At 41.9% G+C, this 57,671-nt stretch carries 48 protein-coding genes, 3 tRNA genes and 2 pseudogenes (1 of these 53 running past the window's edge); 26 read left to right on the forward strand and 27 right to left on the reverse strand.

Features of this window, described 5'->3' with window-relative positions; genetic code table 11:
* Nucleotides 1-299: 299 nt before the first annotated feature.
* A complete protein-coding gene (locus tag MKI79_RS02025) occupies nt 300-662 on the reverse strand; it encodes a HopJ type III effector protein (RefSeq protein WP_407651530.1) in 363 nt (120 codons plus the stop codon).
* A 148-nt stretch (nt 663-810) separates the two neighbouring features.
* Between MKI79_RS02025 and MKI79_RS02030 the strand changes: the two genes are divergently transcribed.
* The 3 genes from MKI79_RS02030 to MKI79_RS02040 all read left to right on the forward strand — a co-directional run bounded on the left by MKI79_RS02030 (nt 811) and on the right by MKI79_RS02040 (nt 3,647).
* A complete protein-coding gene (locus MKI79_RS02030; RefSeq protein WP_241570410.1) occupies nt 811-1,569 on the forward strand; it encodes an SDR family NAD(P)-dependent oxidoreductase in 759 nt (252 codons plus the stop codon).
* A gap of 78 nt (nt 1,570-1,647) precedes the next feature.
* Nucleotides 1,648-2,025: a fluoride efflux transporter CrcB gene (gene crcB, locus MKI79_RS02035; RefSeq protein WP_241570411.1), complete on the forward strand. Its 378-nt coding sequence runs from the start codon at nt 1,648-1,650 to the stop codon at nt 2,023-2,025.
* A gap of 125 nt (nt 2,026-2,150) precedes the next feature.
* Entirely contained in the window at nt 2,151-3,647 is a 1,497-nt protein-coding gene (locus tag MKI79_RS02040) for a tetratricopeptide repeat protein (RefSeq protein ID WP_241570412.1), read from the forward strand.
* A gap of 292 nt (nt 3,648-3,939) precedes the next feature.
* On the opposite strand, the gene MKI79_RS02045 is transcribed toward MKI79_RS02040, so the two are convergent.
* The 3 genes from MKI79_RS02045 to MKI79_RS02055 form a co-directional block, all read right to left on the reverse strand.
* Entirely contained in the window at nt 3,940-5,241 is a 1,302-nt protein-coding gene (locus MKI79_RS02045; protein WP_241570413.1) for an ABC1 kinase family protein, read from the reverse strand.
* 158 nt (nt 5,242-5,399) lie between these two features.
* Entirely contained in the window at nt 5,400-6,755 is a 1,356-nt protein-coding gene (locus MKI79_RS02050; protein WP_241570414.1) for an MATE family efflux transporter, read from the reverse strand.
* A 77-nt stretch (nt 6,756-6,832) separates the two neighbouring features.
* Nucleotides 6,833-7,300, reverse strand: a complete 468-nt coding sequence (locus MKI79_RS02055) for a DMT family transporter (RefSeq protein ID WP_241570415.1) — start codon at nt 7,298-7,300, stop codon at nt 6,833-6,835.
* A gap of 169 nt (nt 7,301-7,469) precedes the next feature.
* Here MKI79_RS02055 and hemW point away from each other — a divergent pair, with 169 nt between their 5' ends.
* The 3 genes from hemW to MKI79_RS02070 all read left to right on the forward strand — a co-directional run bounded on the left by hemW (nt 7,470) and on the right by MKI79_RS02070 (nt 10,051).
* Entirely contained in the window at nt 7,470-8,624 is a 1,155-nt protein-coding gene (gene hemW, locus MKI79_RS02060) for a radical SAM family heme chaperone HemW (RefSeq protein WP_241570416.1), read from the forward strand.
* Between the two features lie 127 nt (nt 8,625-8,751).
* Complete coding sequence (locus MKI79_RS02065) at nt 8,752-9,777, forward strand: HEAT repeat domain-containing protein (protein WP_241570417.1); 1,026 nt, start codon at nt 8,752-8,754, stop codon at nt 9,775-9,777.
* Nucleotides 9,767-10,051, forward strand: coding sequence for a DUF971 domain-containing protein (locus tag MKI79_RS02070; protein WP_241570418.1), 285 nt, complete (start codon nt 9,767-9,769; stop codon nt 10,049-10,051). Before MKI79_RS02065 ends, MKI79_RS02070 begins: the two co-directional genes overlap by 11 nt.
* Before the next feature lie 94 nt (nt 10,052-10,145).
* Here the strand turns inward: MKI79_RS02070 and MKI79_RS02075 are convergent.
* From MKI79_RS02075 to MKI79_RS02090, 4 genes are all read right to left on the reverse strand, one after another.
* Nucleotides 10,146-10,221 (reverse strand) — tRNA-Lys (locus MKI79_RS02075).
* A 166-nt stretch (nt 10,222-10,387) separates the two neighbouring features.
* A tRNA-Lys gene (locus tag MKI79_RS02080) sits at nt 10,388-10,463 on the reverse strand.
* A 327-nt stretch (nt 10,464-10,790) separates the two neighbouring features.
* Entirely contained in the window at nt 10,791-12,623 is a 1,833-nt protein-coding gene (locus MKI79_RS02085) for a long-chain-acyl-CoA synthetase (RefSeq protein WP_241570419.1), read from the reverse strand.
* A 163-nt stretch (nt 12,624-12,786) separates the two neighbouring features.
* Entirely contained in the window at nt 12,787-16,131 is a 3,345-nt protein-coding gene (locus MKI79_RS02090) for an Rne/Rng family ribonuclease (RefSeq protein ID WP_241570420.1), read from the reverse strand.
* Nucleotides 16,132-17,048: 917 nt separating this feature from the next.
* Between MKI79_RS02090 and MKI79_RS02095 the strand changes: the two genes are divergently transcribed.
* Nucleotides 17,049-18,155 carry an RluA family pseudouridine synthase gene (locus tag MKI79_RS02095; protein WP_241570421.1) on the forward strand — a complete coding sequence of 369 codons (1,107 nt, stop codon included), beginning with the start codon at nt 17,049-17,051 and terminating at the stop codon, nt 18,153-18,155.
* 117 nt (nt 18,156-18,272) lie between these two features.
* Entirely contained in the window at nt 18,273-18,926 is a 654-nt protein-coding gene (locus tag MKI79_RS02100) for an HAD-IA family hydrolase (protein ID WP_241570577.1), read from the forward strand.
* A gap of 20 nt (nt 18,927-18,946) precedes the next feature.
* Here the strand turns inward: MKI79_RS02100 and MKI79_RS02105 are convergent, their stop codons facing one another.
* Genes MKI79_RS02105 through MKI79_RS02120 form a run of 4 tightly spaced genes read right to left on the reverse strand, consistent with a single transcriptional unit; the run spans nt 18,947 to nt 21,215 of the window.
* The gene (locus MKI79_RS02105) at nt 18,947-19,195 is read right to left on the reverse strand and encodes a hypothetical protein (RefSeq protein WP_241570422.1); all 249 of its coding nucleotides are present in this window, start codon (nt 19,193-19,195) and stop codon (nt 18,947-18,949) included.
* 24 nt (nt 19,196-19,219) lie between these two features.
* On the reverse strand, nt 19,220-19,606 hold the full coding sequence (locus tag MKI79_RS02110) for a DUF4870 family protein (protein WP_241570423.1): 387 nt from the start codon (nt 19,604-19,606) through the stop codon (nt 19,220-19,222).
* A gap of 23 nt (nt 19,607-19,629) precedes the next feature.
* On the reverse strand, nt 19,630-20,262 hold the full coding sequence (locus tag MKI79_RS02115) for a DUF1294 domain-containing protein (protein WP_241570424.1): 633 nt from the start codon (nt 20,260-20,262) through the stop codon (nt 19,630-19,632).
* On the reverse strand, nt 20,262-21,215 hold the full coding sequence (locus MKI79_RS02120) for a homoserine kinase (protein ID WP_241570425.1): 954 nt from the start codon (nt 21,213-21,215) through the stop codon (nt 20,262-20,264). The genes MKI79_RS02115 and MKI79_RS02120 overlap by 1 nt, the downstream gene beginning before the upstream one ends.
* Nucleotides 21,216-21,373: 158 nt before the next feature.
* Between MKI79_RS02120 and hisF the strand changes: the two genes are divergently transcribed.
* Together hisF and MKI79_RS02130 are read left to right on the forward strand one after the other, a co-directional pair.
* The gene (gene hisF, locus MKI79_RS02125; RefSeq protein WP_241570426.1) at nt 21,374-22,132 is read left to right on the forward strand and encodes an imidazole glycerol phosphate synthase subunit HisF; all 759 of its coding nucleotides are present in this window, start codon (nt 21,374-21,376) and stop codon (nt 22,130-22,132) included.
* 67 nt (nt 22,133-22,199) lie between these two features.
* A complete protein-coding gene (locus MKI79_RS02130) occupies nt 22,200-22,478 on the forward strand; it encodes a hypothetical protein (RefSeq protein ID WP_241570427.1) in 279 nt (92 codons plus the stop codon).
* A gap of 45 nt (nt 22,479-22,523) precedes the next feature.
* Here the strand turns inward: MKI79_RS02130 and MKI79_RS02135 are convergent, their stop codons facing one another.
* Together MKI79_RS02135 and MKI79_RS02140 are read right to left on the reverse strand one after the other, a co-directional pair.
* The gene (locus tag MKI79_RS02135) at nt 22,524-22,793 is read right to left on the reverse strand and encodes a hypothetical protein (protein ID WP_241570428.1); all 270 of its coding nucleotides are present in this window, start codon (nt 22,791-22,793) and stop codon (nt 22,524-22,526) included.
* A gap of 35 nt (nt 22,794-22,828) precedes the next feature.
* Entirely contained in the window at nt 22,829-23,989 is a 1,161-nt protein-coding gene (locus MKI79_RS02140; RefSeq protein ID WP_241570429.1) for a DNA/RNA non-specific endonuclease, read from the reverse strand.
* Nucleotides 23,990-24,497: 508 nt separating this feature from the next.
* On the opposite strand from MKI79_RS02140, the pseudogene MKI79_RS11725 reads away from it, so the two are divergent.
* Nucleotides 24,498-24,642 (forward strand): annotated as a pseudogene (locus MKI79_RS11725) (hypothetical protein); the annotation flags it as partial.
* A 788-nt stretch (nt 24,643-25,430) separates the two neighbouring features.
* On the opposite strand, the gene MKI79_RS02150 reads toward MKI79_RS11725, so the two are convergent.
* A complete protein-coding gene (locus MKI79_RS02150; protein ID WP_241570431.1) occupies nt 25,431-27,302 on the reverse strand; it encodes a potassium transporter Kup in 1,872 nt (623 codons plus the stop codon).
* A 113-nt stretch (nt 27,303-27,415) separates the two neighbouring features.
* Here MKI79_RS02150 and MKI79_RS02155 point away from each other — a divergent pair.
* Nucleotides 27,416-27,506 (forward strand) — tRNA-Ser (locus tag MKI79_RS02155).
* Nucleotides 27,507-27,716: 210 nt separating this feature from the next.
* Nucleotides 27,717-28,142 (forward strand): BLUF domain-containing protein, encoded by a 426-nt coding sequence (locus MKI79_RS02160; protein ID WP_241570432.1) that lies wholly within the window; start codon nt 27,717-27,719, stop codon nt 28,140-28,142.
* Between the two features lie 76 nt (nt 28,143-28,218).
* On the opposite strand, the gene MKI79_RS02165 is transcribed toward MKI79_RS02160, so the two are convergent.
* Both MKI79_RS02165 and MKI79_RS02170 read right to left on the reverse strand, forming a co-directional pair.
* The gene (locus tag MKI79_RS02165) at nt 28,219-29,106 is read right to left on the reverse strand and encodes an SDR family NAD(P)-dependent oxidoreductase (protein ID WP_241570433.1); all 888 of its coding nucleotides are present in this window, start codon (nt 29,104-29,106) and stop codon (nt 28,219-28,221) included.
* Between the two features lie 306 nt (nt 29,107-29,412).
* Complete coding sequence (locus tag MKI79_RS02170) at nt 29,413-30,480, reverse strand: amidohydrolase family protein (RefSeq protein WP_241570578.1); 1,068 nt, start codon at nt 30,478-30,480, stop codon at nt 29,413-29,415.
* A gap of 482 nt (nt 30,481-30,962) precedes the next feature.
* On the opposite strand from MKI79_RS02170, the gene ettA reads away from it, so the two are divergent.
* Nucleotides 30,963-32,624, forward strand: a complete 1,662-nt coding sequence (gene ettA, locus MKI79_RS02175) for an energy-dependent translational throttle protein EttA (protein WP_092619015.1) — start codon at nt 30,963-30,965, stop codon at nt 32,622-32,624.
* Between the two features lie 324 nt (nt 32,625-32,948).
* On the opposite strand, the gene MKI79_RS02180 is transcribed toward ettA, so the two are convergent.
* Together MKI79_RS02180 and MKI79_RS02185 are read right to left on the reverse strand one after the other, a co-directional pair.
* The gene (locus tag MKI79_RS02180) at nt 32,949-33,491 is read right to left on the reverse strand and encodes a glutathione peroxidase (protein ID WP_241570434.1); all 543 of its coding nucleotides are present in this window, start codon (nt 33,489-33,491) and stop codon (nt 32,949-32,951) included.
* 99 nt (nt 33,492-33,590) lie between these two features.
* Nucleotides 33,591-34,214, reverse strand: coding sequence for a hypothetical protein (locus MKI79_RS02185; protein WP_241570435.1), 624 nt, complete (start codon nt 34,212-34,214; stop codon nt 33,591-33,593).
* A 236-nt stretch (nt 34,215-34,450) separates the two neighbouring features.
* Between MKI79_RS02185 and MKI79_RS02190 the strand changes: the two genes are divergently transcribed.
* Complete coding sequence (locus MKI79_RS02190) at nt 34,451-35,344, forward strand: DMT family transporter (protein WP_241570436.1); 894 nt, start codon at nt 34,451-34,453, stop codon at nt 35,342-35,344.
* A 26-nt stretch (nt 35,345-35,370) separates the two neighbouring features.
* On the opposite strand, the gene MKI79_RS02195 is transcribed toward MKI79_RS02190, so the two are convergent.
* The 3 genes from MKI79_RS02195 to MKI79_RS02205 all read right to left on the reverse strand — a co-directional run bounded on the left by MKI79_RS02195 (nt 35,371) and on the right by MKI79_RS02205 (nt 38,407).
* Nucleotides 35,371-35,940 (reverse strand): L-threonylcarbamoyladenylate synthase, encoded by a 570-nt coding sequence (locus tag MKI79_RS02195; protein ID WP_241570437.1) that lies wholly within the window; start codon nt 35,938-35,940, stop codon nt 35,371-35,373.
* 49 nt (nt 35,941-35,989) lie between these two features.
* A complete protein-coding gene (dprA, locus tag MKI79_RS02200) occupies nt 35,990-37,171 on the reverse strand; it encodes a DNA-processing protein DprA (protein ID WP_241570438.1) in 1,182 nt (393 codons plus the stop codon).
* 96 nt (nt 37,172-37,267) lie between these two features.
* Nucleotides 37,268-38,407: a LysM peptidoglycan-binding domain-containing protein gene (locus MKI79_RS02205; protein ID WP_241570439.1), complete on the reverse strand. Its 1,140-nt coding sequence runs from the start codon at nt 38,405-38,407 to the stop codon at nt 37,268-37,270.
* Nucleotides 38,408-38,530: 123 nt separating this feature from the next.
* Between MKI79_RS02205 and def the strand changes: the two genes are divergently transcribed.
* Nucleotides 38,531-39,061, forward strand: coding sequence for a peptide deformylase (def, locus tag MKI79_RS02210; RefSeq protein ID WP_241570440.1), 531 nt, complete (start codon nt 38,531-38,533; stop codon nt 39,059-39,061).
* A 92-nt stretch (nt 39,062-39,153) separates the two neighbouring features.
* On the opposite strand, the gene MKI79_RS02215 is transcribed toward def, so the two are convergent.
* Nucleotides 39,154-40,734 (reverse strand): TerC family protein, encoded by a 1,581-nt coding sequence (locus MKI79_RS02215; RefSeq protein ID WP_241570441.1) that lies wholly within the window; start codon nt 40,732-40,734, stop codon nt 39,154-39,156.
* A 331-nt stretch (nt 40,735-41,065) separates the two neighbouring features.
* On the opposite strand from MKI79_RS02215, the gene MKI79_RS02220 reads away from it, so the two are divergent.
* Entirely contained in the window at nt 41,066-41,698 is a 633-nt protein-coding gene (locus tag MKI79_RS02220; protein WP_241570579.1) for an LOG family protein, read from the forward strand.
* A gap of 72 nt (nt 41,699-41,770) precedes the next feature.
* On the opposite strand, the gene MKI79_RS02225 is transcribed toward MKI79_RS02220, so the two are convergent.
* From MKI79_RS02225 to MKI79_RS02235, 3 genes are all read right to left on the reverse strand, one after another.
* On the reverse strand, nt 41,771-42,745 hold the full coding sequence (locus MKI79_RS02225) for a hypothetical protein (RefSeq protein ID WP_241570442.1): 975 nt from the start codon (nt 42,743-42,745) through the stop codon (nt 41,771-41,773).
* A gap of 216 nt (nt 42,746-42,961) precedes the next feature.
* Nucleotides 42,962-43,615 carry a LuxR C-terminal-related transcriptional regulator gene (locus tag MKI79_RS02230; protein WP_241570443.1) on the reverse strand — a complete coding sequence of 218 codons (654 nt, stop codon included), beginning with the start codon at nt 43,613-43,615 and terminating at the stop codon, nt 42,962-42,964.
* Complete coding sequence (locus tag MKI79_RS02235; protein ID WP_241570444.1) at nt 43,612-45,774, reverse strand: sensor histidine kinase; 2,163 nt, start codon at nt 45,772-45,774, stop codon at nt 43,612-43,614. The genes MKI79_RS02230 and MKI79_RS02235 overlap by 4 nt, the downstream gene beginning before the upstream one ends.
* Before the next feature lie 189 nt (nt 45,775-45,963).
* Between MKI79_RS02235 and MKI79_RS02240 the strand changes: the two genes are divergently transcribed.
* On the forward strand, nt 45,964-48,021 hold the full coding sequence (locus MKI79_RS02240; protein WP_241570445.1) for a hypothetical protein: 2,058 nt from the start codon (nt 45,964-45,966) through the stop codon (nt 48,019-48,021).
* 243 nt (nt 48,022-48,264) lie between these two features.
* Here the strand turns inward: MKI79_RS02240 and MKI79_RS02245 are convergent, their stop codons facing one another.
* On the reverse strand, nt 48,265-50,010 hold the full coding sequence (locus MKI79_RS02245; protein ID WP_241570580.1) for a choice-of-anchor I family protein: 1,746 nt from the start codon (nt 50,008-50,010) through the stop codon (nt 48,265-48,267).
* A 315-nt stretch (nt 50,011-50,325) separates the two neighbouring features.
* On the opposite strand from MKI79_RS02245, the gene mdtD reads away from it, so the two are divergent.
* The 8 genes and pseudogenes from mdtD to MKI79_RS02285 all read left to right on the forward strand — a co-directional run.
* Entirely contained in the window at nt 50,326-51,768 is a 1,443-nt protein-coding gene (gene mdtD / locus MKI79_RS02250) for a multidrug transporter subunit MdtD (RefSeq protein WP_241570446.1), read from the forward strand.
* Between the two features lie 72 nt (nt 51,769-51,840).
* Complete coding sequence (locus tag MKI79_RS02255) at nt 51,841-52,557, forward strand: glycoside hydrolase family 25 protein (protein WP_241570447.1); 717 nt, start codon at nt 51,841-51,843, stop codon at nt 52,555-52,557.
* Between the two features lie 95 nt (nt 52,558-52,652).
* Nucleotides 52,653-53,723 (forward strand): DNA polymerase IV, encoded by a 1,071-nt coding sequence (gene dinB / locus MKI79_RS02260; protein WP_241570448.1) that lies wholly within the window; start codon nt 52,653-52,655, stop codon nt 53,721-53,723.
* Nucleotides 53,724-53,816: 93 nt separating this feature from the next.
* Nucleotides 53,817-54,737 (forward strand): D-hexose-6-phosphate mutarotase, encoded by a 921-nt coding sequence (locus MKI79_RS02265; protein WP_241570449.1) that lies wholly within the window; start codon nt 53,817-53,819, stop codon nt 54,735-54,737.
* A 244-nt stretch (nt 54,738-54,981) separates the two neighbouring features.
* A pseudogene (locus tag MKI79_RS02270) lies at nt 54,982-55,563 on the forward strand (cytochrome b).
* Nucleotides 55,564-55,966: 403 nt separating this feature from the next.
* Nucleotides 55,967-56,320, forward strand: coding sequence for an HPF/RaiA family ribosome-associated protein (locus MKI79_RS02275; protein WP_241570450.1), 354 nt, complete (start codon nt 55,967-55,969; stop codon nt 56,318-56,320).
* 190 nt (nt 56,321-56,510) lie between these two features.
* The gene (locus MKI79_RS02280) at nt 56,511-57,062 is read left to right on the forward strand and encodes an ankyrin repeat domain-containing protein (protein ID WP_241570451.1); all 552 of its coding nucleotides are present in this window, start codon (nt 56,511-56,513) and stop codon (nt 57,060-57,062) included.
* Nucleotides 57,059-57,671, forward strand: partial view of a transporter gene (locus tag MKI79_RS02285; RefSeq protein WP_241570452.1) — the 5' portion only. Its footprint extends 206 nt past the window's final position; only the first 613 of its 819 coding nucleotides appear in the window; its start codon is at nt 57,059-57,061; the stop codon falls past the right edge of the window. The genes MKI79_RS02280 and MKI79_RS02285 overlap by 4 nt, the downstream gene beginning before the upstream one ends.

Below are 57,671 nucleotides of genomic sequence, written 5' to 3' on the forward strand. Positions count from 1 at the left end.
AATTTGAGAGACAAATTGTTTAGTCTCTCATTATAGAGGCACAAACTCATTTGTCTCTCGTTTTTTGATAAATTTGAGAGACAAATTGTTTAGTCTCTCATTATAGAGGCACAAACTCATTTGTCTCTCGTTTTTTGATAAATTTGATAGACAAGCTGTTTAGTCTCTCATTATAGAGACACGAAATCATTTGTCTCTCATTTTTTAATAAACTTGAGAGACAATGAGGCGATTGGGTGAAATTTTAGCTAGACGGCTCTAGAACATGATTTTTATTATTTATTTTTAATATATTTCAATTAAGTAGACTTAACTTGTAAAGCCTCACCCTTAAACGTTACACCATCCCAACCATTCACCATAAACTGACGAATATTCTGATGATCTGTGCCGTCAGGTGTCGCCAAAACAGACTGATAATGTTCAGCAAATAAACGCAAAGTCTGCGCTTGATCTAAACCATTAAGCTTGGCAAAACTCAATACTTTGGCACTGCCTTGATTTTGCTCGGCAGAGTTGTGCTGTGCACCATTTTGAAAAGCAGTTGGTGTATGCTGATAGTGCATGTCGATCAAGCTGATTACATCGGCAAACTGCGCTGTATCTGCCTCAAGCTGTACCAATAAATCATTGACCAATCTTGGTTCTAAAGACTTTGTCATTTTGAATCTCTAAAAAATTGCATGAATTGCGCTTAGCCTAGCAAGATGTTGTGATAAGTACAATTTGAATCTGCCTCTGTACGGCAATTTCATCTCAGTAGAAATTGGTGTATGTTAGGTTTTTCAATCAAAAATATTAGAAGACGATATGGTAAAGCGAAATATTCTGATTACTGGCGCATCGAGTGGATTGGGTGAGGCGTTGGCACGATATAGTGCCAGTCAAGGGTGCAATTTAGCATTGGTGGCACGTCGCCTAGAAAATCTCGAACAGATCGCTGAGCAAATTCGTGAGCAGTACCATGTCCGTGTTGAGGTCGCACAGCTTGATGTCAGTGAGCATGACAAGATTTTGCCGATCTTTATGGGGTTTCACGACTTGCTTGGACAGATTGATTGTGTGGTGATCAATGCAGGTGTGCTGTCACTGCGTAAGCTTGCAGATCATCGTCTTGAGAATGATGCGCACAATTTTAATATTAATGTCATTTCTGCGATTGCGTGTAGTGATGCGGCACAGCATCTTTTTCAATATCAAGGCGGTGGTGGGCAGATCGCTGTGGTGTCGTCGTATAGCGCATTTATTGCTTTACCAAAAGCAGCGAGTTACTCGGCGAGCAAGGCGGCGGTAGCAAGTTATTTTAATGCGATTCGTCCGATGCTCACTAAACGAAATATTAATGTCACGATACTTTATCCAGGATTTGTAAAGACTGATATTTTAGGGAATTTTAAAACAAGCTCGGCTTTGCTTGCAGAGCCTGACCATGTAGCAAAGCTGATGTATCAAGCCATTGATGCAAAAAAAGCTGAAGCCATCGTGCCACCATTACCGTGGAAAATATTGTACGGCATTCAACAAGTTACACCGAATGCGCTACTACGTTTGGCAAGTCGGTGGATTTAGTCAGTGGTATTGGTTAAGTTTTAGTTATTGGTTTAGAGATTAGTCGTTTTTTAGGTTAGCTTTTTAGGAAAAGTTTGCATGATGTTTTTATGGGTGGCATTGGGCGGTGCGATTGGTGCAAGTGGTCGCTATGCGCTTAGCCTGTTACTGCCTGCGGCACAAGGCACGTTTCCATGGGCGACGTGGTGGGCGAATATCATCGGTTGTATCTGCGCAGGAGTATTCTTTGCTACCAGTGAGCGTTTTGTCAGTTTGCAAGGTGAATGGCGATTGTTTTTAATGGTCGGGATTTTAGGTGGCTTTACTACATTTTCGAGTTTTGGTTTAGAGAGCTTTCAACTACTGAAACTCGGGCAATACGCTTTGGTTTTGAGTTATGTGTTAAGTAGTGTGCTGGTTGGGATTTGTGCGTTGGCTTTAAGTTATTACGGTTTTAGAGTGCTTGTTTTTCAATAAGTCATTCTTCAGTAAATGATTTCGCAGGTTCAGATCATGGATGTACTTGAGCGATCAGCACTTGGCTCGTAGAATAGAGCCTTCATTTTTCAATTCAAAAATTTAGATTAACTCTCGGAAAGACTATGACGAAATCAAAGCAACAGATTGAAAATAATAATAACGTGACTAAAAATACAGCACAGCAATCGCAATCTGCATTTGAACAACAACTTCGCCAAAAAGCGCAACAAGGTGATGGCGTGGCATGTTTTCAGTTGGTGGAGCATTTTGAACGTAAAGCCCCTGCACAGAACAAACTGGAATCACAAAATCGCATCAATCTCTTGGTGCAATCATCGAATCAAGGCGTTGGCGCAGCAAGTATTTTGCTTGGTCGTTGGTATTTGACAGGGCACTATGTAGCGAAAGATTCTGCCAAAGCGATTATGTTTTTTGAGCATGCGAGCAATGTCTGTAAAGACTCTTTTGGCTTTTATCATTTGGCGGAAATGTTCCAAACGGGTAAAGGCGTGAGCGTTAATACCGAAAAAGGTTTGGATTATTTGAAAAAAGCGGTGGCGATGAATAATCCAGAAGCGATTTTCACCTATGCCAATCAACTGCTGAAAACCGATGCGGCGCAAGCCTTTCAACTGCTCAAAGACAATTATAAAAAACAAAAGCATTTAAAAAGTTTATTGTTTATCAATGATGCACAGCAACTTGATCAGGACAAAGTACAGCAATACCTCAAGGAAAATGCCGAGCAAGATCAATTTGCCAGTGCGCTATATGCGTTTCGACTACTCCAAGCAGGCGATGCAAAACAAGCCAAAAACTATGCAGAACGTGCGATTCAAGCGAACAACCCGATTGGATTCTACGTGCGTGCCTTGATCGAACTTCAAGATAAAAAAGGCGATGCAGAAAAAGCACAGCAATATATGCTCCAAGCGGCGCAGTTTGGTCATGTCGAAGCGGCGTATCGTGCGGGTATGACCAGTTTGCAACAGGTTGATCAACTGCCTGATGACGCATCGAAAAAGCAGATGTTACAGCAGAGCTTGCAACTGCTTGCACAAGCAGCACAGTCAGGATTTGCAGCAGCGCAGTTCTCACTGGGGCAATGTTGGCTACAAGGCATTGGTGTAGAGAAAAATCCAAAAGAAGGCATGGCGTGGATAGAGCGTGCAGCACAGCAAGGTAATGTCGATGCGGCATTTGCTTTGGCGTTGAATCTGCCTGTAGAGCATGAACAGCATTTGCCATTGCTCAAACATGCTGCCGATCAAGGGCATACCAAAGCGATGATTTGTATGGGAATCTATTCGCAGAATCATGGGCAAGCGGAGCAAGGTTTAAAGTGGTTCGAATTGGCAAAATCTCGTGGAGAGATTCGAGCGGACTACATGCTTGCTGTGGCTTATCGTGATGGACTCGGTGTTGATGTGGATAGTACCAAAGCCATTGAGTTACTTAAAACCTCTGCGGACAATGGCGATGCAGATGCCATGTATGCGCTGTACCAAGCCTATCGAGATGGTAACAATGTGCGCAAAAATAAAAAATCCCAAGCGAAATACTTAAACATGGCAAAAGAAGCGAAACATCCTGAAGCATTGAAAGTTACAGAAGAATAAGAACAGACCTGGTAGGCAAAAAAAACGAAGTAACTCGGGGGAAGTTACTTCGCAGAGGAGGATAGTTGCAGAGTAGACAAGCCACTTGCCTCAATCCCATGAAAAATGCTCAAAACATTTAAAAAGCTAAATCAAGATCACATCAAGGGAATGTCATCAGGGAAAATAAGCATATTAGCAAGAAGTAAGCTGATGTTATATTATAACAATGTAAAGGTTTGAAAGCGTGGTGTAACTGTCATTACATCCCTGCAATACTGTAAACTCACAACGAACCAAACCTTAATACGTCTTAGATGTGCTGATTTGGGATGAGCTGTTCAAATAAATCATTCAAATTATCATGGACCTTGAGGTTGATCAGATTCCAGTAATGCCCTGAAACCGTTCGGTTGACCATCAAAGTATCAGGCGAAGGTTGAAAGCTATCCCAATATTTCAAAGATTGTTTGACTAATGCGACACCATCATGATGCGATGAGTTTTTTGCAAAGTCATAATTCGTGATTAATGGACGCATAAGTACTTCAAGCCAATCCAAATAGAGCTGTTGTGGGATTTGTCCTTTGTCCGTGCGCACATTAAGAACACGCAAATCACTCTCAATCGCAGGGATATTTTGTTGACGTGCTGCGTTAATCAGATGCTTGTAGGTATCCACGATCTCGTTATTTAGAGTCTTCACACCACCATAATCATAAACAATCACGCTACCATCTTCACGAAAGGCAAAATTGCCTGGATGTGGATCGCAGTGAAATCGCTTGAGATAAAAAATCTCTTGTCCAATCGCTTGGAATAGTCGTCGTCCGAGCTCATTGCGTTTTTCCAAATCCCACGTACTCGCCGTTTCGATACTTTCACCGACTTCTTGACTCAAGGTTAAAATGCGTCGTGAAGAATATTCTGGGAAAACTGAGGGGATAATAATTTTGTCATCAAGCTCGGCATGAAAGGTTTTAAAGACCTGCAGATTTTGCGCTTCGATTTCGTAGTTGAGTTCGGTGTAAAGACTTTCCCGAATTTCGTCGAAAATCTCATCTTGTAGCTTACGGTCAATTTTCAACACACCCATCAGGCGTAGTGCCAAGCGAACCTGTTTGAGATCACTTTCGCAGGCTTCGTCGACTCCCGGGTATTGTACTTTGACGACGACGGCTTGACCATTTTTAAGTGTTGCTTTATGCACTTGACCGATCGAGGCAGCGGCAAATGGCGTTTCATCAAAGGATTGAAATAATTCAGTGAGTGGCTTGCCCAGCTCTTTTTCGACTTGATTTTTAATTAATGCAAACGGCATTGCAGGCGCTTGGCGTTGTAGTTTGGCGATTGCAGTTTGTACTTCGGCAGGGAAGATGTCTTTGTACTGTGAGGCGATTTGCCCGACTTTCATTACAGCACCTTTCATCTCACCCAAGGTTTCAGCGATTTTGACACCGATCTCTTGATAGAGTGCAGAGCGAGCTTGCAGTTTTTTTTCTTCGTCTGCATTGATGTTTTTAATCGAACTGGTGACGGCTTTGCCTGCGATACTTGCTGTCATGCCTGCAAGCTTCATAAAACGTCGTCCTGCCGATGCTTTATTGTTTGCCATAATCTATTTACCGTGTGCGCTGTTTTATCGTGTCATGGAATGTGTTTGAAAATGAATAAGCCATCTTCATTTCATGCTTTGACTTTAATTTCCAAACGTATATTTTACAAGTAAGCTTGTGTGAGCAATAGTTACGGCTGGCTGATTAAAATGATTAATTAAGAGTGTTTAAACCGTTTGAGTTTCGTATTGCTATACAACAATCGCCAAATCAACAAAATACACGCCACAAACAAACCAATAATTAAGCCAACCCAAACCCCGGCGGCGGCAAAATCGGTATAACGAGTGAGGTAAACGCCAATTGGAAATGCCACAATCCAATAGGCAAATAGCGTGATCCACATTGGGCTTTTGGTGTCTTGCATACCACGCAAACAACCTGCCGCCGTGACTTGCCACGCATCCACCAACTGATATGCCACCGCATAAATCACCAAACCATACGCCACGCTGAACACTTCAGGATTGTCATTATAAATTTGAATAATCCATGCACGGCATAACCACAATAAAATCATCGTCGCCGATGCAAAAAAAGTCCCAACGATAAAGCCCAGTTTTTGCACTTGACGCATTGCATCAAAGTTTTGTGCGCCATAATATTGTCCGACTCGAATAGTTAGTGCCAACGCCAAAGACAATGGAATCATAAACAACTGCGAAGTGATCGAAATGGCGATCTGATGGGCTGCGGTGATAATTTCGCCAAGTGGACTAACCACCAATGCCGCGGTGCTAAAAATACTGACTTCAAAGAAAATCGCTAAACCAATCGGCAAACCGAGAAGAGCGATGCGTTTACACCACAGCGGATCAAGCTTTTCAAATCGCTCAAATAATCGCACATGCGCAAAGCTTTTAGCATGTTTAATGTAGAAAAATAAAACAATCAGCATGAGCCATTGCAAGATTGCATTTGCCACACCACAGCCTGCACTGCCCATCGCAGGCAAGCCAAACAGACCGTGCATAAATACATAGTTCAAAGGCACAAGTATAGGCAATGCCAAAAGGCTAATTGTCGTCACGACACGAGGGTGCCCTAAAGCTTCGGCATAACAACGTAATACGGTATAGAGCGTAATCGCAGGAATGCCAAAAGCAATCGTATGCAAAAATAAACCTGCTTTGGCATGGAGGTTCTCAGGGACTTTCAGTAGATGAAAAAACTGTGGCATGACGTGTAAAACCATCATTCCGACTAAGCCAAGAAATAAAGCAATCCACAAAGCTTGATGGCTAATGGTTGGAATCTCGTCGGTTTTCTTTGCGCCAAGTGCAGCTGCGATTAAAGGCGAAGTAGCGAGCATAATGCCACTACACAACAACATCACAGGCATCCAAATCCCCACCGCAACAGCCACTGCGGCCAAATCCGCAGCGGAAAGCTGACCTGCCATAATGGTGTCGATCAAGCCAAAACCAGCCTGCGCAAATTGCGTGACTAAAATTGGAATCATCAAATGTAGCAGTTGTTTCAATTCAAAAGTGAAATGCGATGGCGTAGACATAAAATCTCAGTGGGAAAATAAAATGTGAATCGTAAATGAATTAAGCGTGTGTAAACGGTGAGAGCTCTTCGATCAAACTAGCGTTGTAAGGTAAAGATAATCCCGATGGCGATGAGTATCGCACCCAAAAGACGTTGCCAGTTTACAGGATTTTTCTCCACACCGATGAGTCCAAAATGATCTAACAACATCGACATGATCACCTGACCAAACAGCACCAATCCAGTAAAGGTTAAAAAACCGAGTTTCGGTGCAGTATAAATACTGGCTGTGACCGCATACACCCCAAGCAATCCGCCAACCCAAAGCCAAACTGGAATTTCATTTAGTTGTGATAATGTTGGCTTTAATGCTGAACCATTCCACATCATGACGAGCATCATGATTGCCAAACAGATCGTCCCCACTAAGAAGGAAAAAAATGCAGCTTGAATCGGGCTATTGAGATATTGACGGAGCTGACTATTGACAGCAGTTTGGGTTGCCATTGCCAAGCCAACACCTGCAGCAAAAAACAAAGGAATCAACATCTCGGTCACACGCATAGTTTATTTCTCATTGGTTTTTTATCTTTGATTGAGTAAAACATGATTTGATTGCCGATTCTACGTTTCAATTCATAAAATGATCTTGTCTTGGCGTGTTAAACTACTCATCTTTTGTTTGAGCTGATTTATTCGAGCTCAACCATTTTTTTATCTTACTGAGTGTTGCATGCATCCAAGTCTAATTGCCGAAATTCCGCTATCGCTGTATATCCATATGCCGTGGTGCGTGCGCAAATGTCCCTACTGTGATTTTAATTCGCATGAATTAGCAGAAGGGCAGCTCAGTCAGGAGTTGGAACAGCAATATATTGATGCGCTGATTAAGGATTTTGCGACGCAAAAAGAATTTATTCAAGGGCGTGAATTGCATAGTATTTTTATCGGTGGTGGCACGCCATCGCTGATTTCTGCGCTTGCGTATCAGCGATTATTCGAAGCTTTGAAATCACAAATTCCATTCCAAGAAAATTGTGAAATTACTATGGAAGCCAACCCTGGCACGGTAGAACACGATCCTTTTGAAGATTATTTAAACGCTGGGATTAATCGACTTTCAATCGGTTTGCAAAGTTTTGATGTAGCACATTTAAAACGACTTGGACGAATTCACAATCCTGACAACGCCAAATCTGCGATTCAAAATGCAAAAAGTGCAGGCTTTCAGCGTATCAATGTTGATCTGATGCACGGCTTACCACAGCAGACGGTTGCGCAAGCCTTAGATGATTTGCAAACTGCGATTGACTGCGGGGCAACACATATTTCATGGTATCAACTGACCATTGAGCCGAATACGGTATTTTACCGATCACAGCCGACTTTGCCTGATGAAGACGTACTTGAAAAGATTCAGCTTCAAGGTGAAGCGTTGCTTCGTGCGCATGGCTTTGTCAATTATGAAGTATCGGCATGGGCAAAAGAACGACCGAGTCAGCACAATCTCAACTATTGGCAATTTGGCGATTATTTGGCGATTGGCGCAGGGGCGCATGGCAAAGTGACTTTGCCTGATGGCATTTATCGTTTCCAAAAGACACGTATGCCAAAAGATTATTTGGAACAAGTACCTGCGCAAAATTTGCAATTCAAAGTGATCGCCGATGACGACATGCCATTTGAATTTATGATGAATGCGTTGCGCTTAAATGCAGGTTTACCCAGTGATTTTTATCTAAAACGAACAGGATTGGAATTATCAACGATTCAACCAGTTTTAGATGAATTACGTCAAAAGCAATTGCTTGATCAAGATGTTGAAAGACTCAAATGTACTGAACAAGGTCGATTGTTTTTGAATACAGTATTGTCATCGTTTTTATAAAGCACGGATTCGAGTCTAAAGGGCTTTTTATCCTAAAATTGCTAATCTATTAAGTACTGTAAACAACCCGTTAGAATCCTACAGATAAATGAAGGATAAATTATGCATATTGAACAAATTAAACAGCATGAGGTTGTCATTAAGTCAAGGTCTGAATTATCCTGAAATCGACACATTAGATGACGATTATTTTGCATATTGGACACAGCTCAATCAAAGCGATGAAAGAGTCCGTTTTGTTGCGATCTTAAATATTGCTGATGAAGAGCGAGAGGAGTTGTTGCCGTGGCTACATTATGCAGTGCAACATGATCCTGCTGAACTGGTTCGACTCGAAGCTGCAAAACGGCTCGAAGGTTGGGAAGATGAGGCGTCGATCAAAGCCCTTGTGACTGCTTTATATGATGATTCTGCACACGTTGTTGATACCGCAACGCAAAGCCTCAGTGAAGTAAAACAAAGCCAGTCTGCGGATGTACTTGGGCAATTTTTAGATCAACCGCAAGTTCCTGTAAAGATTGCGATTTTACGTGCGCTGAAACCGCTTCGTGCGGTACAGCTTTATACACAGATCGAAGCGCATACAGCGCATGAAAATGCGTTGGTTCGCCGTGAAGCAGTAAGTGCGCTCAGTTGGTTACAACAACCACAAGGTATTGATGTACTTGCTAAAATTGTAGAAAAAGAAACGGATGTGGAAACACGACGTATAGCAACAGGTGGCTTGGCGTATGCAAAGAAAGCTACGCCGATCGTACAGCAGGCTTTGCAAGTTGCATTAGTTGCTGAAGATTGGCAGTTGCGTGTCGAATCTGCATTAACCATCGGACGTTTAAAATTGGTTGCACTTGAGCAGATCTTGATTGATAGCTTGCAGGACGATTATTGGCAAGTCCGTATTGCGACAGTACGAAGTCTAGGGCTGATTCAGTCACAACATGCTTTTGAAGAATTGGCGCTTAACTTTAATTTTGAAATTAGTAATTTAAGGAAAGAAGTTGCTTTGGCTCTTGGTGAAATTGGTGGTGATCAAGCAGAACAATTGTTAAATCAACATGCTGAAGACCCTGATCCTGAAGTGCGTAAAGCTATCCGTATCAGCTTAAATCAAATTCAAGATAAGCAAATTCGAGAAAACCAGCATGCAGAATGAACCCAACAGTATTGAATTTGATCCACACAGCCAAATGATTCAGTTCATTTGGTCGGATGACGATTTGACTTTAGCATTTCAGCCACATCAGCTGCGACTTCATTGTCCATGTGCTTTTTGTCGTGCACAGCGTGTGCGACAGCCGTTCTTTGTCGTGCAAGAAGACATTACTGTGAAAGCGATTAATTCACAGCGGTATGGAGTACAGATTTGCTTTAGTGATGGACATGATAAAGGCATATTTCCGTGGTCATATCTCAAGGAAATTGCTTAAAAGAAAGTATGCTAAATATCAATGTAGAAAATAGAGATTGGATATGAGCTTGAGCTGATATTCAATTTTTTTATTTTAAGAGAAAGTATAGAAATGGTGGGTCGTCCGCGACTCGAACGCGGGACCAACGGATTAAAAGTCCGCTGCTCTACCAACTGAGCTAACGACCCTGAGCGAGGTTAAAGCACTGCTTTAAACCGAAGCGCAAGAGAAATTGATGAATGATCAATTTCTTAAACATAAGAAGAAAGTTATCTTATATTTGCTCATGTTTAGAAAGAAGATTACTTTCTAAAGTGATTGTTTACAAAGATGTTGCAAACAGTTCGAAATAAATGGTGGGTCGTCCGCGACTCGAACGCGGGACCAACGGATTAAAAGTCCGCTGCTCTACCAACTGAGCTAACGACCCTGAGCGAGAAAAAAGCACTGCTTTTTTCGAAGCGCAAGTGAAAAAATCAATTTAGTATCAATTTTATCGACGCAAGAGAAAATCTATGATTTTCTTTAAGCATCTATTTCTACTCAGCAAAAGGAAAATAGTTATCTTCCCACCACATCAAAGTTAAAACTTTAAATGTGTCTTCATTTCGATGGAGCGTATTGTAGCAATTTATCTGATGAACACAAGGGGAAATTCTATTTGTACCGTATGTTTGTCTATAATTACACCATTTTAAGGCAGAAAAGCAAAGTCTAAACTTTGCTTTTCATGGGATTTTTCATGAATCGAATCAGCTTAGAAGCGATATTTCCCCTGATTGATTTGCTTAAATACCGTTGCATCAACTTCACTATACGCAGCGTCACTTGGTAGTAAGACAAAGATTTGTTCTTGGCATTTTTCAGGATCGAAAGCTTGCTCTTTTAACTTATTCTTTGAGTATTTGAACGTACCAGTGGTTTCGATTTGCTTTTGAATCCGTAAAAATACAGGGACAGCATAGGCAGGAAGCTCAGCTTTAAAGGCATTAACCATATTTTTGAGGTCATTCTCGTCGAGGGATTTACCCTCTTGCAAGGTGATCGCTGCCATGCCAGCGCGACCATTGGTGTTTGGAATTTCGACACCATAGACCACAGCTTCAGAAATTTTTTCATAATCAGAAACGATATTTTCGACTTGTGTGGTCGATACATTTTCACCTTTCCAGCGGAAAGTATCGCCTAAACGGTCAACGAACTGCGCATGGCGGAAGCCAATATCACGTACCAAGTCGCCTGTATTAAAGAATTTATCACCAGACTTTAAGACATTTTCCATAATTACGGATTTATTCTTTTCAGGATCGGTGTAGCCATCAAATGGTGAACGACTGGTAATCTTGCCGATCAACAATCCAGATTCACCTTTTTTGACTTTTTGACAAAAGCCATCTGCACCACGAATTGGCTCATTTTTCTCTTTGTCAAAAGCGATGATCGCATACGGTGTTGGTGAGAAACCAACGGTATTTTCAAAGTTGAAAATATTACTAAAGCCGACATTGCCTTCACTTGAAGCATAGAGCTCTAAGACTTCGTCTACGTTGAAGCGTTCTTTGAACTCGTGCCAAATGTTTGAACGCATACCATTACCAATCATCTTGCGGACACGGTGGTTGCGTTCTTCAGGTGTTGGCTCGCAATCGAGTAGATAACGACAAAGTTCACCCACATAACCGATCGCTGAAGCATCGAACTTTTGAACATCTTTCCAAAAGTTTGATTTTGAAAACTTACGACGGATTGCCAATGTTGATGCACCTGCAATCACCCCACACCAACACACGACCATGCCAGTTGCGTGATAGAGCGGTAGCGTTGCATACATCACGTCATCTTGATCTAAATCAAGTACATGACCATAGGTACCATAGGCAAGCATCCAACGGCTGTGTTTGAAAATCACGGCTTTTGGTAAGCCTGTCGTACCTGAAGTGTAGATGTAGAATAAACCGTCTTTGCCACAAACTTGATTGGTGGTTGATGGGTTATGCTTTTTGCACGTTTGAATCGCTTGCGCAAGATCAACAAAAGGCTTTGGTGCTGTGGTTTTAAAGGCATCATCTGCAAACCAATAGTATTTATCTTTTGCGAGTTCTAAATCGTTTTGTACATCGAGCACGGCTTGCTGTACTTCTTCGCCGATGACAACAGCAAAAGGTTTAACTAAGTTGATACTGTGACTCAAAACCTTGCTACATTGCGAGGTGTTCACGAGTGCAGTAACAACTCCAATTTTGGCAAGTCCGAGTACGGTTACAACGAGTTCAGGGCGGTTTTCGATCATTACTGCAATGACGTCGCCTTTTTTTGCACCTTGTTTTAAGAAGTAGTCGGCAATTTGGTTTGCCCAAGCATTGAGTTCGGTATAGCTAAATTTCTGATCTTCGTATAGCAGGGCGGTACCTGTAGGGTTTTCCTCGACTGCTTTTTCAAATGCCCAACCTAAACCACAAGCGCTACTTGGACGTCGTAAATATGCATGCCTCAATCCATTCAAGACATTGGGTAGCTTCTTGGCGAATTGAGGAACTTGTTTAATCACGTCTGAGAGGGAAATAATATCTTTGGTCGCATCGTGGCTCATATCAGAGCTCCTGTTATACTATCTATCAATGAAATAAACACCAATGTTCAATAATTCACATTGATGCTTTGGGAGAATAACGTACAGAAAAATACTCTACGTGTCTTTGATCATACTTAAGAAAAAGCGCAATACTTAAGTCAATAGGTATTGCGCTTTTGAATTAAGCTTGATCAGCATCCTGACTCGCTTTCTTCGGTGGTCTACCTCTTGGGCGACGTGGGCGAGCAGGTTTATCATCTTCGCCTTTCGCTTTGCTTGGGCGATCTGATTTTTCATCATCCTCTGAAGCATCGTCATCAGATTCAGAAGTGTCATCATTTTCAGATGAGGTATCTTCTTCTGTTGTGAGTTCAAGATCAGCCTGCTGAGTTGCTACAGCGGATGGTTCGGCAGTGGTTGGCTCTACGTCATCTTTTTGCTCGACATCACTTTCCACAGCTTCTTGCGTTGCATCTGCCACAATCGTCGCCACTGTGCTATTGGCAATTACTTGCACATCGTCAGCTTGGGTGGTTTCAGGTCGTGGTGCGTAAGCATTTTGCTGTGCAAGTTTACGCTTTTGACGTGGGTCATTGCTTAGTCGAACTGTTGGCTCAGGTGGTGTTAAAGACAGTGCTTCAACAGGTTCCTGATTTTGTTCACGAGGCAATTCGACATCACGTGTCACAGGACCTGTGAAAACGTCGTCTTCATCTTCCTCAATTTCACTTGATTGGAATGCTTCGGTGTATTTTGCGACAGCACGGTTGAAAGTTGAGATAAGTCCAAACTGTTCAATCAATACATTGTAGTCTTCACCGTAGACATAGCGAATCAAACCAACCACGCTAAACTGCGCCAAGCTTGCCAAAGATTTGGCATTCAATGGTGATTTTTGCGTTGATTTTTGTGCACGCTTTTCAGCTTTACGGCGACGCTTTTCACGTGGATCATTGCTTGCACGTGTAGCAGGTTCATCACTGGCTTCGCTTTGCTCGTCATTGCGAGATTGAGCTTTGCCTTTATTTTTGCCTTTTGCTTGAGGTGCATCAGCGACAGCTTTCGCCCCATTATTACTGTCAGCTCGCTTAGAGGACTGACGGTCTTGCTCGGATGTTTTTTCGTCACTTGATAGAGTTTCAAGTTTGCTTTCAATCGCAGCAACTGGCGGCGTGCTGTTAGAACGCTCTAAAGCAACGATCTCAGTTTGTGCTGTGTCAGTATTGACCAACATTGCCGTCGGTAAAGTTTCCGCAGTGCCTTGCTCAAAAATCTGAACATTGATCTGCTCGTTAGTTTGATTAGATTGTTCGTTAAGAACATTTTGATCACGTTCACGTTGAGGGCGTTGCGGACGGTTTTGGTTGCGCTCACGACGTGGCACAGCATTTTGATTGCGGTTGCCATTTTGATCTTGATCGCCATTTTGACGATTGCGACGATCATTCTTTTGTTTACGCTGACCGTTATCCTCTTGATCGACTTGTGGTTGATCATTGCGAAGTTCGTTACGCTGTTCATTGCGTTGTTCAGAACGGTTTTCTGTACGTTGCTCACTACGGTTGTCTGTGCGTTCTACACGATCCGTACGTTGATCTTTACGCTTACGTTTGTCTTTACGACGTGGACGGTCATCTTTGTCTTGAGCATCATTTGCAGTCGAAGCATTTGGATTGAGGTATCCATTGACTGCTTGCACTTGTTGCTCAATATTGGCATCAATTTGACCAAACTGACCACGGCTCACCGCACCTGTGTTGACCAATTGCTCGATCGCAGCAGCAGCATTTTTTGCATTACGGCTTTGATCTGTGGTGCGAGCTTGCTTTGGTACAAACAAGTTTTCTAACCACGCACATGGACTGCTACTTGCTTGAGGTGCAGGAGCTTGTGCAATTTGCTGTGTATTTTTCACTTTTGCAGATGGTGCAGTCGGTTGATCTGCACTTGCTTTAATCGCAGTGTGTGGTGCTTCTTCGATATGCCACGTTGAAGATTCATAGCCGATGTCTTTTTCGCTTGAACGTGTTGCTTCAGTACGTTCATAGCTCGTTGGCGCATAACCTTCAGGGTTAAATTGAATTTCGTAATGTGGCGTTTCTAAGTGTGGATGTGGCAATACTGTGACACGTACACCTGAAGTTTGCTCAAGATAGACAAGGCTGTGACGCTTCTCATTGAGTAAGAATGCAGCGATTTCTACAGGGACTTGAACCTGTACTTCACCTTGACGATGTTGTAGCGCAATCTCTTCCACTTTACGCATGATCGACAATGACAATGAGCGTTGATCACGCACCATGCCTGTACCATGACAGCGAGGGCAGACGTAGCCAGTAGATTCTTCAAGTGACGGACGTAGACGTTGACGGCTCATTTCCATCAAACCAAAACGTGACAATTGCCCAAATTGGATACGTGCACGGTCGCTTTGTGTAGCTTCACGCAGTTTTGCTTCAACCATACGTTGGTTGCGCTCACGCCCCATGTCGATGAAGTCGATCACGATCAAACCGCCCATATCACGTAGGCGCAGTTGACGAGCGATTTCTTCGGCAGCTTCTAGGTTGGTGTGAAGCGCAGTGTCTTCCACATCTTGACCACGAGTCGCTTTTGCTGAGTTGATGTCGATTGCGACCAATGCTTCGGTTTGATCAATCACGATCGAACCACCTGATGGCAACTTCACTTCACGCTCATAAGCGGTTTGGATTTGGCTTTCAACACCAAAATGCGCAAACAGTGGGTCGTTTAAAGTATAGGTTTTTAATTTGTCTAATTGATTTGGCATCACTGCTTTGACGAAGTTATAGGCTTCGTTGTAGGCATTTTCGCTATCGATCAAAATTTCTGCGACGTCATCACGCAGATAGTCACGGATGGCACGGGTCACTACACCTGCTTCTTGATGCACGAGCATCGGTGAAGGCCCATTTTTTGCTGAGTTTTGGATTTGATTCCAAAGGTCTAGCAAGTGTTGTAAGTCGAGTTGTAATTCTTCTTTGCTGCGTCCAATCCCTGCAGTGCGGATGATCAAACTCATGCCACGAGGTAGATTGAGTGAGGCTAAAATTTCTTTCAATTCTTCACGGGTTGAACCTGAAATCTGACGGCTGATACCGCCACCTTTCGGGTTGTTTGGCATCAATACCAAATAACGTCCTGCAAGTGAAATATAGGTCGAAAGCGCAGCACCTTTGTTGCCACGCTCTTCTTTTTCCACTTGTACCAAAAGCTCAGTGCCTTCGGTAATGAGTTCACGGATATTGTGGTTTTGACGAGGATCGCCTTGTAGATAAGAGTGTGCGATTTCACGTAAAGACAAGAAGCCTTGACGTCCTGCGCCGTATTCTACAAAGACTGCTTCTAAAGAGGGTTCTACTCGGGTCACATGACCTTTATAGATGTTTGATTTTTTCTGTTCACGCGTGCGATTTTCAAGGTCAAAATCATACAGACGATTATCTGTGACAAGTGCAACACGAACTTCTTCGGCATGTGTTGCATTGATCAACATACGTTTCATGGGTGTAATACCTAATCAAGGATGACCCAAACGCATCAACACCACATTCTGACTTCATTGATCATAGCAAGCGAAAGGTTTTGAATAGATGCTTTTTCATCGTTTCGTTCAAATCATTTTCGCAATGTTGCGACAGTTGAGATCAACGGTACATTTTCTTTTTTCAAAAATGAAACGGTCTTATCAATGTCAGCATACTGTTGCCAAGTCTCTGTTGAGATTCGTTGCAACGATATTCACTGGGGGACGCATTGTATTTAAGGTGACTATCTGTTCACAATTTGCGATAAGACGCATGGATTTAGACATCAAAATTACGTTGTAAGCGTTAAATCGTTAAATCTAAATCATTCGATCTTTTGCTAGTCATTTCTTTCAAGCCACGGAATGCTCATCGTGGCGAGGGCTAACAAACCTTAAATGATCAAATGGGTTGCCTGAATATCTTGCGTGGTGCAATGTGTCTGATGCAATCCGTTATCAATTAAACTAACTTAACGATTGATTGGTCGTTGGTTAGCGACATTTGCATGCTGTGCGGTGGACATGGTTAAAATAAACACATGCACATCACAGTTTTGCCGATATAATCTGCCATCGGCTTAGGCATAATCTTTGAGGACCGACACGTCATCTTATGTGCATCTATCGTCTTATTTTCTCAAAAGAAGATATTTTGTGATGGACGGTGACGTTGGTATCCGTGCGCTGAATATAGCAAATACATCGCCATCTGCCTATATGATATTTGCGATTAATTGATGTTATTTGCTTAAAAAATAGGCAAAAATTGTGAAAATGTGCGCTCTCCATGTCTTTGGCTACATTTGCTAGCGTGATCAATGTAAAATATTGATCTTAAATAAACAGTGCGCAAAGTCTTCCACATCCTACCCATGAAAAAAGTTGTGAGTTTTATGAACCGATCTAATTCTACTTCATCGTCAAAGTTGTCGTTTGCTAAAGCTTCGTCCTTAAAACAATCATCTTCAAAAAAGCCATCTTTTAAAAAGCCACTATCGAAAGCATCGACTTTAAAATCAGCACCTTCAAGACCTGCAAAGTTCGAAAAAGAAAAGTTTAAAGAAGAAAAAGTTGATGTTGATACAGTAGGCGCTTGGCAAAGTGTGACGTGGATTGATGTGACGGAGCATCATGAGGGACAGCGCATTGATAACTTCCTATTTCGCACCTTAAAAGGTGTGCCGAAAAGTCGGATTTACCGACTGATTCGTGAGGGGGAGGTGCGTGTCAACAAAAAGCGCATTAAAGCAGAAACCAAGCTCAATATCGGTGATCAAATCCGTATCGCACCGATTCGCATGCAACAACAAGAGGATCATGTGCCGATCGGCGATAGCGTGGCGCAAGGTTTGCTGGCTCGCATCATCTATGAAGATGAGGGTTTGATCGTGATCAATAAGCCGTCGGGCATTGCGGTACATGGCGGGAGCGGTGTGGCGTATGGCTTGATCGAAGCGATGCGCCAAGCGACTGGCAAGAAATATTTAGAATTGATTCACCGTATCGACCGTGATACGTCGGGCTTGGTGATGATCTCCAAAAAGCGTTCTACACTGAAAGTCTTGCAAGATGATCTGCGAGCGCATCGCATCAAAAAGACCTATGCGGCGATCGTGAAAGGTGTGGTGACTTTGGACAAACAGTTGATTGATGCGCCATTATTACGTTATGAATTGAACAACTGTGAGCGCCGTGTTCGCGTGTCGAAAGAGGGCAAGCCTAGCCAAACTCAGTGGAATGTGGTTGAGCGTTATACTGGAGCGACACTAATCCACGCCTCGCCGTTGTCTGGTCGGACTCATCAAATCCGTGTACACGGCTTGAGTATCGGTCATCCGCTGGTCGGCGATGATAAATATGGGCATCAAGTACCGTTTTCGCATCACGATGTCAAACGACTCTGCCTACATGCTATGCGTTTGGAAATACCGAATTATCCTGTGATCGAAGCGCCGTTACCCGATGATATGCAAAAACTGATTAAAAGTCTGAGTAAGTAATCAGATAGCAATTGAAGTCGGATAGCTTTTGAAACGAACTTGTACGAGATAGATATTTTACTGATGAATGATTTAAAGCAATTTTCTCCTGATGCAGACCCGACAAGCGTATTCGATATGCAAAATATTGATCTGATCATTTTTGATTGGGATGGGACGTTGTTTGATTCTGTCGGTCAGATTGTCAAAAGTTTGCAATTTGCTGCACGTAAGTTTCAACAACCATTGTTAGATGAAGATGTAAAAAGTGTCATTGGTTTAGGCTTGCCTGAGGTGATGCAGCGTTTATTTCCACAAGTGCCTGAGTTACATGAGCAGATTTTAAAAAGTTATTCACAACATTATGTGGAAAATTCAGGCAGTGATGTGTGGTTTGATGGTGTGGCAGAGTTGCTCGATGCGTTAAAAGCACAGGGCAAATTACTTGCGGTAGCAACAGGGAAAAGCCGTAAAGGGCTTGATCGAGTGCTTGCACAGACCCAAAGTGCAGATCTATTTGTTGCGACTCGTGCAGCCAGTGAAACTCGTTCTAAGCCTGATCCGCTAATGCTTCAAGAAATCTTAAATGTGACAGGTGTGCCTTCGCATCGTGCGCTAATGGTTGGTGATACCAGTTATGATTTGGAAATGGCGCAGAACATCAATATGCCACGAATCGGCGTGAGCTATGGTGTGCATGCGGTGAATGTACTTGAGCAGTTTGCACCTGTGGCGATTGTGGATTCTGTGGAAAAGTTAAGCGAGATTTTGTTGTCTATAATACACAACTAATTGTATTAAACTCCTTGGGCTTATTGACCTTTTACCCATTTTTTCCATGCGTAATAGCTCAACATGCCGAAAGGTAAAATCAGAAAAAATGCACCTAAACCTAAAAAGGCGTAGGCTGCATAAATATTTGCGACTGCAAAAAATAGAAGTAAAGGAATTAATTGTCCTATCATTTCACCAAATAATCCGCACATGGCTTGCTTCCATTTATTCGGACTTTTTTCGCTTTTATCTTTATTCGGTGAATCTTTTTTGTTGTTTGTGGTCACGCTTATTTCTCTTACGAAAAAATGTTAATACATCGCCTCATCATTGCTGAGGGCAATCAAGCCACGTATCGCACGATACACACTCCACACCCAAGCTAGCCCGATAATAACTAAACAAATCGTTGGCGCAAATACCGCCCACCATGCCGACTGATAGACAAAAGCTACGAGAAATAAACTGGCAAAGCCAATCACATTCCACAGCAAATACCACCAGAAGCCTCGAATCTGCCAAAGAAAATGACTTTCTAAAAATGTGCCTTTGACACTGGAAAATTTGACATGGTTGATAATGATGGCGATCACTGCCAAGATGCCCGCACTAAAGATCGCAGCGAGATATAAGCCGTACAGTAAGTAGGTGAGATTTTTCTGATCTTGGGTTGCGATTGGGCTGATTTGGTTAGTCATTTCCATTTTTCCAATTCAAAGAATCAAAATAGTCGTAGCATAAACACACTAAACGCAAGCAATGCAATATGCGCCACGATACTCAGATAATAGTATTTTTTAAACGGTTGTTTCTGTGTCTTATGGTGAAAGTGCTTCATGGCAAACCACGCCGCCGTCCAACCACCGAGTGCGCACATGAGCAGTAAATGCTGTTCAGAAATACGTTGATCGCCTTGCATTGCTGCTTTTTTGTCTTGATAAAAAATCCAGTAACAATAGCTATTCACCAGCATAATCACCAACAACGTAAACGGCGGAAGCTGTCCATAGGCTGCGGTGACAAACAGCACCACCCAATACACCAACATGGCGAGATACATCGGATGCCACGCAAAACGCTTTTTTGATGCGCTTGAAAAGGGTTGGCTGTTCGGATTGTGGCTAAAGACTTGCTTGGCTTTGACGTAGCGTACATTGCGGGCTTGCGGTCGAGATTGATCGTCGATGCCCAGCTCATACTCCACCACACAGCCCTCAATCGGTCGAGGGCCACTACGCTCAAAGGCGCTGATATGCAGGAACACACGCTGATGCTTAGGATCGCTAATACCCTGAATAAAGCCGTAGCTTTGCTCATCGTGCCATTCGACTAAACGTCCTTGATAGCGTGCCATTACAATGCGTACTCTGTGTTTAAACGGTCATGGGTCATATTGCGCATCTCTTGCGGATCTTTCTGTAAAATATCTGCACCGATGCGACCTTCTCGTTGATTACGTTCCGCAACTTGTAGACGAGCTAACCAAAAACGACAGGCTGCCATCGCAAGATAGGTTTGTAGGCAAGATTTTTCATCATCGGTCAACGCACGCACTGCTTGATAAGCATTTAAAAATGCCTGTGCTTTTTCCACATCTAAAGACACGTTGGGATAATCACTGCAAAAATCATTCATCGTAATACTAATATCAAGCAATAGCTGATCATAGCTGAGCTCAGAAAAATCTAAAATTCCCGACAACGAGTCACCAACATACAGACTATTATCACGGAACAAATCCGCATGAATCAAACCATAGGGACGATTCGGATAGGCATCAAACATCTGTTCATACTGCGCAAATACTTGGGTGAGTAATGCTTGATCTGCTTCATTCATTTTCGGATACAGCTCGTGGGCAGTCGCAGACCACCATGATTGACCGTGATTATTTTGACGTTGCAGCGGATAATTTTGCAAAGCCAAATGCATCTTTGCCAATGCTTCACCCATTGCGCCAACTTGCGCCACCGTAGATGGCATGGGATGTTTGCCTGCAATGCGTGGGGCAATCTGTGCAGGTTTATCGACGATGCTGTGAATCGGTCGGTCTTGAAAAGTTAAAGGTACAGCAACGGCAATGCCGTGTTGTTCAAGATGTTGCAACACAGGGAATAATTCGGCAGCTGCATTTAAGTCCAGCTCTTCAAACACCGTGAGTACAAATTCCTGACCATTTTTTGCAGTAATAAAATAATTGGTGTTTTCAATCCCGCCTTGAATCGGTTCGATCTCGATAATCTCTAAGCCATATTGCATGGCGAAAGTGTTTACTTGTTCAAGATTGAGTTGGGTATAGACGGACATAACAATGAAAACTCTAGGCATACAGAATATTTTTGTTAGAATAACCGCTTCTTGCGTCAAGGTGTAGTCTTTGCGCACAGAAGCTAGATGTTCTTTGAAAGAATCGTCTTTTTGAAGATGTCATTTCGCTATTAAAACAAGTTGCTGAGAATCAAGCTATGTTAGCAAAACGAATTATTCCGTGTTTAGATGTGGACAATGGACGTGTGGTCAAAGGCGTTCAGTTTTTGGATATTCGTGATGCGGGTGATCCTGTGGAAGTGGCACGTCGCTACAATGAGCAAGGTGCTGATGAGATTACCTTTTTAGACATTACAGCAACCCATCATGGTCGTGACACGACGTATAAAACTGTAGAGCGCATGGCGGAAACGGTCTTTGTTCCGCTGACTGTTGGCGGTGGTGTGCGCAAGATTGAGGATATTCGACTACTGCTCAATGCAGGTGCGGATAAAGTCAGCATCAACTCAGCTGCGGTATTTAATCCTGAGTTCGTTGCGGAAGCATCAAGTCGTTTCGGGGCACAATGTATCGTGGTCGCCATTGATGCCAAAAAAGTCGCTGAGAATAAATGGGAAATTTTCACTCACGGCGGACGTAAACCGACGGGGATTGATGCGATTGAATGGTCAGTGAAAATGGCTGAGTTTGGCGCAGGTGAGCTTCTTGTCACCAGTATGGATGCCGATGGCACCAAAGCGGGCTATGACATTGGTTTGATGCGTGCGATTAACGATCGAGTGACGATTCCAACCATTGCCTCGGGTGGTGTGGGGAATCTGCAACACATGGCAGATGGGATTTTGCAGGGTGGGGCAGATGCGGTGCTCGCAGCGTCGATTTTCCACTTTGGGCAACATAGCATTCCCGAAGCCAAAGCCTTTCTTGCAGAGCAAGGCATTGAGATGCGTTTATAAGCTTTCATCAAAGCTTCATGATCAAAGATTAGGCTTACACCATCAGGTGAGTTTTATGAGATTGATCATGCCTCAGCAGATTTACACCATTGATGATATCAAGTCTTGTTATGTTGAGTTTGTGAATAAGCTGGACAGCCCTCGGATTGATAATCTCACCAACTGGGGGCAACATCGCTTATTTTTGGCAAAGTATTTTCCCATTAAAGATAGTCGATATTCACCGAGCGATATTATGATTGAATTCAATACTCGGACTTATCATCTCGATACCACCAAAGCGCCAGAGTTTTTAGATCAACACAACTATTTGGCATGGTTGCAAGGCGAGCTGTTAAAAGCCTAAATAAAATTAAAATTTTGGCTGAATATAAAAAACGATTTATAAAAATTATTTTGAAGCTGTATCATTCAAAAATGGATTTTTAACCACTTCCACATCATCATGATTCTGCTCGACTTTTATAACTAAATTTTGTGATTCAAGCGTTATCACCGTTTGCTCTAAAATCTTCATTAAAATTTTGGCATGCTCTAAGCTGTGTTGATCTTGATGAATTTGCAAACTGCCATAAATCGAAATGCGCTCGCCTTGATTTTCAATCGTGAGCGCATCTATGGCGATACTTTGTGTATGATTTTGAAAAGGTTTAAATTCCATTTTTCTGTCCTGTTTAAGTCCTAGAATTCGTGTTTTTAATTGGCATTTGTATCCTTTTCTTTCATCCACTCTACGATCGGCAAAAGAATGCGATTGATTGAAAAGCGATTTGGTTCATCGCTGTCGTTACCATCCATTTTTACATTTTTCATTTCAGAATTTTCTAACGCATCTTTTTGAACTTCATCTTCATTGGCTGTTGAAAATATTTCAATCAAGTTTGGTAAGCTTGGCATAGAAACCTTTTCTTTAATTGTTGTCCATTGAACAGGGTTTTCTAATGCATAAGATTGACCAACGACAAAGCGTTTTTGTGTCGCTGAAATCTGTTCTGCTTCAACTATTGGTGCACATTGGCTATGTAGGTCACTATCTTGATATTGTGGATGTTTATTGGCTTTGACTTGATTGGCTCGCATCGGTAGCTCGAAGATTTGCCGTTTCGATTGTTCATCTAATCGAGGATAAAGATTAATCCCTACTTTTTCTTCTAAAGCACAGATGCTTATCGTTTCAGCATAGCGAGAGCCGTCATTTTTACTAAGATATGCACTCGCCAATCCGATACGTGGGAAATACACTGCTTTATAAATATGGCTTGGTACAAGTACGTCATGTCCTTTTTTAACATATTGAACCGTCGGCTCAAGATAGGCAGAACCCGTAATGATATAAGCATCAAGCTTATATTTTGTCACCATTGCTCGGGTGGCTTCTTCGATCTCACGCCATGTATTTTGATTATTATCATAATGCTGTGGAATGATGTTGCTCAGGGCAAAGCTTTGATATTGAGAGGTTTTGTTATTCATATCGGCATTGGGTGCCATGTGTCCACGGTCATAACCCGAATTGCGATATGCCTCTAGGGTCGCCTGTGCTGAAACTGGCAGACGATCATCTTCATGAAAGTTATCTTCACGTTTGATCCGAATGCTGAGTCGTTCAGGGCTAAGCTTTTCTGCCACCCAAATTGGCGTTTTGGAAATGCCTGAATAATGAATGGTGAAACCTTGATTGCAGAGTGGGTAACTATCAACACTCAGCTTTTTATTGATGAGTTCTGGTGGCGCTTCTGCGTAAAACTCATCAAGGCACAAAGTATTAGAAAAGGACAGCAATTGCCCTGTGCTGAGTTGTGGTAAGAAACAAGCGATTGATAATAAAGGAAGAAAGATAAAATATATTTTTTTCAAGAGGCTATGCTACAAAGATCGGGCTACAAAAGATCGACTACAAAAATTACTCAAAATTTACATCGGAGATGCGCTGTTAAAATCTTAGCAATCTAACTTTACCAAGTATAGATAATTCTTTTGTTTTACTCACGTTTAACACACAGTTGATGCGCTTTTAGACAACTTGACTGCTACAAAGTTTACAAAAGGCTAGTCTAAGCTGATCGCAACTTGAAATGTGAAATGGGTCTTTTAAGACTTAAATCTAGCCTAGCGTATTTCGGATGCCATTTTTAGTTGAAACCTTTTTTGTTCAAAAGGCTTTATCTAAAAAATCGAAATACACCATAGTTCAAGTCAGATCGTTTATCCGTTTTTAATGATTGACGATTTTTTAAATTCTTGGATTTTGGGCTGATCCAACTCACCTTAATGTGTTCACTTGAATCAGTGTGAGAAAACATTGGAGAATATGATGTCTAACTCAAATAGTAACATCAAGACAAATACATCAACTCGAACAAAAATGACTTTAGGTCTGAGTGCCATTGCCACTGCAATGTTTGCAAGCTCAGCATTTGCAGAGCCACCAGTTCAGCCTGGTGATACGTTGGAAAGCTTGTCTAAAGCGACAGTACAAACCACAGTTAATGGTCAGCCAGGCTCACTTGAGCAAATGGGTATTCCAAAGCAAGTGATCGCACAAGCGATTGCGCAAAATGCAGTGATTGATGTGCAAGCACGTACTTTGCGCCCAATGAATGCGCCAGTTAGTGGTTCAATGAAAGCTTCATCACAGTCACCTCAGGCGACTATTCAATCTATGCAATCTGAGCAATCGGCTCCAGTTGAGTCTGCGGCGAATATATCGACAACAAATGTAGAAGCACCTGTAAATGTTGAAACTGATGCAGAAGTGACTGCGCAATCAGCGCCTGTTGTTGTTGATGCGTCAGTACAACAAGCACAGCAACTTGCTCAAAATGTTGAATCAATGGATGATAATGTTGAGTCGGAGCTGAGCGCAAATGCAGGTGAAATTTTAGAAACTGAGCAATCAACAATGACTGAAGCACAAAAACAGCTTGCTCAAGCACAATCGACAACAGAGCAAGCATCTATGCAAACTGCTGAGCTGAATGCAGCTGTTGATACTGCAATCACCGAAGCCGATCAAACAGTAGCTTCTGCACAAGCTGATGTGCAAAATGGGATGGATCAAAATGCTGCAGCGTTGATGCCTGAAGCGGATCAAGATGTGATTGACCCAAATGCGCAAGCTGTCCCTGTGGAAGACATGAACCAAACTGAAGATGCAACACAGTTGGCAGAGCCTGAAATGGATGCAACAACGCCGTTGCAATAATCTAAAGTTTAGTATTTACCTAAAAACAAAGCTCCGATTCATCGGAGCTTTGTTTTACCAAGTTAAGCAGGTTTTATTGGGAATATTTAAAGCTTAGATCTCAATCTGACTACCTAATTCGACCACCCGATTACTTGGGATTTGATAAAAATCGCTCACCGCACTGGTATTACGTTGCATAGAAATAAACAACTTCTCACGCCACGGTGCCATACCATCTCCAACCGTTGAGATCACACGATCACGAGAGATAAAGAAGCTGATTTGCATCATATTAAACTCAAGCTCAAGCGCATCATAGACTTGTTTCAGTGCTTTTGGAATATCAGGTTCATCTTTAAAACCATAATATACAATCACTTTGATAAAGCGGTCATCTAATTTTTTGATATAAATCCGTGCATCATCTTCCACATACGGCACATCTTTGGTTTCGACCGTGATCAAGAAGTTTAGCTCATGCAAAATTTTGTTGTGCTTCAAGTTGTGCAACATCGCATGTGGCACAATCTTCGGGGTGCTGGTCATAAAGATCGCCTGACCTTGTACGATTTGCACGCTATTGCCCAAATGGTTGATAAAGATATCGACTGGCAAAGCATCACGTTGCAAGTTTTCAAACATGAGCTCACGACCACGTTTCCACGTCATCAACAGTACGAATATCACACCACCAATTGCGATAGTCACCCAACCGCCTGCAGGAATTTTCAAAGAGGTTGCACTGACGAAGATCAAATCCAAAAGGAAAAACGGTGTCATCACCAAAGCAGTTTTGTAGACAGGCCAACGCCAATAAGTGTGCGCCAAAATCGTGATCAAAATCGTTCCGCACAGCATGGTACTCGTGACTGCGACACCATATGCACTGGCAAGATTTGAACTATTTTCAAACAATAAGACAATGATGAACACGGCAATAAATAATGTCCAATTTAAAAATGGGACATAAATTTGCCCTTGCTCGGATTCAGAAGTCTGTTGAATGGTGAGGCGAGGTAAATAACCCAACTGAATGGCTTGTTTCGCCATTGAGAAAATCCCTGTAATCATTGCTTGCGAGGCAATGATCGCAGCAATCGTAGCGAGCCCAATCATCGGATAGAGTGCCCATTCTGGCACCATTAAGAAAAATGGATTTTCAATCGCATCGGGACGACGAAGAAGCAATGCACCTTGTCCTGCATAATTCAAAAGCAAGCACGGCAACACAACGGTAAACCAAGCCATACGAATCGGTGTCGGACCAAAATGCCCTAAATCCGCATACAATGCTTCACCGCCAGTAATGGTCAGAATCACTGCCCCCATGGTAAAAAATGCAATCGCAGGGTGATCCCAAACAAAGCTTGCTGCCCAGTGCGGACTCACCATACCGAGTACGATCGGTGTCTGAATAATATTCCAAAGCCCAAGCGTACCAAGTGACAAAAACCATAACAAAGTCACAGGACCAAAAAACTTCCCCATCACCGCTGTACCATGACGCTGAATCATAAACAATGCGGTCAGAATCCCCAGTGCAATTGGTACGATCCAATCATTAAAAATCGGCGTGGCAATACTCAAACCCTCCACCGCAGAGAGTACGGAGATCGCAGGGGTGATGATGCCATCGCCAAAGAATAGCGATGCGCCGACAAAGCCACAGGCGATAATTGCCAGTTTGTGTTTTGTGATGAGCTGTTTATTACGCAAGTTCAATGCCAAAAGTGACATGATGCCACCTTCACCATTGTTATCCGCTCGCATGATGATGCTGACATATTTAATGCTAATGGTGATGGTCATACACCAAAAGATCAGGGATAAAATCCCCATGATACTTTCTATGGTGACATCGACATGCGCAGCTGAAAAACATTCTTTGATCGCATACAGCGGGCTCGTCCCAATGTCCCCAAACACAACGCCGAGAGCGGCGAGGGTCATGGCAGGGAGGGCGGCTTTTTTGACGTGACTCATAAATATGAAAATCAATGATTTTGGTATTTGCGGCAATGTTAGCACTGTTTTTCAATTATTGTGCAATCTGCTTGGCATTCATTGCAAATTTCGCTATTATCCCTGACCTCAATGGTGAGGTGTCCGAGTGGCTGAAGGAGCACGCCTGGAAAGCGTGTATACGTTCATAGCGTATCGAGGGTTCGAATCCCTCTCTCACCGCCAGATATTTTAAAAACATAAATTTTTAATCACGATAATTAAAATTAAACTTTCTCCCTGATCTGATCAAATCGTCCAGTCATAACTATTTGTTTACTTCTTGTTCAAAACATAGTATTTCTATTTTTGTATGCCTGCTTTTATGACATGCAGTTAAATATTTGATTTTATATTATTTAATCATTTTTGTTTTTTGATTTTGGAGTGATTGCGGTGGGGGTGAATACACAACTTGCACGGCTATGCTATGCAAGTAAAACGGTCAAGGATGAGGATGAAATCCGTCAAGATTTGATGGACATTCTATCTGAGGCAGTTGATTTCAATGGCAGACATCAGGTGTATGGTGTGCTCTATTACGGCAATGGTATGTTTTTTCAATGTCTTGAAGGCGACACTGAAATTGTTAATCCATTATTTTATGAAAAAATCACCAAAGACCCACGCCATAGTGATGTGATTTTATTGGATTTATCCGATATTGATTATATTCGTTTTGGGACGTGGCATATGAAATATGCACCTTTTGATAAAGCCATGCTTCGCTTCTTTAATGATCGTGGGATTGCCGAATTTGACCCTTATGTGTTGCAGGATCAACGTCTTGAAGACTTTATTGATTATTTATTAAAGCTTTGAAGCAAAGAAGTGCATTCCCAATGCAAAAAAAGACCATCCGAAGATGGTCTTTTTCAATTTTACAGCGTAGTGCAGATTACCAGTGTTCACCTGGGAATAAGCGTGCATACGCTTTTTGCATAATGTTCAATTTTTCCTGCTTGCCGACAGATGCCGTAGAGCTTGGGAATAGGTTGTAACCAATTGACATCAAGACATTGTTGACGTTCGGCGCAACTGCATACGTGATTGAAGCCAAGCGACCAAGATTGGTAGCGATCTTCTTCGGACGTTTTACGATCGCATAAGCAATTAAATCAGCTGCTTGCTCTGGTGAAAGCGTAGGTACGTAGTTGTACATTTTGGTTGGTGCAATCATTGGTGTACGAACCAATGGCATATAGATCGACGTTAATGCAATCTTGTGTGATAACGCTTCAGCAGATAAACAACGGCTAAACGCATCGAGTGCAGCTTTTGATGCAACGTATGCAGAGAAGCGAGTTGCATTCGCCAATACACCGATTGAGCTGATGTTGATAATTTGACCTTGCTTACGTGCCATCATGTCAGGCAATAAGTTCAAGACCAAACGTACAGCACCGAAGTAGTTGAGTTGCATGGTACGTTCAAAGTCATGGAAACGATCTACCGACTCATGTACGGCACGGCGAATTGAGCGACCAGCATTATTGACCAAAATATCAATATGATCAAAAGATGCTTGGATTTCTTTAGAAACTTTGTCAATCGAGTCCATGTCATTGAGATCGCATGGGAAGACAGAGGCTTGACCACCTTCAGCTTCGATTTCAGCTTTTACTTCGTCGAGTTTTTCTTTGGTACGTGCCATCAAAATGACATGTGCGCCAGCGTTAGCAAGTTGTTTTGCCGCAGTCAAACCAATACCACTTGATGCGCCAGTGATAATGATATTTTTTCCTTCGACTTTTTTGATCAGTTGTTTTTGCAATCTTGAGTTCATAAATGCGTCCTACAGTTCATACAGTTAAATTCTTGGTGTGTTGTAATGCGCAAGACTCCTGATTGATCATCACAACTTATTCTGTACACATGATAGCCAACTTATTCTAGGTGATCTACTCTAAATATATGAAAAATAATAAATTACATAGAGCGATTACTCTAAACTGGTTAGAGTTCCTACTCTATTAATTTGCTAAATCCTTGAGCTAATGTCAATTAATCTCTTGGAAATTTGATCAAAGATCCATCTTTATTTGTAAAAAAAATTGTAAAAACTTGCTGAACAATGAATATTCGATTTGGATTACTCGATTTGATAAAAATTCTTGGCATTTTGATGGAAGATTTTAAACATCGCATCCTCGCCATAAGGTTGAGTCATCTCGATGTAAGCGGCAATGATTTCGGTTAAATCTGCGCTAGGTTTATCCATTGGAAAGTTAGATGCGAAGACGATACGATCTGTTCCAAATACCTGTACAGCATGGTCAATCATTGGTTGTAGCCGTTTGATAATCTGCATTTTCGTGGCTTTTTGCTTTTTAAGATGAAAGTCATGTCCAAGTACAGGCATGAGTAAACCTGAAATTTTGGCATAGACGTTTTGACATTCTGCAATTGTCGCTAGTTTGACTTTCCATTCTTCAAAGATCGCTTGGCGTGCTTGAGCGCTTTGTCCTGTAGATTTGCCAACGGCACCAAATAGTCCAACAGGTGTGCCGAGATGGTCAAGCATGATTTTCGCTTCAGGAAAGCGTTTGGCGAGAGCAGTCACATCATCAAGCTGTGTCGAGTAGCACCATGCGTCAAAAGTGAGATTTTGACGAACGATCTGCTCAAAGCCTTTCAGGAATTTTTTATCACGGTAAAGTCCTGCTTGATCGCACCACCGATAAATACCTTTATCTTCATGAAAAGACGCCATTTTTCGGATACCACGAAACTGCGGACTGGCTTCACGGTGCAGTAGTAATATTTTCTTAAAATCACGTTTCCTCGGGTCTGCAGTGGCAACGATTGCACCTAACTGGATGTTTTGTTCATCAAAGGGCAGTTGATCGATCCAACGAGTTTCACCGACCACACCAGTACCTTTATGGTCATGCCAATTTGCTTCCACATGAACGACACTTTCGACATTAAAATGACCAATGTCTTGCTTATAGTTGCGAGGGAGATACGGCGCAAGTGCGTGATCGGTAAGCCCTAAGGTGTCAATCAATGGTTTTGGTTTGACTAATCGTAGCAGCCTATCCATAGCACGAGGATAATTTCCCAAAACTTTCACCAAATGCTGTGCGGCATGTGGCGTATGGTATGGGTCCCATTGGTGTATATGTGGGTCGATGATGGGGAAATTGAGTTGCATCACTTCCTGTGTCATGGCTTTGCCTATTTATCTATCGTCCTGATTAATTCACTATAAACCTGAAATGATGATGAATAAAATGATTCGATTCACATTGCGATTATGAATACTGTTCATATTGAGAAAGCGCTTAGAAAAAGTTAGTTTAGAAATAACTGTCTTGGAAAAAGCCATTTTAGGAAACCATCTTAGAAAAAGCCGTCTTGGAAATATGTTGTTTCGGGATTATCTGCGAGCAATGATGAACTTTGTTTTCACTTCACGGCGATTTCTCCTATAATAGTCGGCATTTATGTGTCGCCGTTCTATAGTCAGAGAACTTAGATCCTGCTACAGCGTTAACCTCGTTCGAAGTACTACATGTACACCTTCACACGGTTGCCTTGTATCAGGATTAATTTCTTCGACTATCGTCAAGTTTTTTTAATGTGTGATGGAAACTAAAATCACCAACGGCATGAGTTGAACAACTTTAGGAGTCCTACGTGGCCCAATATATTTACACGATGAATCGTGTGTCCAAGATGGTTCCACCAAAGCGTGAAATCCTCAAAAATATTTCCCTGTCATTTTTCCCTGGTGCCAAGATTGGTGTACTCGGTCTAAACGGTGCGGGTAAATCAACCTTGCTTCGCATCATGGCTGGTGTCGATAAAGACTTCTCTGGTGAAGCACGTGCGCAAACTGGCATTAAAATTGGCTATCTTGAGCAAGAGCCACCGCTAGACCCAAGCAAAGATGTACGTGGTAATGTCGAAGATGGTTTGCGTGAACCACTTGATGCGTTGGCACGTCTTGACGAAGTATTCGCTGAATATGCTGCAGAAGATGCAGACTTTGATGCGCTTGCCAAAGAGCAAGAGAAGCTCGAAGGCATTATCCAAGCATGGGATGCACATAACCTGAATAATCAACTTGAACAAGCCGCTGATGCGCTACGCCTACCTGCGTGGGATGCGGATGTGAGTTTGCTTTCAGGTGGTGAGCGCCGTCGTGTTGCACTGTGTCGTTTGCTCTTGTCGAAGCCTGATATGTTGCTTCTTGACGAACCGACTAACCATTTGGACGCAGAATCTGTTGCATGGCTTGAACGCTTCTTGAAAGATTTCCAAGGTACGATCGTGGCGATTACCCATGACCGTTATTTCTTGGATAATGTGGCGGAGTGGATTCTCGAGCTTGACCGTGGACATGGTATTCCATATCAAGGTAACTATACCGCTTGGCTTGAGCAGAAGAATGCACGCCTAGAGCAAGAGCAGAAGCAAGAAGAGTCGTTCGCCAAAGCCTTGAAAAAGGAATTGGAATGGGTGCGTCAGAATGCTAAAGGTCAGCAGAAGAAGAATAAAGCGCGTATGGAGCGTTTCGAGGAACTGAACTCGAAAGAATTCCAAGAGCGTAATGAAACCTCTGAAATTTACATTCCACCAGGTCCTCGTCTTGGTAACAAAGTGGTTGAAGTGAATAACATCAGCAAATCCTTTGATGGGCGTTTGTTGTATGAAAACTTGAGCTTTACCGTACCGCCAGCAGCGATCGTTGGTATCGTTGGTCCAAACGGTGCGGGTAAAACCACATTATTCCGTATGATGACTGAAGAACAACAGCCTGATACAGGGACTGTGACGCTCGGTGAATCAGTCAAAGTGGCGTATGTTGGTCAGATTCGTGACACTTTGGATAACAACAAAACCGTGTGGGAAGAAGTTTCTGGCGGTTTGGATATTCTCAAAGTCGGCGATTATGAAATTGCTTCACGTGCTTATATCGGACGCTTTAACTTCAAAGGTCAAGATCAGCAGAAGCGTGTCGGCGAGCTATCAGGTGGTGAGCGTAACCGTTTGCAATTGGCGAAGATTCTACAGCAAGGTGCCAATGTCATCTTACTCGATGAACCGTCGAATGACTTGGACGTGGAAACATTACGTGCGTTAGAAGATGCGATTTTAGTTTTCCCAGGTACAGTCATGGTCGTTTCGCATGATCGTTGGTTCCTTGACCGTATTGCGACACACATTTTGTCTTTTGAAAATGATGAACCTGAATTCTACGACGGCAACTATACTGAGTATGAAGCTTATCGTAAGAAGAAACTTGGTGATGAAGCACGTCCAACACGTGCTAAGTACAAGAAAATCAGTGGGTAAATACTAATTTCAAAAAACCGCATCAAGTGATGCGGTTTTTTGATTGGAAGGTTAAGTTAATCTAGGATCAGATAAAAAGCAGAATCTTTTAGGTAAGTTCTTGCTGTTTATACGCATAAGTCGGGATTAACCTTCGGTTCGACCTACTTTCCTTTCGGGGAAAGTAGGCAAAGCCATTTTGTCAGTCGCAAACTCGGGCATATATCAAAATCAATCTGACACCTTGAAGAACGTCACTTTACCAACAATGTCCTGTCCTCGAACAATGCGACTGACGTTCCCACGTATCAGATAATATTTACTCGTCGTATAACAAACTAAGATTTATTCAGCCAACGCAATTTCAATCGCTTCTAAAAGACGTGGGTCTTCGGCAGTAATGTCAGGTGCAAAACGTGCGATGACTTCACCACGACGATTGACAAGAAATTTTTCAAAATTCCATAGCACTTCAGGTTTTGGATTAGGTGTTAAACCATATTCCACCAGATCATCCCACCACGGTCCTTCGCCGATACGCTCAGGTTGAGTTTCAATCAATGCTTGATACAACGGATGTTTATCATCACCTGCAACAGAAATTTTTGAAAATAACGGAAACGTCACATCATAACTGACAGAACAAAACTCTTGAATCTCTGCATCGCTACCGGGTTCTTGTTCGAGAAAGTTATTGGCAGGGAAGCCTAAAATTTCTAAACCTTCTGCTTTTTTTAAACGATATAGTTTTTCCAAAGCTTCATATTGTGGCGTTAGACCACACTTCGAAGCGACATTGACGATCAACGCCACTTTGCCTTGATAATCTGCAAGCGTTGCAGTCGCACCACCCATTTTCTGAAAAGCGATGTTTTGAATCGTACTCATCTCGTGCTCATTCCATGATGTTGGTCAATGAAGTGAAACCATCACAAGGTGTGATGACTTCATCTTCAACACAATATCTTCAATGCAAATTCTTTATGATTATTGTGCTGCTTCTACAGGTGCAGTTTCAGTATTTGCAGCTTCTGCACTTGGTGCTGCAGTTTCAGCACCTTGAGCTACCGCGCTGTTTGCACCTTCAATTTTGGCATAGATCGCTTGGCTCAGCGTAATTAGCTCTTGCTGTGCTTTCATGGCTTTTTCTTGTAATGGTTTTACTTTTTCAATATCAAGCTTTTCAGGATCAGTTTGGATCACAACTTCACTCATTTCAATGCTGATCAAGCTATTTTCAATCATTTTTTCACGAAGTTCATTGGCTTCCGAGCTCTTTAATTCGATTGCACGAAGTTCTTTGTTACTTGTTTCAACAAAAGCTTTGAGCTCTGGAAAAAGTTTGTCAATTTCAGCTTTGTTTTTCTCTTGCATCGCAGCTTCCATACGTTGTCCAAGCTCACGAGATTTTGGCTCTTGTGTTGCACCGTAGGCTTGCAGTTTATCAATGTCGGCTTGGATATCCGTTGGATTATCTGTTGATAGTTTTGCAGGCTTAGCCACTTGCGCAGTCGCAGCACTTTCACCTTGTTTTACTTCGGTAACTGGTTTTGAACATGCGGTAAAAGCTGCCATTGAAGCGACTAAAGCAAGTAATGTTAATTTTTTCATTTGTTTATCCATATATTTGATCTAATTGATCATCTTGTCGTGGGTTGGCTGTATCAAAGATCGTGCAAAACAAGAACTCGATACAGCATGTTTAAGATGCGGTTACTATATCTGAAAGTAGATCAAACTTACGAATACTATTTGCATCGTTTTGCTGTGAATACGTTAACTTTATATTTACTTTGGTCACAGCGGTGCCAATAATGTCTATCTGAAATTTTAGTTGTTTGTTTATTATGTCTTCAGCCGACCACAGCTCATTAATGTTACATCGCTATGTCTACTTATTGCCTCTGACAGCGGTCTTGGTTTGGGCGGTCAATATCGTGGTTACACGTTATGCCGTGGATTTGATTTCACCGATCAGTATTAGTTTTTATCGGTGGTTGATTGCTTTAGTTGTGCTAACACCATTTTGTTTACCCAAAGTCATTCGGCGCTGGGTTGATGTTCGTCCGCATTTACTACGCTTAGCTGTACTCGGCTTCTTTGGTATGGTGTGCTATCAGGGTTTGGCATATACCGCAGCGCATTATACGACAGCCACCAATATGGGCATTATCAATGCCTTTATTCCAATTTTCTCGATTCTGCTTAGTCTAGTGGTGTTGCAGATTCGCACAAGTGCGATGGCGTTGTTTGGTTCGATGATTTCGATCATTGGATTAGGGTACTTAGTGACGCAAGGGAATATTCAGCAATTGCTTCATGGGCAACATATTATTGGTGATTTGCTGATGATATTGGCGGTGATGTTGTATGCAGGCTATGGCGTGTTGTTGCAACATTGGAAGATTGCCTTGCCACTATCCATCATGTTGTACATGCAGATTTGTTTTGCGGTCGTGTTGCATCTACCATTTCTTTTGTACTTCGGCTTAGATGCTTTGAATGCGTCAAACCTTCCGCCTGTGCTCTACGCCGCACTTTTTCCATCTATAGTTGCGCCATTGGTATGGATGATGTCGATCCAAGCTTTAGGTTCGAATAAAAGCAGTGTATTTCTCAATTTGGCACCGATTTTCACCGCCATTATTGCCTATATTTTTCTCAAAGAACAATGGACAACGTATCACTCTATTGGCGGTATCCTGGTCTTGGTAGGGATTTTATTGGTACAGAAAAAGTGAATTAGAAAGGTTGAAAATACCTTTTTCTAAGCGCGTATCACTTGTCCAGTCACTGCATCAACAATACGACTTGGCTCAGGACTATCGCCTAATTCACCTGATAAAATTGCGACTTGATCAGAGAAATATTTTTGTACTTCAGATGCGCTTATCGCAGGAGAAAGTCCCGCAGGATTGGCACTGGTTGATACGACAAAATCATTTAAGCTTCGGCAAAGCTGTTGGCAGAGTGGGTGATTGGTGACACGAATCGCAACACGATCATGATCACCATAAATCCACGCAGGAATCTCACTATTGATCGGCAATAGCCAAGTATAAGCACGTTGATTTTGGGCTGATTTTTCCCATGATGCGATGATTTGATTACGTATCGTTGTATCAAGATCGGCAAGTAATGGCTCAACACGGTCAATATTTTCACTGAGTAGAATGACGCCTTTTTCGATCGGGCGTTGTTTCAGTTTGAGAATCTTTCGAAAAGCATCTTCTTGGCGTGGATCACAGCCCAATCCCCAAACCGCCTCAGTCGGGTAGGCGAGGACATCGCCTTGTTTTAAGGTGTATATGGCTTGTTCAAGATTGATAGTTTGCATAGTTCGCACAAGAAGTAAAAGTACTTTCGGTTAGCGCACAATATAGGCGTTAGCAACGCAGGTAGCGACCTGCATGTTGACGGCATGCGCCGAGGAGTTCTAATTCTACCAAAGCCACGTTCAGTTCGCTGATGGAAGTTTGTACACGTGTTGCGAGTTCATCAATCGATAATCCAACCCAATCCAACTCTGCGTAAAGCTTGGCGAGATGTGCAGGAATTTCAACCTGCGTAGGAATCACTTTTGTCTGCTGTGGAATGCTCTCTTGTCGCTGAGCCTTCTGGCTTTTTTCAAGCTGTATTGTCTTGTTAGATTGAGGTGTATCAAGCTGTGGATGGAAGGCGTTTAAGTCTTCGAGAAGCTGTTCAGGATGGTCAATCAGCGTTGCGCCTTCACGAATCAGCTGATGACAACCTTGATGAAACTGACTATATATATGCCCAGGAATGGCAAAGACGGATTTACCTTGATCAGCGGCGGTTTTTGCAGTGATCAGCGAGCCACTTTTAAAACCTGCTTCAACGACTAAGGTCGCTTCACTCAGTCCGCTAATAATGCGGTTGCGACGTGGAAAGTTTTGTTTGGCAGGCGGTGTGGCAGGGAAGAACTCAGTCACGATGGCACCGCCAGTATCGATGATCTTTTGCGAAAGTTGCTGATGCTCAGATGGATAGCATTGATCCAAACCTGTACCGATTACGGCAATGCTCTGACCTTGATGAATTGCGCCATGATGTGCTGCGGCATCAATGCCTATCGCAAGTCCGCTGGTCGTGTGATAGCCTCGACTGGCAAAATAACTAGAAAAATCATACGCCACTTGCGCACCGTGTGGGCTAGGTTTGCGACTACCGACAATGGCTATTTGCGATTGTTTTATTAAATCTTTTTGACCGCGGATAAATAAAATCGGTGGGCGATCTTCATAATGACTGAGTTGATCAGGATAATCGTCATTACCATCAAATAAAATATGTTCGCAATGGTTTTTGATGAGTTCAAAACGCTTTTCAAATTGCGCTTGACCTGAGTCGGTGTGAAAGTCTTTAAAACGTTCAATGTGGTTGGTATGAAGCTTTAGCTGTTGCCATTTTTCTAAATGTTTTAAATCTATGGCGTGTTCGGCATTTTGGAAAAGATGTAGTAATTTAAAATAGCTACTGACCGAATGATGTAAGATATACCAGAGTTTAAGTTTTGCGAGTTCAGAGTGGGAAAGTTTTTGAGGCATCTTATTTAAAATCGTTTTAATCGAGAATTGTTTGTTATTGAATTTTAATAATAAAAAACAGGTGATTAGACGAACCTAATCACCTGTCGATTGGATTTATTCTTCAGACATTGGTACAGCAAGTAGCGCGCCTGTTTTAACAGGTAAGCTACTGTCTAGGATGTACGCATAGCTGATCTGATCAAAAGTACGAAAAACTAAAGCATGACCAATACGTTGGTTTGGAAGCTGTAGATTTTCTTTGGTCTTCGGATCAACCGTTGTTTCACCAAGCTGATCAAGTGCAAAGACTTGCCCAACAGTCACACCTGCTTGTTGACCACGATTCAAAGCGACCACGCTGTGTTTGCCTGCTGTACCGATTGAACCCAGTACACGGACAACTTGACCGCCTTCCGCAACTGTATCGACTGGTACAGGATAGAATAATGTTGGCAACATTGGATCGTAGATGGGCATCAATAAATCACCTTTACGCACTTCGGCTTTATAGGTTTTATTGATTTCGAATGTACTAATGTCTTTGTCCACTTGCGTGACTAAGCCAGTTGCAACTTGAGTCAACTCAAGTGCAGCAATGTACTCTTTGCCATTTTCATCTTTTAGTTTGTACGGATCGCCTTGACGATAGATCGCATACGGCTGACCGATTTGTACGCCATTACCACGCACATAGATACGATCACCTTCAGCTGCGATGACACGGCGCTCAGTCATACCCACAACGTATGGAATATTCTCTAAAGTTTCAGGCGCAATAACGATATTACGTTCTAACCAATGACGAATTTCATCGAGTGGAATGACAGGAATCGCATTATTCAGTGATTCGACACGGATTTGCGGTGCAAGTGTTGTTGCGCCAGCACGGCGGAAAATCCCTTCACAACCATCGCCTTCATCACGACCAATAAGCGTACGTCCATCAAGTGTACAAAGTAATAAACGATCACCTGGATAAATCAAATGTGGATTACGGACATGCTTATTGCTCGCCCAAATCTCTGGCCAACGCCACGGTTTTGTTAAAAAGCGTCCAGAAATATCCCACAAAGTATCGCCTTTTTTGACGATATAGACATTTGGTGCATCACCACGTAGAGAAGGTGGCGTTGGATTTTTTGCTTGTGCTTCCACTGCAACACCCAATCCGAGCCCAACACTCATGGCAACTGCCAGTACACCCCGTTTCAAAGCCGTCGTCATGCTTGTTTGGTTGTGCAAAACTTTTGTCATTATCATAATCCCTAATAATGTGTTTGTAATTCGGCTATAATGTTACCCGATACAAACGCCCCCTAGTGAAGTAAATATATCATTTTAGATATTTGCTTTACCAATGGCAACTGTGAGGACCATATGGCACTGCTACCTATTTTAAGTTTTCCCGATCAACGATTACGCACCATTGCTAAGCCTGTCGAAGACGTCAATGACGACATTCGTCAGCTTGCGTCTGATATGTTTGAAACCATGTATGCCGCTCCTGGCATTGGTTTGGCTGCGACACAGGTGGATCGTCATATTCAGTTGATCGTGATGGATCTGTCTGAAAACAAAGATCAGCCTATGGTATTCATCAACCCCAAAGTCACACCACTGACTGAACAAACAGCACCTTACGAAGAAGGCTGTCTTTCGGTTCCTCAAATATACGATAAAGTTGAGCGTCCGTCACGTGTAAAAATCGAAGCTTTGAATTTAGATGGTGAAAAATTTGAAATTGAAGCCGAAGATTTACTTGCAGTATGTATTCAGCATGAGATGGATCACTTAAATGGTAAGCTGTTTGTCGATTATCTTTCACCGCTGAAACGTCAACGTGCACGTGAGAAGGTTGAAAAGTTTGTCCGTCAACAGCAAAAGCAAAAAGTGCCTGCAAAACGCTGATTCAGTTATTTAGGCGTAAAGAACAAAAAATACGACGAATAAAAAAACTGCCACGAGGGCAGTTTTTTTATGTGTAGATAAATTGCTTAGAGTTAATCTGAAGCGGACTGATAAGGATCAATCTTGTTGATCCGCACTCGATCAATCTTATGTCCATCCATAGTCAAAATATCAAAACGGAAACCATCTGCTTCGATACTTTCGCCATCGCTTGGAACACGTCCAAAATGCCACAGTAAATAACCTGAAAGTGTAGAATATTCTTCATTATCATCGACGAGATCTTTATCAATCAAGATCGACACATGACGAATATCGCTTGAACCGTCGAGCATCCATACACCTTCTTCGAGCACTTCGGCATCAGGGAGGATGTCGTCCTCATCATCAGGGAACTCACCTGCGATCGCTTCTAAGATGTCGATCGGTGTAGCAATTCCTTCGATTGAGCCGTATTCATTGAGGACAATGGCGATTTGCATTGGCGCATTACGCAACTGTTCCATCAAGGTCAAAACTTTGAGGTTTTCATGCACTACCAAAGGCTGACGCAGATTTTCTTCGATACGAATCTCGCCTGTTTCAAGCAAGTCATTCATCACTTTGTGGGTCAGTGCAACACCTGCAAGATTATCCAAGTTGTCCTGTGCGATGAGAATTCGTGAGTGTCCAATAGCAAGCAATTGCTCTTTGAGGTCAGGATCATTTAGATCAAGCCATTCCAGATCAGGGCGTGGCGTCATGATGGATTTGACAGGACGTTCTGCAAGGGTCAATACACCATGAATCATACCTTTTTCTTCATCAGAGAACACATCATTGACAGAAGAATGGGTTGCCAAAATATCTGCAGTTTCAGAGAGATGCTCACCATCATGATGTTCAACATGTCGTCCACCCAATAAGCGGAGTACAGCCGAAGCCGTGCGAGAACGCAAATCGGTGGTGGTGATCATTTTCTCACGGTTACGTTTGGTCGCTTGGTTGATGGCTTCGATCAATACTGAGAAGCCAATCGCAGCGTACAAGTAACCTTTTGGAATGTGGAAGCCGAAACCCTCGATCACGAGCGAGAAACCGATCATGAATAAGAATGCCAAACACAGAATCACGACGGTTGGATGCTTATTGACGAAGTTCATCAATGGCTTAGATGCAATAAACATGATGATCATGGCAATTGTTACCGCAATCACCATCACAGACAGGTGTGGTACCATTCCCACCGCAGTGATTACACTGTCTAGCGAGAACACGGCATCAAGTACAACGATCTGCGCTATCACCATCCAAAAAGATGCGTGAACAACATTTTCTTCTTTGGCTTCTATCTTGCCTGCGATGCGCTCATGGATTTCCATCGTGGCTTTAAATAATAAGAAAATACCACCAAAAATCAGAATTAAATCTCGCCCTGAGAAGCCGTAACCAAAGACCGTAAACAAATCATCAGTCAAGGTCATGACCCATGAAATGGAGAATAACAAGACAATTCGCATACCCAATGCCAAACTTAAACCAAGTCGGCGTGCGTTATGTCGTTGTTCAGGCGGAAGCTTCTCTGCCAAGATGGCGATAAAGACGAGGTTGTCGATACCAAGGACAATTTCAAGAATGATCAGCGTGGCTAAGCCGACCCAAGCAGACGGATCGGACATCCATTCAAAAATCATGCGCTTGCCTCCTTAAAAAACGGAGTGCACAAGGCAGTATCCCATTGGTTTAAAAAATTATTATTGATCAACATAAAATTATCACAGTAAAAGTGACAACATCGACTACTCATATAAACTTTTGAAGTGGTGAAAGATGTGTTCAGTATATGCAAGTCTGCGTGTGATTTCATTAAAAATTGTTGCGAAATATTGTGTTAAAAATGCACAAAATCGGCGAGTTTCATAAAATTTTCATAAAGTCTATACAAGCTAAGCCCTGACATGCGTATACTGAAAATGAAATAGGAGATGGAGAATGAATAATATGGTGCGAGAACAACACCAAGAAATGAAAAGTGCAGAAGCCACAACTACAGAATCAAAGAACCAAGTTAAACAAGCTGAAAAGATTGCTACACAAACCTTGATTGCACTCTACTGCGGCTCACGTGCAGGCAATAAACCGATCTATCAACAGTCCGCAATTGCACTTGCCAAAGAACTTGCTGAAAATGGCTTTGGTGCAGTCTATGGGGGTGCAAGTATTGGTCTGATGGGACAAATTGCCGACACCGTCCTTGAATATGGCGGTGAAGTGGTTGGTGTGATTCCTGAGTTCATGTTGGATTATGAAATTGCCAATGAAAAACTCACGGAGCTTCATGTGGTCGATACTATGCACACCCGTAAAGCCATGATGGCAGAACGTGCAAGCGCCTTTATTGCCTTGCCAGGTGGTTTAGGAACTTTTGAAGAAATCTTAGAAGTCGCAACTTGGGGACAGCTCAATCAGCATCAAAAACCAATCATGATTTTTAACGTGAATGGCTATTACGACACATTAATTGCACAGCTTGATCATGCAGTGGAAGAAGGTTTTTTACCGTTGCATCATCGTGCCAAAGTCTTGTTATGTAACGATATCCAACAAATTCTAGACGTACTTGAAAATTTAAACTGTCCAAGTGAGTTTGCGATTTAAGCTTAAATTTTTGATATAAAAATGCCATCAGATAAGATGGCATTTTTTGTGTTGCATTGGCTGAAATTCGGCTTAACCAATCCAATTATTAATATGTTGATATAACCACGGTAAGCCTGTCGCCAAGAGAATACTAACGGCTAAACCGAGTAAAAGTTTCATGGCATCTTTACTGATATTCCGTGCGGTATAGCGACTATCGACGGTGACCATATGCATCGAAATGGCAAACTCACGTCCTGCAAGTAAACCTAAGAATACCCAAGTGGTACTCATTGGAATATTGCTCCATTCCTTAAATACAAGCAGAATCAAGGCATAAATAAAGTCGATAATGGTGGCGGCTCGAATGTCTTCTACACCAGTTTTGGTATTGATAATATTTTGAATCGCACCGCCACGTTGATAGAAAATCACGCCCATCAACACCACAAAAGTCGCCACCGCAAACAGCATAAACTCAAAAGGTACTTGGCGTGGCACATAAACAAAGATGTTTGCCAAATCCTGAATCAGCCATTGACTCCATAAGAAGGCAGTTGCTCCCCATTGCAACACGATCCAAAAGCGAGTTGGGGATTCGTGCTTGGTTTCGGAGAAATAGACGGTGACTTTACGGATCACAAAGCGGTACACCAAGATCGCTACTACAAATGCGACAGCGTAGCCCATCACCGACTTGGTGAGCATGCTACTTAAACTACTTGGTGAAAAAATGGTGAGAACGAGAAAAGTGGTACTGACAGGAATGCCATATTTGGTGAGAATAATCAGAAGAATCGGTGGCACAATATATAGCCACGACATACCACCTTCGGGATAGGGAATGGTTTCTAAACGACCATAGGCAGCATCCCCAATACCTGAAGCCCACCAACCATAAAGCAAAACAATTGCTAAAATAGTACTGGCGAATAACCACAGCACCCACCACGGGCGATGCGAATTTGATGAAATAAACGTCCCTAAGGTTTGCGGAACATCATTACCGACGATGGAATATGCCGCTAAGCAAAATCCAACAATCATCAATAATTCAATTGACATGGTACATTCCCTTGTGGGGTAACTGTTGTAGCCTAAAAAAGCAAAGATGACTTCGTTTGGAAGTCAATATTGCAAAAATGTGTCTATTTTATGAAAGTTTGATGACAATATCATCTAAATATTTTACTTTTTATAAATAATTCTTAAAAAGTATAATATTTCAATAGCTTGAGTATTTTTATACTTAAGGGAGATAAACTTGACTGTGATTAATATTTATTGCCATTTATTTGTTATCGGTGTGTGTAGGCCAATTTGTGTCGCATAGCTTGCTGCTGCTGCTCGAGATGAAATATTTAGCTTTTGGTAAATTGATTTGATATGTGATGCGACGGTACATTCAGCAATATTAAGCCTCTCAGCCACTTCATGATTTCTTAAACCTTGACTAATCTGTATCAGCACTTCTTTTTCGCGATCAGTTAAGATGCACGGCGCTGTATGGCTAGGGGGGGTTTGATAAAAATGATACATTAATCTCCTTGCTATGGATGGAGATAATGCAGGGATACCTTGTAATAATTGTTGTAATTGCTTAATGATTAAAGGTTCTAATTGGTCTTTCATCATATAGCCGTCAGCACCTTTTGACAAAGCGGTTATTACTTGCTCATCATCTCCGATTGCGCTAATAATCACACATAAGGTATTGTTTGTTTGTTGTTTTATTTTCGAGATCAATTCAACGCCTGTTCCATCAGGAAGTTTGAAGTCGATCAATGCAATATCAAACTGATCCAATGTGATTAAATGCAACGCTTCTTTTAGTGTGTTGGCAGTTTTGATAGCTGTCGTAGGAAATGCTGTGTTGGCAATGTTTTCTAGCCAAACTTGAGTATGGATTTGATCTTCTAAAATCAAAACATTCATGCGTGCTGTGCTCCGTCTAGTGGAAGTTCGGCATAAATCGAAAAACCAGGGAAGAGGTTGGTATATGTGATATTTCCACCGAGTGATTTCGCTCGTGTTCGCATATTTTGTAACCCATGTCCTTCTTGGTAGTCTTGTATTTCATGATTTGATGCTGGGACTCCTTGCCCATTGTCTTTAATCGTTAGCTGAATACTTTGCTGTTGAATATTAATAAATACAGATGCTTGTGTAGCATTCGCATGCCGAATAATATTATGACTAGCTTCTCGTATAATAGATCTCAGGCTATGCATTAATTCGATAGGAGCATGAATATTGCTATCACCGAAAAGTTGCCACTCAAGCTGGATATTAACTATCTCTAATTGTTGAGATGTTTCTTGTCTTAGATTGGCGAGTAACTCATCCAAAGCATGAATACTCTGAAGGTTATTATTGATAATTTGTCTAAGATCCATCAGTGTGGTTCGAATCATTTCATTTTTATGCGCATTTTCAGTTTGATGTAGTGCGCTTACGAGTTGTGAACCAACATTGTCATGAAGGTCACGACTGATACGTTTTCGCTCTTCGATAGTGCCTGCTTCATAGGCTTGTCGAGCATTTAAGGCATATTTTAACATTTCACAAATTTCATTAGCATCCTCAATATCTTGGCTTGAAAACAATCTACGTCCTTGCCCAGCGTATTGAATGGTGAGGGCAGGTAATTCTTCAATAGCTGGGATATGTAGGCTCAAGCCATCTTGTGTAATTTTGACGGAGTCAATTTGATTATCTATTAAAATATTGAGTGGTTGATATTGATTTTGGAAAAGTTCAGTCCATTGGTTTTGATAATTTTGATCTTGGCTAGACAAGGCGATGTTGATAATTTTTTTAAATTGATGCGATTGATTTTCATTACCTTGCTTTAGTAGTTTTTCCCAAATCCAAATACGCATTGGCAAGATTAGAATGCCGACGAAGACGACAGAAAAGACAAGAGAGTGTTTCGGCGCCATATGGAGCACATTGATTAATGCGATATCCATTAATAAAAGCACAACGATGGCTACCAACAGCAAAATTGTACGACCCCACCAGCGATCAAGTTCAAATAGTCTGTAACGGAGAATACCTAATGCTAATCCAATATAGACCATCAAAATCAATAAAAAGGCATAACCTTGTAGAGCAGACGTATCAATGCCAAACAAAGTTGGTAATAAAATGAATATTGCAAATAAAGAAATACCAAAAATCCATGACAATAAAAACCATTGTAATGCTGCACGCTCAACAGGATTTCGTTTTGAGAACTGCCAATGTAAGATGGTTAAGCCAAGAGAGCAGATTAATCCAATCATGACAAGGATTCGTCTAGCAAAACTCATGTCTACAAAGAATCCACGTTGTTGTGCGATAAACCATATGACATATATGGAAATAACTAAGAAACCAAGCCAAGTAGGTGCTATTTTTCGTGGGTAGTACAAGAGGAGTGCGATAAAGCATGCAATATAGAGGCTACCGCCAAAAAAATTATAATCACTTAAAAATTGAAATAAATTGGCGTCAATTGCTAGTTCACGAGTGGTGTAGACTGCTGCAAAAGTAGTAAATAGTAAGGTTGAAAACCCAGATAATAGTAAATAACGTGCCGCTATAGTATTGGTTCGGAACGCAAAAATTGCAGCAGTAATAAGCCATGATGTGATTCCAACAAAAATCTGAATCCAAAAGGACACATCAAGGCTAAGAATCGGTCGGACAGGCGCAATAGGGAGCTCTAAACTTTCTTGATTGACAAAGGTCAAAGTCAGATGCTCGTTATTTTTTAAGATAGTATGGATTTGTGCTTGGCGATTGAGAAAATGCCGATAATCTGCGTAGGTTTTCATTGTACTATCGGGTTCGATCGTCAAATCCACACTTTGCAGTTGGATTTCACCAGTAGAACTTGAAATTGATAGAACAGCATTTTCTTTGAAATGCTGAGGCATATGAGGTGTTTTTATCTCTTTGATAATGACAGATTGTTCATGTGGACTGAATACGAGCCCCAAATAGGGTTGTCTAATTGCAAGCAATAAAATAATGCTCACCCACAACACAGCAAAAAGAGTTGCAAAGTACAAAATTGTAGTCGGCGACATGCGTGCGACAATCTTCATTTACGTCCCCGTGACCAGTGCCACCTCCAACCTACACAGATTGAATCCCTGCACTAGTATCTATTGATTTTTTATTGAGTAATATCCCCTATTCTAGGGATAGCGCATTATTAATATTTACATGATTATAAAATAAGAAAACATCTACTAACAGAAAAAAGTTGAGTTCTACAACATTGGAGATAAAAAATGGATACTAAGACTGTGATAGAAAGCACATTAAAGCCACTAAGCTTATGTGTGCTCTTGGCGTTAGGTGGTTGTTGGTTCGATGGTAGTAGTTCGGGAAAGAACTCTGGTGAGAATCAGCAAGATTCAGAAAATAATTCTGGTGAAAATGAAGAAACGGTTAAAACAACAAAGCTAGAAGGAACGACAGCGGTAGGAGCACCTTTGGTAGGGGCGAATATCAATCTCAACTGTGCAGGGTATGCAAAACAAAATGCAACGACGACTAATTCTACTGGTCAATGGAGTTTTGCGGTGCCGACAGCGAATTTACCTTGCGTGGTGAGTGCGACAGGCGGAACAGCAAATGGTGCGACCAACCAGCAAGCGCTATACACATTAAGCCTAGCTAACCAAACAAATGCCAATATTACTCCGATAACAAGTTTGGCGTTGGCACATGCGGCAAATGCAGCACTAGGCATGACACTACAAGAACTTGCACAGACGAGTAATCTAGATTTCCAAAAATTGAATGGGCAGATTAATGCTTCAATGGAAAAATTGAAACAAGATTTGCTTGCCAAAGGGTATAGTTATCCAAGTACCGCAAACTTCAACCCATTGATTACTCCGTTTGCACCGCAAGCAGGTAATGCATATGATGATTTACTTGAAGCACTGATGACGGCAGCGCAAGCGGCGAATACATCATGGAATACGTTATTGTCTACCTATGCTGCTGGAGGAAGCTTGCCAACAGTAAGTTCGAATACAGGCGGGAATAATAATGGTGGAAATAATAATGGTGGCAACACAAATAACCCAATACGAGAACTAGGTTTGGCGACATTGAGCGGTTATAGCACAGCCAATCAATCAGATTTCTTCGCAGGCGTAAAAGGCACCTATCCTGTCGCAATTTATAGAGCACCGGCTGGCAAAGAAAGTCAAATTGGAGAAGGGTCACTGTCTATAAGTGGAACAGTAGATAACTGGTCAATGCAACTCAAAGCGGCTGATGGCACGATTATTAGCTCATTGAATAGCAATGATGTATTTATTGATATGCTAACGCCTTTTGTAGGGCAGGTGTTCTTAAATGGTGGAACCACACCAGATAAGTATTTAAGTACCTACATTAAAGCAAATGGCTTTATTGAAGGTGTAGCCGGTGGGCAATATGAATATGGATTCCGCAATAATATCGTCAGCTATGGTGAAAAAGTCCCTGCTGTATTCAATCATTTGGCTGGCAAATGGCAAGGTAAAACTGCTGCCACACTATGTGGTGTGAACGATGTCAATATTGAAATTGGTAATGCAGGCAAAGTGAGTACTTCAGGTACTGATGATGTGAAATGTACTGCGAGTAGCTTGGAATTGACTTGGGATGGTAATGACGACTATATCGAAAAAAGTGATAGTACTTATAATATCTATCTCGATAGTAAGCCAGACGGTACTGGAAAGGCTAAAACGATTCGTCTTGGTGTAAATACTCTAGATCAAGTGCCGAGCCAAATTAGCGCATCAACCAAAGTATCAGGTGGATCTTTCAATACCAAAAATGCGGTGATTGATGATGGTGGTAACAACACTGGCGGTAATACTGGTACGGACGTCGAGTTTACCGCGGCAGAGCTTGCGGCTAAGTCTAAGTTGGGTGGATTAGGAGGGGCAACTGGTGTGGTGGATGGAGCGACGACATTTACTTATTTTAAAGCTCGTTCTTTTAGTAAAACGACCGATCCATATTTCATTATTGACTACCGAGCAGAAGATGGTAAGGGCGATTGGAATATTGCTTTCCCGACAAAATCAGGTACATATCCTTGTGCGGAAGACAGCTCGTTAGCAAACTCACCATATAATGGAGCTCAAAAAGCGTTATTATCCTTAAATCTCACAACCACGGGTGTTGCTAGAGGGTCGGCTGTTTCAGGTGGTTCTTGTACTGTGAAAGTCAAGATCACAGATACTGCAGTTGAAGGTGTGTTTAGTGGGACATTGAGTAGCTTTCTTGGAGCAAAGAATGTGATTAGTGCAGGATATTTTTATCATCCACTTGCAAAGTAAGTCCACATGAAAATTTAACAAATAGGTCGCAATGTAGCAGTTGCGACAACACTTAGCGAACTCAACTATTCTTCTGTGAAATATTTATAACGAAAGATTGAAGATTAGTTGAGTTTTTTTATACATTTTATAGTTTCGATTCTCTGTAAAAGAATCGTGTGTCGAAGGTAAAATAGCAACCCATAGGTTGCTATTCATTTTTAGATGATTAAGTATTTGAAATAAAATTCATTTTTAGTGAAATTATTTCAATGTAATTTGGTAAACCGCAGTCGTTCCACTCACTTCATTCCCCACGATTAAAAGCGGTATACCTGTCGGTGATTTTTTACCTGATACGAACGTTAAGCCTTCTGGACCTAGATCGCCCGCTTCGCCATTTTCATGTCGTTCTTCCGTCGCATCAACTTTGCGAGTGTTAATGTATTGGATGAATTCAGGCGCTTTCGGGTTGCTAACATCATAAACTATGACACCGCCGACACGCTCTAAGCCAACAAAGACAAAAGTCTTTTCACCGATTTTACCGACGGTAACGCCTTCAGGTTCTGGACCTTTATTATCACTGCGGTCTTTAACAGCAACCGACTCGTGGTCTGAGTTAAAGAGTTCAGGATGGAGTTCAGCGATTTTCTTCTCGATTTGATCACCTGAATCCCAAACTTGCACACCATGTTCATCCCAAATACTGAATGAACGACCGCCGAAGCTATATAGTTTGTTGTAGGTCATGTAGCCATTGTCATCAAGGATTGGCGTGCCATCAGTATTTTTCAAATAGCCCATGTTCCAGATGATATTTAGACGACCTAAATTTTCATCGTCACGGCAGGTATTACCACAATAGCCAAATACAGAGCTATCGAGTTTTGCACCTTTGGCTAGAGCATTGAGCTGTGCAGGCATGTCATCGCCAAGACGGCGTGCAAAACCATCTTTGTGCACAAGATGCTTCATGCGAAGCTCATCCATAAAGCCTTTGCTCGTGTCACCATTGTAGTAAGCATCTTCGTCACTGATCCATTCACGTGCATCGCCTTCATTGGCTGTGACAAGATAAGTTGCGCCATCCACGTCATAGCTTGTGATTGCATCAGGCATATATACGCCGTATACGCCTGCCCAAGTTTGGATATTGACCACGCCGTCATCGCTTGCATCAATCCCTTGACCTGCAACACCATGATCTTTAAAGCCTAAAGGTAAAACGTCCGTGACAGTCGCTGTGGCAAGATCGACTTTTGCAAGTGCATTGTTCTCTTGCAAAGTCACCCATGCAGTTTTGCTGTCGCTAGAGATGGTGATGTATTCAGGTTCTAAGTCTTGTGCAACGCTTGCATTTGGACCATAAATACGTACACCAGTTTCAATTAATTGTGCTTTTTTGTCGTTAAATGAGCTAAAGTCTGCTGTGCGTACAGTTGGCTTACTAATGTCAGTGACATCAATAATGCTGATTGAGCCTTCAGGATCAACCGTGTAACCGTCATTTGGTTCACCTTCATTGGCAACCAAAACATTTTTGCCATCTGGACTAAAAGTGACCATATCAGGCAATGCGCCAACTGGTACAGAGCTAATGAAGCTTAAATCAGATGCTTTATAGAACGCCACCAAGCCTGTATCCGTTTTGGTTGGCGCTTGAACGGCAAGTGCAACGATACCGTTATATGCCGCAACACTGTTCACTTCAGAATCAGCCAAAACAGCACGTGCGGAGAGTTCGCCAATATGGGTTAAATTCGCCATATCGCTACCATCAAGCACATCGACTAAACCTTTCTTGGCATTCACCGTAAAGATACGTTTTGACTCAGGATCAAATGCAGTGATCTCTGCCGCACTTTCTGCAAACACACCTGATGCATAACGACCTAATAGGCTAAGTTCAATACTTTCAGGTGTTATTTCGGTTTGTTCTTCGGGTTGCTCTGATGCGTTATCGTCATCATTACATGCGGTAAACAGCATTGATACGCTTAAGCTCATCGCTAAGCAGAGCACTTTTTTGTTTAATAAATTGGTATTCAACAACATTAATATTCCCCATTAATTGCATAGTTAAAATAAAATCAATCTATGCTAGGAATGCGCTGTGTCATTTACATGACTTTTTGATGACAAACATATGACAATGACGATTAGTTCTTAAATAATCATAAAGCCTACATATGATTAATGTTTTAAAGCTGTAATTTTCAACACAGCAATTTGAACCGTAGCGGTTCTGAAATGAGCAAGGTAAACTGTGTTTCTTATGCTTCAAATTTCAATAGTCAATTTTTAATATCAGTTAGTGATTCAATGTCATCCAATTCATCAGCAAAACAATCTGCTAGAACATTAGCCCATAAAAGCAAAGTTGCTCCTGAATATCGAGTGATTTTGTGGTTGGCTGCACTTGGCTTTTTTATGCAGGCGTTGGATGCAACCATTGTCAATACCGCATTACCGAGTATTGCCTATAGTCTGAATGTTGATCCTTTGCAGATGCACAATGTGGTGATCGCTTATGTGTTGATGGTGGCGGTATTTATTCCCGTGAGTGGTTGGTTGGCAGATCGCTTTGGTATTCGCAATGTGTATTTAGCAGCGATCACTATTTTTACTGTGGCATCTTTAGGCTGTGCGCTCTCGCAAACTTATAGCCAGTTGATTATTGGGCGTGTATTTCAGGGCATTGGTGGCGCATTTTTACTGCCTGTTGGTCGTCTTGCATTGCTTCGGATTTTACCGAGAAATCAATTCCTTGCGGCGATGAGTTTTATCTCCATTCCAGGTTTGGTTGGTCCTTTGATTGGTCCGACACTTGGCGGTTTTATGGTGGAATATGCCACGTGGCATTGGATATTTATGATTAATCTACCGATCGGTATTTTGGGTTTTATCCTGACGTGTACGCACATGCCGAATGTCAAATTGGAAAATTTGCCACGCTTTGATTATTTTGGGTTTGTTTATTTGATCATCATGATGGTGGCACTCACTTTCGGCTTGGAACGATTGTCACAAGGTGGTTGGTCGATTGCTACGGTGCTTGCGATTTTAGCTTTAGGTGTGTTTGCCGGTCTAATCTACACATGGCATGCACAGCGTGATCTACGTGCGATTTTCCGCCCTGATTTATTCACAGATATTCGCTTTCGTATTGGTATTTTGGGGAATATTTTTACTCGACTCGGCAGTGCCAGTATGCCGTTTATCATACCGCTGATGCTGCAGTTGGCGATGGGTTTTAGTCCATTACACGCAGGTTTGATGCTTGTGCCTTTGGTCTTTGGTTCGATACTGATTAAAAATTTTGCCACAAAGATGATTCAGCGTTTTGGCTATTATCGAGTATTGGTGGTGAATACCATTTTGGTCGGGCTAGGGATTATGAGTTTTGCATGGTTGGATGCGCATTCAAATATTTATACGCAATGTTTGCATCTGTTTGCTTTTGGTTGTGTCAACTCGATGCAGTTCACGGCGATGAATACTTTGACTTTAAAAGATTTAAGCAAAGCACAGTCGGCGAATGGCAATAGTTTATTATCCATGGTCATCAATGTCTGCATGAGTATGGGTGTGGCATTGGTCGGCGTGCTTTTACATCTGTTTGAGAAAATCGGCGTAGGGCAATCTACCTTGTGGTCGTTTCAGCAGACTTTTATCATCTTGGGTGCGATCACGATCTTGGCAAGTTTGGTATTTCGTCAACTGCGTCAGTTTCGCCTGCAAGATCAAAATCATCCAGTTTCATAACTCGGCTTCGGATAAATTAAAGACATGGCGAAGCGTAAAAATAAACGCAAACAGCGAAGGAGTGTGATGATCATGATTATTGTATTATTGATGCTGACGGCTAGCGGTGGCTTGTTGTTTCATTATTTTGAAAATCCGCAAAAGTTTGAAGAATATGCCATACACGGCTTCGATGTGTCGCATCATCAAGGTGAAATTGATTGGAAAAAAATTGATAAAAACTATCAATTTGTCTTTATCAAAGCGACAGAAGGCGGCGATTTTAAAGATCCACGATTTAGCGAAAATTGGAAAAATGCCAAAGATTCAGGTTTAAAAGTCGGTGCGTATCATTTTTTTCGCAACTGTAAAACTGGGTTGGAGCAAGCTCAAAATTATATCGAAACTGTGCCAAAACAAACGGACAGTTTGCCTCCTGTAATGGATTTAGAGTTTCAATGGAATTGTCCTGATGTGACTGCAGAACAGTTGCAAACCGAAATTGCCACGATGGCAAAAACGCTTGAAAGTCATTATGGTAAAAAGCCGATTTTCTATACCACACCGAACTATTATCAAAGTTATATCAAAGGCAAATTTGATGATCATGTGTTATGGATTCAAGACTTAAAAGAGCCACCGCCACGCTTTGATCAGCGTCCGTGGTTGTTTTGGCAATATTCACAAAGAGGCAAAATCGCTGGTATTGAAAAAGAAGTCGATCTGAATGTATTTCGTGGTACGACGGTGGATTTTGATGTGTTTCTAGAATCCAACAATACGGTTGAGCCGTATGTCCCGAAGCAATAACTTTTAAATTGTTCTGTTGTTGAGTCGGCTTGAGCATTTACGCAAAGAAAGCGTTAGACTAAAGCAGTCAGATCATTTTTCGGTGCTGTCACGTAATGTCACAACCGCCTCTACGCAAAATTATTCATATCGACATGGATGCGTTCTATGCCTCGGTAGAGTTGCGTGATCGCCCAGATTTACGTGGTTTGCCGATGATCGTGGCGCATGATCATCCACGTTCGGTGGTGACCACAGCGACCTATGAAGCTCGAAAGTTCGGCTTACGTTCGGCGATGTCAGTGGCACTGGCAAAAAAGAAATGCCCGCAAGTGATTTGCATCGAACCTGACTTTTCCAAATACAAAGCAGTATCACAGCAGTTACATCAAATTTTTAGGCAATATACCGATCTAATCGAGCCATTGTCGCTAGATGAAGCTTACCTTGATGTGACGCAAAATTTTAAACAGCTCGCTTCGGCGACAGAAGTGGCGGAACATATTCGAGCAGATATTTTTCGGGAAACAGGGCTGACCGCATCAGCAGGCGTTGCACCGAATAAATTCTTGGCAAAAATCGCATCAGACTGGAATAAGCCGAATGGGCTGTGCGTGGTCAAGCCACATCAGGTCCAGCAATTCATCCAACAACTCGCCCTTGAAAAACTTCCCGGTGTAGGTAAAGTCACCTTACAAAAAATGCACGCCTTGTCGTGGCATACCATTGCCGATATTCAAGTGGTGGAAGAAGCAGAATTGATTCATCATTTTGGTAAATTTGGACGGCAGTTGTTCCTTTATGCGCAGGGTATAGACCACCGTAAAGTACAACATCATCGAGAACGTCAGCAGATTTCTAAAGAAGTCACGTTTGAAAAAGACTATTTTTTAAATGAAATTACTGAAAAGTGGCAACCGCTGATTGAACGTGTTTGGCAACAGCTTCAACAGAAAAAAATGTACGCTCGAGGTGTGCAAATCAAACTGAAAACCGCTGACTTTAAAACCTTGCAACACAGTCGATCATTTGCACAGCCGTTGCGTAATGCTGATGAATTTAAACTGGCTGTGATGCAGTTGTTGCAAGAGTTTAACGACGATAGTGCTTTGCAGTTTCGCTTGATTGGCGTTGGTGTGTTTGCTTTGGAAGATGCAAGTGAGCAAGTGCAATTGTCGTTGATTTAAAGTCAACTTTTTCAAAAATGTCCTAAAAATAGTTCGATTAGCCATTCAGATTTTGTTAGTTTGAGTCAATCGTTCAAATACGTCTACTTAAATATGTCAGCCATTACTTTTAAAGCGGTTAACCCATCTACTGTTGCGAGTCAGCAGAATTTTGATGTGATGGAAATTGAGAATGAGTTTTGTCGGGCGGTGATTACACGGCAAGGTGCGCAAATTCTAAGTTTTGAACGCAAAATTAAAAGCGCAGAAACAGATGTGGTTGATGTGAAGTCGTTGCTTTGGTGCTCTGAATTATCTTTACAGCAATTCTTAGATGACTTGAAAAGCGATCGCAAAACCAAAGCCATTCGTGGTGGGATTCCGCTGTGCTTTCCGTGGTTTGGTGGACATCTGACTGATGCAAAATTACCATCGCATGGTTTTGCTCGAACCCAGTTGTGGGATTTAACGTCAGTCGATCAATCGGCGCAAGGGCATCAATTGGTTTTTACGCTACAAAATGATGCGATTACGGATCTATTTTGGCATCATCAATTTCGTTTGACTCTAAGTATGACGTGTGGTGAACACTTGCATTTGGTATTGGGTATTGAAAATGTTGGCGATACTGATTTTGACTGTGAATTTGCATGGCACAGCTATTTCCCTTTGAATGCAATTGAAAGCGTTAAAATTGATGGTTTGCAAGGCAAAAAATTTTTAGATCAATTGACGAATGAAACATATGTGCAAGAACATGCGCAGATTCAATTTGATCAAGAAACAGATCGAATTTATCAAGACGTTGCAGGAAATTATCAAATTCATGATGGTCTTCAACAGATAGATATTCAAACGAAAAACTGTAAAAGCGCCATTGTGTGGAATCCGTGGATTAAAAAGACTCAACGATTGGAGGATGTAGATGCACAAGCTTGGCAAAAGTTTGTCTGTTTAGAATGTGCCAATGTGCGAGAGAATCGACTTCACATCAAAGCAGGTCAGAGTGATCAATTTTCGATGGTTATTTTTTAATATTTTTTCAGTGGGTAAATCGGTGGTGCACTGTTTTAATTTTTCATCACAGCGTTGTAAAAATAGTGTTATACATTCAATATGAAAGATAGATAATTGCGGTGCAATAGACAAAATTATCTTTCTTGAACGCTTCAGGATTAAAGTCAAGACTAGCCAATATTCGCCTTAAAAATGTCCTTTATGATGTATTCAGTCATGATATATAAGACATTATTGTGCGAAACCAGCCAGAGTATTCAGTATGGAAAACCATTCAACGCACAATCATTTAAACCAAAATCAGTCACAGTACTACACTCGAACTGCGCAAGTGCTGCATTGGGTGATGGCACTGATTTTTATTAGCGCATGGGGGATTGGTTTTTATAGTGGCAATTTCTAGAGCTATGATGTTGATGGTAGCTTCAAAGGTGATGTGATTACCTTGCATAAAAATATTGCGACGACGATTATTTTTCTCGTATTGATCCGCATGTTTTGGCGTTATACCCATCCTGTACCAAAGTTGCCTGATACCATGTCACCGTTGATGCAAAAGTTTGCACATGTCGGTCATTTGATGCTGTATCTGATGTTACTTGCACTACCGATTACAGGTTGTTTATTTAGTTGGAGCGCAGGGCATCCTGCACCAGTATTGTATCTTTTTGAGATTCCTCGTTTAGTCCAAGATAATCCTGAGCTGTTGGCGATCGTAAAGCCGTTGCATATTTATCTCTCATGGTTTGCAGGATTGCTTATTTTGGGACATGCAGGTGCAGCATTGAAACATCACTTTATTGATAAAGATAATGTACTTTTGAGTATGTTGAAGCAGAAATAGCAATAAAACTCAAAGTGTTATTTTGAAAAGATCAGCTAAGAAGGCTGATCTTTTTTATTGGTTGGTTGGTCATGAATAAATCAAATAAACAAATTTAAACGGTTTTCTGAATAATCTAGCAAGGGCATATGTCAATGCAATGAATATGACAAAACACTCCTAAAATATTTTGTTGCAGATTTTTTTGGACTAATACGAATTGCTGATATCCATTCACATATTTTGTCGTTGACAAGCTTTTTGGGAGGAGTATAACTAAAAGAGAGTCGGTGATTTTTGAAAATAGATCGAGAGAAATTTACTTTAGCTCTGCATTTACATATTACTGACATACAAGTGTGCATCTTTGGCGCAAGCTGAAATTTCAGTATCGTCAATCGTCAACGAGAGAGGGAAGATATTTATGAATATTGAAATCCGTACCGATAAGAATATCCATGGTAGTGATCGTTTAATCGACTATGTGCGAGATGAATTAAAACAACAATTTCAAAGATATAGTGAAAAAATCACCCATTTTGAAGTTCACCTGAGTGATATCAATGGTGATCGTGGTGGCGAACTCGACAAGCGTTGTATGATCGAAGCACGCCCTGCAGGATTTAAACCAGTTGCCGTAACACACAAAGCAGATAATATTGACCTTGCGATTCATGGTGCGATTGATAAGCTCAAACGTACGATAGAACATTCGTTCGCAAAAACAGATCACGGTCGTGGCACACGCCCTGATTGGTCTGAAACGACTGAAGCTTAAGTCAGAATTTTAACTGATCAACAGCTTGAACAAATTGTAATTAATCGCAATTTTTCTATCTGATTAAAACACTTTCCGATATGATGGAAAGTGTTTTTTTATGCGTAAATGATTTATATCAATATGCTTGAACTTTTTGTAAGTCAGGCAATCCGCAAGCTATCACCAAATAACCACAAGGGAGCAGGCAATGTTGAACGCAGAGCAACGACAACTTATCGAGGCGATTGAACAGCTCGACCTTGCACAGGTGGAACGTATACTTGCGCACGATCTTGACCCGAATTTTATCGAACCTGAAAAAGGACCGCCGATTTCGATTTTGTGTGATGGCTTGTTTAAATGGTGGGAAAATATCTGTCAGGCATATGAGGATAATCAGCCACTGAGCGATCAACAAAAATCTGAAAGTCTACAAGTTTATCTCGATATTTTAGATCGTTTGATCGAAGCCAAAGCCAATTTGCACCTTTGGGATAGTGAAGAATTTTATGGACCACTTTGGGATGCGACCAGTGCGGCATGTGTACCATTCGTGGAAAAATTACTCGCACAAAAAGTCGATCCAAACACTCGAGATGATCAAGACTTGACGATTCTAAGCTCAGTCAGTGAGCTGTGGTTTGATTGTGATTTTGATGAGATTGATTGGAGTGAAGCGTTGCCTGAGGAAAAGCAAACGCTGAACTTATTGCGTGAAAATGGTGCTAAAATGACAAAAGAATTGGGAATCAATGCGTGAAACAACAAATGTCTAATATGAGCTCGAATACTGTGAATTTAAAAACGTCGCTTTTAAAAACAGGGATCATTGCATCAATGGCCATTGCAACATCTCAGATGGCTTTTGCAGAATCATTTTCTTTTGATCGCCCAGGTGCGGGACTTGGCACAGCGATTGTGCCAAAAGGTCATGTGGCTTGGGAGCAATCTGTACCAACAGCGACCTATGATGAGCGACGTGTTGATGGTGTCGATCAAAGCCAATTGACTTTGCAAGGTGATGCTTTATTCCGCATCGGCGTGGCAGATGATGTTGAGTTTCGTGTGGGTTGGGATGGTCCAATCTGGCAACGTAACAAAGATGGCGCAGATGATACCGAAATTGATGGTACGGGTGATGTCATCATCGGTGTGAAAAAAGCCATCGAAACCAATGATGAAAACTTCACTTGGGCTGTGCTTGCTGAGGCAAATCTTGCCAATGGCGATGATGAATTCACTGCTGAGGAAGAGATTTATACTGTTGCATCGGCGATTGGCTACAACTATAGCGATGATGTCAGCACAGGCATTACCATGATTTATGACTATCAAGATGTTGACCTTGCTTGGTCTGCCATTCCAAGTG

Origin of the sequence: Acinetobacter sedimenti (genome assembly GCF_022601685.1) — a bacterium.
GTDB classification, from domain to species: domain Bacteria; phylum Pseudomonadota; class Gammaproteobacteria; order Pseudomonadales; family Moraxellaceae; genus Acinetobacter; species Acinetobacter sedimenti.

Excerpts from the sequence above, each read along its gene's own strand:
- dinB (WP_241570448.1), top strand. The coding sequence starts at position 52,653 with ATGTCACAACCGCCTCTACGCAAAATTATTCATATCGACATGGATGCG.
- MKI79_RS02085 (WP_241570419.1), bottom strand. The coding sequence starts at position 12,623 with ATGAGCCACGATGCGACCAAAGATATTATTTCCCTCTCAGACGTGATT.
- MKI79_RS02165 (WP_241570433.1), bottom strand. The coding sequence starts at position 29,106 with ATGAACTCAAGATTGCAAAAACAACTGATCAAAAAAGTCGAAGGAAAA.
- MKI79_RS02195 (WP_241570437.1), bottom strand. The coding sequence starts at position 35,940 with ATGCAAACTATCAATCTTGAACAAGCCATATACACCTTAAAACAAGGC.
- MKI79_RS02180 (WP_241570434.1), bottom strand. The coding sequence starts at position 33,491 with ATGAGTACGATTCAAAACATCGCTTTTCAGAAAATGGGTGGTGCGACT.
- hemW (WP_241570416.1), top strand. The coding sequence starts at position 7,470 with ATGCATCCAAGTCTAATTGCCGAAATTCCGCTATCGCTGTATATCCAT.
- MKI79_RS02190 (WP_241570436.1), top strand. The coding sequence starts at position 34,451 with ATGTCTTCAGCCGACCACAGCTCATTAATGTTACATCGCTATGTCTAC.
- MKI79_RS02070 (WP_241570418.1), top strand. The coding sequence starts at position 9,767 with ATGCAGAATGAACCCAACAGTATTGAATTTGATCCACACAGCCAAATG.
- MKI79_RS02100 (WP_241570577.1), top strand. The coding sequence starts at position 18,273 with ATGCAAAATATTGATCTGATCATTTTTGATTGGGATGGGACGTTGTTT.
- MKI79_RS02055 (WP_241570415.1), bottom strand. The coding sequence starts at position 7,300 with ATGCGTGTGACCGAGATGTTGATTCCTTTGTTTTTTGCTGCAGGTGTT.
- MKI79_RS02185 (WP_241570435.1), bottom strand. The coding sequence starts at position 34,214 with ATGAAAAAATTAACATTACTTGCTTTAGTCGCTTCAATGGCAGCTTTT.
- MKI79_RS02025 (WP_407651530.1), bottom strand. The coding sequence starts at position 662 with ATGACAAAGTCTTTAGAACCAAGATTGGTCAATGATTTATTGGTACAG.
- MKI79_RS02245 (WP_241570580.1), bottom strand. The coding sequence starts at position 50,010 with ATGAGCTTAAGCGTATCAATGCTGTTTACCGCATGTAATGATGACGAT.
- dprA (WP_241570438.1), bottom strand. The coding sequence starts at position 37,171 with ATGCCTCAAAAACTTTCCCACTCTGAACTCGCAAAACTTAAACTCTGG.
- MKI79_RS02215 (WP_241570441.1), bottom strand. The coding sequence starts at position 40,734 with ATGATTTTTGAATGGATGTCCGATCCGTCTGCTTGGGTCGGCTTAGCC.
- def (WP_241570440.1), top strand. The coding sequence starts at position 38,531 with ATGGCACTGCTACCTATTTTAAGTTTTCCCGATCAACGATTACGCACC.
- MKI79_RS02230 (WP_241570443.1), bottom strand. The coding sequence starts at position 43,615 with ATGAATGTTTTGATTTTAGAAGATCAAATCCATACTCAAGTTTGGCTA.
- crcB (WP_241570411.1), top strand. The coding sequence starts at position 1,648 with ATGATGTTTTTATGGGTGGCATTGGGCGGTGCGATTGGTGCAAGTGGT.
- MKI79_RS02280 (WP_241570451.1), top strand. The coding sequence starts at position 56,511 with ATGTTGAACGCAGAGCAACGACAACTTATCGAGGCGATTGAACAGCTC.
- MKI79_RS02120 (WP_241570425.1), bottom strand. The coding sequence starts at position 21,215 with ATGTCCGTCTATACCCAACTCAATCTTGAACAAGTAAACACTTTCGCC.
- MKI79_RS02135 (WP_241570428.1), bottom strand. The coding sequence starts at position 22,793 with ATGGAATTTAAACCTTTTCAAAATCATACACAAAGTATCGCCATAGAT.
- MKI79_RS02110 (WP_241570423.1), bottom strand. The coding sequence starts at position 19,606 with ATGACTAACCAAATCAGCCCAATCGCAACCCAAGATCAGAAAAATCTC.
- hisF (WP_241570426.1), top strand. The coding sequence starts at position 21,374 with ATGTTAGCAAAACGAATTATTCCGTGTTTAGATGTGGACAATGGACGT.
- MKI79_RS02040 (WP_241570412.1), top strand. The coding sequence starts at position 2,151 with ATGACGAAATCAAAGCAACAGATTGAAAATAATAATAACGTGACTAAA.
- MKI79_RS02030 (WP_241570410.1), top strand. The coding sequence starts at position 811 with ATGGTAAAGCGAAATATTCTGATTACTGGCGCATCGAGTGGATTGGGT.
- MKI79_RS02275 (WP_241570450.1), top strand. The coding sequence starts at position 55,967 with ATGAATATTGAAATCCGTACCGATAAGAATATCCATGGTAGTGATCGT.
- MKI79_RS02130 (WP_241570427.1), top strand. The coding sequence starts at position 22,200 with ATGCCTCAGCAGATTTACACCATTGATGATATCAAGTCTTGTTATGTT.
- MKI79_RS02240 (WP_241570445.1), top strand. The coding sequence starts at position 45,964 with ATGGATACTAAGACTGTGATAGAAAGCACATTAAAGCCACTAAGCTTA.
- MKI79_RS02255 (WP_241570447.1), top strand. The coding sequence starts at position 51,841 with ATGATTATTGTATTATTGATGCTGACGGCTAGCGGTGGCTTGTTGTTT.
- MKI79_RS02225 (WP_241570442.1), bottom strand. The coding sequence starts at position 42,745 with ATGTCAATTGAATTATTGATGATTGTTGGATTTTGCTTAGCGGCATAT.
- MKI79_RS02065 (WP_241570417.1), top strand. The coding sequence starts at position 8,752 with ATGAGGTTGTCATTAAGTCAAGGTCTGAATTATCCTGAAATCGACACA.
- MKI79_RS02045 (WP_241570413.1), bottom strand. The coding sequence starts at position 5,241 with ATGGCAAACAATAAAGCATCGGCAGGACGACGTTTTATGAAGCTTGCA.
- mdtD (WP_241570446.1), top strand. The coding sequence starts at position 50,326 with ATGTCATCCAATTCATCAGCAAAACAATCTGCTAGAACATTAGCCCAT.
- MKI79_RS02150 (WP_241570431.1), bottom strand. The coding sequence starts at position 27,302 with ATGAGTCACGTCAAAAAAGCCGCCCTCCCTGCCATGACCCTCGCCGCT.
- MKI79_RS02115 (WP_241570424.1), bottom strand. The coding sequence starts at position 20,262 with ATGGCACGCTATCAAGGACGTTTAGTCGAATGGCACGATGAGCAAAGC.
- MKI79_RS02050 (WP_241570414.1), bottom strand. The coding sequence starts at position 6,755 with ATGTCTACGCCATCGCATTTCACTTTTGAATTGAAACAACTGCTACAT.
- MKI79_RS02205 (WP_241570439.1), bottom strand. The coding sequence starts at position 38,407 with ATGACAAAAGTTTTGCACAACCAAACAAGCATGACGACGGCTTTGAAA.
- MKI79_RS02095 (WP_241570421.1), top strand. The coding sequence starts at position 17,049 with ATGAACCGATCTAATTCTACTTCATCGTCAAAGTTGTCGTTTGCTAAA.
- MKI79_RS02265 (WP_241570449.1), top strand. The coding sequence starts at position 53,817 with ATGTCAGCCATTACTTTTAAAGCGGTTAACCCATCTACTGTTGCGAGT.
- MKI79_RS02235 (WP_241570444.1), bottom strand. The coding sequence starts at position 45,774 with ATGAAGATTGTCGCACGCATGTCGCCGACTACAATTTTGTACTTTGCA.
- MKI79_RS02220 (WP_241570579.1), top strand. The coding sequence starts at position 41,066 with ATGAAAAGTGCAGAAGCCACAACTACAGAATCAAAGAACCAAGTTAAA.
- MKI79_RS02090 (WP_241570420.1), bottom strand. The coding sequence starts at position 16,131 with ATGAAACGTATGTTGATCAATGCAACACATGCCGAAGAAGTTCGTGTT.